We start from the raw sequence: 57,671 nt of genomic DNA on the forward strand, positions 1-57,671 counted from the left end.
GACATTCTTAACTTCCGAAGCAAAACTGAACGCTTTCTTAGCTAAACCAACGCTGAAAGCTTTAGAGAACGACCTGATCTTCAAAACAGCTTCTTCGGTTTACACCAATTACACCACCAACATTGCGCCTAAATTAATGGCTTCTAAAGCCAGCATGGACAAAGCAACCCGTTTATACGTTGCCGGTCTGCGTGAAATGCAAGCTGATAAAGTTTTCTATCCGGATGCGAATTCAACCCTGCGTTTAAGCTACGGTACCGTGAAAGACTATGAGCCACGCGACGGCGTTCATTACGCCCACTACACCACCGCGCAAGGTATTCTGGAAAAAGAAGATCCGAAAGACGAAGAATTCATCGTACCGCAGAAACTGATCGACCTGATCAAAGCCAAAGATTTCGGCCGTTATGCTGATAAAAATGGCGAGCTGCCGGTTAACTTCATTACCGATAACGATATTACGGGTGGTAACTCCGGTTCTCCGGTAATCAACGGCCGTGGGGAACTGATCGGTCTGGCATTTGACGGTAACTGGGAAGCAATGAGCGGTGACTTGGTTTATGATAAAGATTACAAGCGTTGCATTAACGTAGATGCGCGTTACGTACTTTTCGTAATCGACAAATTTGCTGGTGCGGGCCACTTGGTAAACGAAATGACACTGGTTACCACTCCAAGCCCTTCCGGCGACCAGACGGTGAAACCAGTTGAAGCCATTACTGCCGATAAAATGGAAGTGAAGGTGAAAGAAGGCAAGGTGAAAACCAAAACCAAAAAAGAGAAAAAGAAGAAAAAATAGTTCTTCCTTTTTATAAAAGTAAAAGCCCCGGAAAAATCTTTCCGGGGCTTTTTTTTGCAGTGTAGAAACGTAAGAACTTACGTCTCCACGCATTCCCGATCAAATCAGTCCAGAAAAATTCCCTGAAAAATACTGGTCGAAATAACTGACGCGTTTTCTGACGCAATACCGGGAGACATAAGATCTTTCGTCTCTACAAATGTCCTAAACCTAAATCTTAACATTTTACGTAAAACCGGTTTGTTAAATTCTTCCGGCTAAAAAACGCTATCCTTTTGCATGAAAAAACTCCTTCTGTTTATGCTTGCCATTCTGAGTTGGGATGTAGTTTTTGCGGGCAACGATCACATTCCGGTTGGAGCCCGGGCGGCGGCGCTCAGCAATGCAACTGTCGGAATTTCGGATGTGTGGAGTTTGCATAATAACGTAGCGGGTATTGCCGGCCTGGAAAAGAAAGAACTAGGGGCTTTTGCTGAAAACCGGTTCGGGCTGAAAGCTTTTACTTCGGTGGGTTTATTAGGCGCCATGAAAATCCGGAAATCGGGCGGAATTGGCGCGGAACTTTACCGTTTCGGTGATAAACTTTACAACGAACAGCGTTTGGGAATTGGTTATGCGCATAAAATAGGGCAGGTGCGTTTGGGTTTAAAAGCCGATCTGTTGCAGGTGCACGTAGAAGAATTCGGCAGTAAACGCGTCGTTGCTTTTTCTTTTGGCGGACAATCGGAAGTGGTGCCGGGTTTGGTAGTTGGCGCGCATATTTACAATTTCAATCAGGCAAAAATGGCCGAATTTGCCGATGAACGGGTGCCAACCGTAATGAAAGCGGGCATTTCTTACCGGCCCGGCAAAAAAGTAATGCTGAACGCCGAAACCGAAAAAGACCTGGAACTAGATGCTGATTTTAAAGCCGGACTGGAATACCAGGTGATCGAAAAATTAGCGTTGCGCACCGGTTTTTCTACTTTAAAACAGGCTGCTTCGTTTGGCGTTGGTTTTGCGGCGCAAAGGTTTCAGGTAGATTATGCTTTAATTTCGCAGAGCCGGCTTGGTTTCAGCAATCACGTTTCGGTGGGTTATAAATTCGAATAGCCTATGCCGAAACCGATACTTTTTACGCTGTTTTTCCTACCGTTTTTTCTGGCTTTTGCGGCGCAGGCGCAGGAATTTCCGCGGCGAGAAGTAAACCTCGATCTTTTTGTGCAGGAGCTTTTTTCGCAGCAGCAAGATAAAGACCTGCCTTACGAAGATATTTATGAAAACCTGCTGCAATTTTACCAGAACCCCATAAACCTGAACCGCGCGAACCGCGAAGAACTGAGCTCGCTTTTCATTCTTTCGGAAGTACAGATCACGGCTTTGTTTGAGCATATAAACCGCACCGGCGGCCTGCTGAGCATTTACGAACTGCAAACCATCGAAGGCTTCGATCTGATAACCATTAATAAATTGCTGCCTTTTGTAACGGTGCAGGAAATGGGTTTGCAAGCCGACCGGCGGCCAATTTGGGAAAGAATTCGGGCGGAAGACAATAATTATCTGCTGGTTCGCTACGAACGCTCGTTGCAGGAAAAGAAGGGCTATTTGCAGCCAACTATTAAAAGCAACGGCCAGGAAACTTCGCATTATAAGGGTTCGCCAGATAAACTTTTAATGCGTTACCGCGTGGCGCACACCCGCGATTTCAGCTTAGGTTTTACCTTGGAAAAAGACGCCGGCGAACAATTTATTTTTGATGATAAAACGCACCGCTACGGTTTCGATTTTTATTCGGGGCATTTCCAGTTATACGATAAAGGCCGGTTGAAAACGCTGGCCGTAGGTGATTATCAGTTGTCTTTCGGGCAGGGTTTAGTGTCGGCTTCGGCATTTGGCGTGGGCAAGGGCGGCGAAACCATTACAACTACACGCCGTTCCGATCTGGGAATCAGGCCTTACACCTCTACGCTGGAAAGTGCTTTTTTTCGCGGAGCAGCGGCCACGTATGCATTAACCAATACCCTGAACTTAACTGGTTTTTATTCGCGGAAAAAAGTAGATGTCAGTTTTCAGTTGTTGCAGGATTCGCTGGACCAGCTGAACGAACAAATTTCGCTGGGTGATCTGGAGTCGAGCAGCCTGCAGGAAACCGGTTTTCACCGCACCGATACCGAAATTGCGCGGAAGCATAACGTAACCGAACAGATATCCGGCGCTAACCTGGCTTATTTTAGCAAAAGTCGTCGGGCATCGGGCGGTTTCACGGTTTTCAATTCCAGTTACAGCGTGCCGCTTTTGCGTTCCGATGCGGCTTATAACCGTTTCGAATTCCGGGGCAGAAACAATTTGCTTTTAAGTGGCTATTACAGCTATAACTGGCGCAACGTGAATTTTTTCGGCGAAGCTGCTCGTTCCCAAAGTGGTGGGTTAGGGCTGGTGCAAGGGCTGATGGCGAGTTTAACGCCGCAGGTGGAAGTGGCCCTGTTGTACCGGAATTATGCCCGCGATTTTCATACGCTTTACGGCGATGGCTTTTCAGAAAATACGCGACCAATCAACGAAAAAGGCTTTTATACCGGCTTAAAAATTCGTCCGGCCAGCCGTTGGGAACTGACGGCTTATTACGACCGGTACCGGTTTCCGTGGTTGCGTTATGGGGTAAATGCTCCTTCCGGTGGCGACGAGTATTTGTTGCGGCTGCTTTATAAACCAAGCAAACTGGCTACGATCTACGGCCAATTCCGCACGGAAAATAAAGAACTGGAAGAACCTGAAAGTTTGCAGCAAATACCGGGTTTGACTCTGGCTACGCGGCGTAATTATCTGCTTTCCGCCGATTTTGCACCTACCGGCCGTTTAAGTTTGCGTTCTCGCCTGCAGTTCAGTAGTTATAATTTAGAGCATGGCGAACGCACTACCGGTTATTTGCTGGCGCAGGATGTAAACCTGGAATTCAAGCGTTTCCGGATCGGTTCGCGCTACGCCGTTTTCGATACCGACGATTCGGAAAACCGCCAATACGTAACTGAGAAAGATGTTTTGTATGCGTTTTCTATTCCTTCCTTCAGCGGTTTAGGAACCAGAATCTATACCGTTTTGCAATACAGTTTTTCCCGGAAAATGGATGTTTGGCTGAAGCTGGCGCACACGCATTACCGCTACCAGAAAACCATCAGTTCCGGCCTGGAAGAAATTCAGGGCTCACGCCGGACGGATGTGCGGGCGCAGGTTCGCTATCGGTTTTGAGTTTTGTTGTTCGTTGTTCGTTGTTCGTTGTTCGTTGTTCGTTGTTCGTTGTTCGTTGTTCGTTGTTCGTTGTTCGTTGTTCGTTGTTCGTTGTTCGTTCAATTTTTAGCCTTACAATTTACAGCACAATTTCTAACTAATCAATAGAAGCTATCTCATTAATACACCTGTCATCCTGAACGCGAGTGAAGGACCTTGTCGGGTCTCAATAGAAACGTCGCTACAAAGAGCCAACAAGTTGTTTCGCTATCGCTCAACATGACAAACCTATTTATGAGATAGTATCTATTCGCTCCTGAGTTTTGGCAATAAAAAAGCTACCGTTTTGCTTCTGAAAACGGTAGTTTTTTTTGTGAAAAAACCGGCTTGTTTACTTTTTCTTCCGGCTGGTTTTCCTGGTTTTTGTAGGGGCTAATTTTTTGAAGGTCTGGTTGCTGCCGGCATCGTTGTAACCGCCAGCTATGTATAACTGATTGGCAGAAACGGTAAGCGGGCCTTCTTCCAGAAATTCTCTTGCCGGGTTGTTGCCGCTGGTATCGCTAAACGAGATCACGATATAATCGGTGGGTTTGCTAACGGTATAAGCGTAAGTCCCAACCAGTTTCCCGTTCCTGAAAACCAAAGCCTGGTTATCAGGTTTGAACGTTACGGTAATTTTATAGCCGACGGTTGCCGGGGTTTTTACATTCGGTTTTGAACCACGGGTTGCAAAACTGGTTTCGGTCCATTCCCAGGTGCCGTTCAGCATTTTTACAACTTCGGTCAGGTTATGGGCGGTGGTATCGGTTTGGGCCATGGCGGGTTTTAAACTGAAGATCGTGGCAAATAAGAGCAGGAACGTAAATAGCTTTTTCATAGGAATAATTTTTTTGGTTGTAAAGTGAAAGGCGAATTTGGTGCCAGTTTTTAAGGCTCAAACCATAGCGTTTCCTGAAAAGATTTGAAAACGTTATGGCAGCAATTCCACCTTCTCAATTTTATCGCTTATCTGCAACTGGTGCACCACTTCCATGCCCGAAACCACTTTGGCAAAAATAGTATAACGGCCATCTAAATGCGGTACGCGGTTGTGCGTTATGAACCACTGGCAGCTTTCGGTGTCTTTGCCGGCGGAAGCTAAACCAACCGTGCCTTCCTCGTAATGCAGATCGGCGAATTCAGAACGGATGGTGTAATCGGTGCCGCCCCAGCCATCGCCGCGCGGGCAACCGCCCTGCGCCACAAAATTCGGCACTACTCTGTGAAAATTCTTTCCATTGTAGAAACCTTGTTTTACGAGTTCTGCGAAATTGGCTACCGAGCCCGGCACATCTTCCACAAATAATTGCAGCGTGATATCGCCTTTGCTTGTTTTTAGCAGTGCTTTCTGATCGGCTTTCAGGGTTTGCACCAGCTCCCAGTTTATAGGGTGCGATGTTGGGTTTTGGGGTGCCGGCGGCGCGGGTTTTTGTTCGAAAAAGGCAAGCGTTTTTTGCAGTTCAATATACGTTTCTACGTCGCGCGGCAGCTGAATTTTGCTTTGAGCGGTTTTCAGAAAATCGTAGTTCGGGAAAGTTTGCCGGAAGTTCAGCGTCGGTTCGCGAAGTAAGGTCGCAACCGTGCCAACCAAAGCCACGTCGCCGGAAGCAATGGCGCGCTTCATGGTTTCGTTGAACGAAGGTTTCAGCTTTTCGGGGAAATCAGGATGTTTACGCAAATTGCTCAGCGCTTCTATGCCATAAGTTGAAATTACCGTGTTCTGCTGCGCGGCAAAGGTTTCTTTTTCCAGAAAAAAATAACTGTTCGGGTCGTTGCTTAAAGCGTTCAGTAAAGCGCCTTTTTCGTAAATATTGGAAGTTTGCGCATAGCGGTTCATGATCTCCGTACGTAGTTTTTCGGGGTTTTTAGTAGCTTTTAAAGCCGCGCCCAGCAATAAAGCGCGCGTGCGCCAGTCGGTTTGTTTGTTGGCTGCATCCTGCAATGTCTGGGTTTCTTCCTGTGGCTTGGCGCTGATAATTTCGGCTGCTGTTAACGTAACGTGCGGATTTTTATCGGAAAGCGCTCCAAACAGAATATCCTGGGTAAGCACAAAATCGAACGAATTTAAAGCCCGCAACGCACTTAGCCTTACCCGGTAATCCGGATCTTTCTGCGCAATTCCGCCCAGCGTTTCCAGGGTTTCCGAAGTCTTGGTTTTGCCCAATGCAGTAGCGGCCGCAGCGCGTACGCTGGCCGATGCATCGGTTAAAGCGGAGGCCTGAATAAACTTGAAATGCGGACTGAGATCGGCTTTGCCGCTACGCGCCAGCGTTTGCGAAGCAGCCATACGAATCTCGCGGGTTTGCCCGGTGGTTAAAAATCTGGCAGCTTTTGCAAGCGCTGTTTCCGGAAGCGGGCGGCGCAGGGCCACGCGGAATAAGCCCCACATATGGCCTGCCTGCAAAACCGTATCCGGTGAGAAAAAATTGTTCAGGAATTTAATACCATCATCGGTAGCCACTTTTCCGAGCGCTTCCAGCATTTCGGCGCGGGCTTGTTTTTCGTTTTCTCGGCCAATAGCGCTGAGCAGCGGGTATTGCGCCGTAGAATCCAGGGACTGGCCAAGGGCATAAGCAGCTTTCTGGCGAACTTCGGCAATTGGGTCGGAGAGGAGCGTGGCGAGTTGCGGAATGCTACCTTTATCCTGCAAAGAAGCAAAAGCAAGAGCAGCTTCGGCCCGGTTCTTCGGGTTTGGATCCTGAAGAAAGGGCAGTAACTTCTGCGCGTTCCGTTCATCCTGGTAAATATGGATCTGGCGCAGGTTTTTATCCTGAAATTTGTTAGTAACCTTGCTTTGCGAAACCGGTTTCTGACAGGCAAAAACCAGGAAGAGTAAAAAGCAACCGGCGTATTTTTTCATAGGAGGCGGAAGTTTAGATGAGCGTAAACCAAGCGGCACTTTTACGGGCATTTCAGATACCGTTTTGGGAAGAAATATGATCAGGTAAAGAGTTCGGTTTGCTTTGAAATTCCTTCGAATTGCAGCAGCCATTTTTTGCGCCACAGGCCGCCGGCGTAACCCGTTAAACTGCCGTTGGCGCCAATTACCCGATGGCAGGGCACCACAATGGCCAGCGGATTTTTGCCGTTCGCACTTCCCACGGCGCGGGTATAAGTTGGTTCGCCGAGCTGCAAAGCTACATCCAGATACGAGCGCGTTTTTCCAAACGGAATGGCGTTTAAATGTTGCCAGACCTTTTGCTGAAATTCCGTACCGTTTGGCGCTAAATTCAATTCAAATTCCCGGCGTTCACCTTTAAAATATTCGGAGAGCTGCTGATAACAATTCTGCAGGCACGCCGGAATTTCCGTTGGAAAAACGGTAGGGTTTTCGTCTAAAAAAGTGACCTCTGTAATTCCAGCTTCGGAGCCTGCTATTTGCAACCAGCCAAGAGGAGTTTCCAGGTAAGCGGTATTGATATCTTCTGGCATAGGAATGAGTTTTAGGCGGGAAAAAGATACGGTTTTTGGCTGAGGTATAAAACAAAAAAGCAGCCCGGAAATATTTCGCGGGCTGCTTTTTTGTGAAAAGATAAAAATTAATGCTTTACAACCAGTTTTTTAGTGGTAAGCGAGCGGTTATCTACCTGCAGCGTGTAGAAATAAATGCCGCTTGGCAAGCCGGAAGTTACCAGCATAATAGCGCCTTGTTTATCTGAAAGATTGATCTCTTTTACCAGACCACCAATGGCGTTGTATAATTTTATTTTGCTGTTGCGTGCGTTGGCCGGCAGGTTGTAACCAATGGTAGTCATGTCGTTAGCCGGGTTTGGTGAAGGCATGCTGATGGCATTGCTGGCATAGAATGCTCCTTTAACGCCGGCAACCGTAGTGGCATCGTACACAATGGTAGTATGCACAGAATCTGGTGTTGGTGAATTTGCCCGGAAGAATGAGTAACGGATAGTAGTTTTACCGGCATTTCCTTTCGGGGAATAATCGGCATAGAACATGCTGTTTGTAGCGCCTGCTGCAATGGTCTCAATATCCGGCGACACATCTACATTAGGAAAATAGCACTGCGTCCAGCAAAATACGTTCTCAGAACCGGCAACTTCTGAAATCACTTTGCGCGCCACCTGAACATCGATGCTCTGGTTGCTGATGTTCACTACAGAAAGCCTGGCAGTTAACGGCAATACGCCGTTGTATGGCCCCGTAATGGTTGTAGCATGAGTCGGGATCTGCATGGTTGTAGATTGTGCAGAAGCGACATTTATAGAAAATGCGGCAAAAGCAAGAAGTAACAGTTTTTTCATATATTAACGATGTTTTTTTTGTAAATTATGTCGCAACAGTATTTGTGCTATTGTCTTGATTCTCAGTTGTAAAAAAAGAATTACGATTTATTTTCAAAGATGTTAAAAAATTATTTAATTTACAAAACCTTAACGTGTAACTTTAATAATTCATCACCCTATGAAGAAACTTTTACTTACGTTGGGCGCATTTATGGCGCTCTCGGCTGCCCAGGCACAGTATTATTATGTGCCTCATAAAGGCTCGAATCCCGGAACTTTAAACGCAGATCCGGAATATCCGGTAAACGGTGGTTTACCTGCCGACTGGACTACGCTGGTTACGGGTTCGGCTTCTACGCTTACTACACCGGTTTGGAGCAGTAACGTTACTTTGCCATTTAGTTTTTCGCTGAACGGTACTTCTTTTACTACTTATAAAGTATCTACCTCAGGAGTATTGACTTTTGATATTGCAGCAACGGCCGTGCCATCTGTAAACAATGTGGCTCTGCCAAGCGCCAATATTCCTGATAACTCAATCATGGTTTGGGGGCTTTATGCCAATGCCGGCGATTTTATTGTAACCAAAACATTTGGTACTGCTCCAAACCGTCAGCACTGGATCCAGTTCAACTCTTATAGCCAGACCACCAATCCAGCAGTAGGTTATACTTACTGGAGCATTGTACTGGAAGAAACTACCAATAAAGTTTACATTGTAGATCAGCGTTCTGCCGGTGCATCCATGGGCGTAACGGCTGGTATGCAGCTTAACAGCACTACTGCTTTCCAGGTAAACGGTTCACCAAACCTGAACAGCCGCACGCTAGCATCTTCAGATCCGGCTTCTACGGATAATACTTACTACGAATTCCTGGCAGGTACCCAGATCACTTACGATCTCGAAACGCTGGTACTGAATACTCCTCCAAAACTGGCTATTTCGCGGGCTCCATTCACAATTTCGGGCAATTTATGGTCGAGAGGATCAGCACCGGTTACTTCCTTCGATCTGAATTATAAAGTAGGTAATAACCCTACTGTAACTTCTAACATTACTGGTGTAAATATCGGAAGCTATGGTGGCTATAATTTTACCCACCCAACAGCCTGGAACCCGGGTGCAATTGGTACTTACCCAATTAAAGTATGGGCCAGCAACATTAACGGAAACGCAGATCAGAACCATGCTAACGATACAATACAGCTTTCTGTAAGTGTTGAGCAATCGCCGCGCACTACCGTTAACGAAGTGTTTACCAGCTCTACCTGCCCGCCATGCTTGCCAGGTAACGCAAATATCAGTAATGTAACCCACAAACATCCTGGTACGACGATCCAGATCAAATATCAGCAGAACTTCCCGCCTCCAGGCGATGATCCGTATCAGACCAATGAATCTATTGCCCGCAGAAATTACTATGCTGTAAACTCTATTCCGCAAATGCGTCCTGATGGCGGGGTGAAATTCAAAACACCACTGGAGTGGGGTTCAACCCAAAGTGCATTTAATGCTAATGGTTATTCTGAGGCATTGTTGAACAAATATTACAATGTTCCGGCTTCCATTTTAGTAGATGGCGAATTTTACATCGATCCGGTAGATAGCACAGTTACTGCAAGAGCTTTGATTACACCGTTTGCGAACGTGACCAGCAATAACCTGGTGCTTCATACTGTAATTACTGAAAGACATACCGTAAGAAATTTCCGCACGAACGGCGAGACAGATTTCTATGATGTAGCGAAGAAAATGCTGCCGGATGAGAATGGTTTGCCAATTGCAGCCTTGGTTAATGGCCAGCAGGTAAAATATACCAACGCATTTGCAATGAACTACAACGATTACACGCTGCCGTTTACAAAGTTTGCCGTTACACCAAACTTTGTTGAAAACATGGATAGCTTACAGGTTGTTTTCTTCGTGCAGGATAAAAACACCAAAGAAGTATTCAACGCCGGTATGGGTAAAAGAGTATCGCAGCCGCTAGGTGTTTCTAAAAACTTAGAAGCTGTAGCTCAGGTAAATGTTTATCCAAACCCTACAACCGGTAAAGTAAACATCGCCTTTACGCCGGAAAAAGCTGGAAAAGCGACGCTGGAAATTTACAATGCTGTCGGTGCCCGCGTTTGGAACACTACCATCAGCGCGGCTGAAGTAAATGGCAAACGAATTGATGCCGATCTTTCTAACCAGCCAAACGGTTTTTACTTCCTGAACCTGAAATACGGTGACAAGGTATTAACCAAGAAAATCGTACTGATCAAATAAATACCAATTAAAAGGAACCGGCTGCCAACGTAGCCGGTTCTTTCTTTAACTGTCAAAAAAATTGCTATCCTTTATCATGAAAAAAGTATTTGTTAGCCTTTGCCTGAGTTTACTGGTGTTTGCAGCCCAGGCTCAAACTACCGATAACGCCCGCAAACTGCCTGCTGTAGATGTAAAAACCCTCGATGGCAAAACTTTTAACACTTCGCAGTTAAGCAACAACGGCAAACCGGTTATCATCAGTTTCTGGGCTACGTGGTGCAAACCTTGTATTTCGGAGCTGATCAATATTTCTGATGTGTATGAAGACTGGCAAAAAGAAACCGGCGTGAAGCTAGTAGCTATTTCAATTGACGATGTGCGCAACGCTGCTAAAGTTGGCCCGCTGGTAAACGGCAAAGCCTGGACCTACGATGTTTATTTAGATCAGAACCAAGACCTGAAACGCGCTTTGAACGTGAACAACGTGCCGCATACGTTTCTGTTGAACGGCAACGGCGAAATTGTATGGCAGCATAATGCTTATGCCGAAGGCGACGAAAAACACCTGTACGAACTGGTGAAAAAAGTTTCGGTTGGAGAAGCGATAAGCCACTAACAAATACTGACTTTTTAAGGCTGAAATGCTACCGTTTTGGTGGCATTTTAGTTTTTGCAGCAATTTTATTTTTATTGTTATTATTCATTTTTACTCATTTTGAAACGTATTGCTCTTTTGGGTTTGCTGGCCGGCGCATTTTTTATGCCGCGTTTAAGCCAGGCCCAGCTTTTCCAGGATGCCCAGATCCACGGCGATTTCCAGCTCGATGCCCAGTATTATAAAGAAGACGAAGCCATTGGTGCGCCGGAAGTAAAAGAACGTCTTTTATCGAACGGGTTTGCCAACTTTATTTTTACGACCGGCAATTTCAGCGCAGGTGCGCGTTACGAAAATTATCTTAATCCGCTGCAGGGTTTCGACCGGCGTTACGAAGGTTCGGGTATTCCGTACCGGTACGCGTCTTTTCAGAAAGATAATTTCGAGATAACGGCCGGTAATTATTACGAACAATTTGGCAGCGGTTTAATTTTCCGGGCTTATGAAGAGCGTGGTTTGGGTTTAGATAATGCCATGGACGGTATTCGCGTGAAATACATGCCAATGCGCGGCGTTCGTCTGAAAGGCGTAATTGGTAAGCAGCGTGCGTTTTTTGAACTCGGCGAAGGCATTGTGCGCGGTGCGGATGCAGAAGTTACTATCAATGAATTAAGCGATAATTTATCGAACCTGAACACTAATATTACCATTGGCGGTAGTTTTGTGAGCAAGTACCAGGCCGACGATAACCCGGATTTTAATTTGCCGGAAAACGTAGGCGCCGGCGCAGCGCGCATCAATATCAACAAAGGCAACGTGAACCTGTACGGCGAATACGCTTACAAAGCCAACGACCCTTCGGCAGCCAATAATTTCAATTACCGGCCGGGGCAGGCTTTGCTTTTAACGGCCAGCTATTCGCAAATGGGGCTGGGTATTTCGGCGGGAGCCAAGCGCGTAGATAACATGGATTTCCGTTCCGACAGAAATGCTACCGGCACGGTTTTGCAAATGAATTTCCTGCCGCCGCTTACCAAGCAACACACCTATAATTTACCGGCTTCTATTTACCCGTATGCCACCCAGCCGCTCGGCGAAATGAGTTATCAGGGCGAAGTGAGCTATAATTTCAAACGTGATTCGCCGCTGGGCGGAAAATACGGAACCAACATTGCCGTTAATTTCTCTACGGTAAAAAGCATTGAAAAAGATTCTTTGCATGATGAAACTACCAAACGCCAGATCTATGATTCTGATTTCTTTAAATTTGGCGATGAAGGTTATTTCAGCGATTTTAACATAGAGCTGCAAAAGAAATTTTCTTCGAAACTGAAAGCCACGTTGACGTATCTGAATTTTTACTACAACATTGATGTGGTGCAGGGTTTGGTTGGTCACGGTAAAGTACGCGCCAATATGGCCGTTGCCGATGTAACCTATAAATTCAACTCCACACATTCGGTTCGTACAGAGTTGCAAACGCTGCAAACCAAAGACGATCATGGCAGTTGGGGAATGGGTTTGGTGGAATATACCGTAGCGCCGCATTGGTTTGTAGCTGTGCTCGACCAGTATAACTACGGCAACCCGGAAACTGACCAACGCATTCATTACATGACCGGAACTGTGGGTTATAACCGCAATACGAGCCGCATTTCAGCCACTTACGGGCGCCAGCGCGCGGGCATTGTGTGCGTGGGTGGCGTTTGCCGCAACGTTCCGGCTTCCAACGGTTTGTTAGTTTCTATTACCAGCAGTTTTTAAGAGTTTTTAGCATGAAAAGCATAGCGTTTTATATTGGAATTTTAGGCTTGGGCAGCGCCCTTTTTTCGGCCTGCGATGTAATTGATAACCCGGTTCCGGCCCCGGAAACCAAACCTGCGCTGAGCGCCACACTGGCATTGGATTCGGCGGAAGCGGCGCATGATTCTATTAACGGTCCGGTAGCGCCGATGCAGAAAGTTTTGCTGGAAGATTATACCGGCCACCAGTGCGGAAACTGCCCCGATGCAGCCACATTGGCACAGGCACAGCAAGGCAAACATGGAGAAAAACTTGTTGTAATGAGCGTGCACGCCGGTTATTTTGCCGATACGCTGAAAGGTGCGCCCGGTACCAAATACACCTATAACTTTGCTACTAAAATCGGCGAAGAATGGATGAAGGATTTTCAGATAAACGCGAATCCGAATGGCATGGTAAACCGCGTGCCTTATTCCGGAAGTGCCAGATACCAGGGCATGGCTACCTGGCCGGCGGCTATTGATGCTGAAATGGCCAAAACGCCGCGGGTGGCGCTTACTGTTACCGCGCTTTACAAACCGGAAACCCGGGTTGCCAACATAAAAGTGCGGAGCAAATACTTAAGCAACCTTTCCGGAAAATATAACCTGGGCGTTTACATTACCGAAGACAGCATTGTGAACTGGCAGAAAAACTACAAAACCAGCCCGACCGATATTCCGGATTATGTGCACCGGCATGTATTGCGTGCTGGCCTGGATGGCGCTTATGGACGTTTGAATGCTGAGAACCCAACAAACGGCGCTGTGCAGGAAAAGTATTTTGCCATCACGCTGAAAGATACCTGGAAAGCTAAAAAATGTGCGGTAGTTGCTTTTATTTTCAATGAACAAACGGATGAAATTATTCAGGTAGAAGAAGTGCATTTGTATTAGAATTTTCACCTGGATCAAGAAAAAAGCCGCAGCAGAATTCCTGTTGCGGCTTTTTTTATGGTTGCAGGTGGCATACTTTTTTAGCCCAAAACCATAGCGTTTTGAATTTTGATTGGCTGCTCTCATTGCCGTCTGCTTTAGCTGACGGTTTTGATTTTAAGTTTCAATTGGTTCCGGTATTTAAATTTTCTATTCAACCAAGCCGAACTGCTTAAAATGATGCTGAAAATGCTTGCGCTGAAATTGGAGCCATTCTTCGTAATTCAGTCTGCCAAAAAATGGATGCACCGGTTTGGCTTCCGGGTTTTCGGCGAAGAATTTATAGAAACCTTCCAGGGCGGCGAGCAATTTGGTTTTGGCCGTGTCCAGGTTTTCGAAACGCAGTGCGGGTGGCGTATCGCCTACAAAAGGGTTGGGAATATCGCGGTCAAAAGGTTTATCGCTTTTTAAAAATTGCAGGTAGGCCGGTAGTTTGTCTTCGGGTGTAATAACCGGAATTTCCTTTTTGGTGCTTACAATTACCAACGTATTGCCTAAATGTTCGAGTACGTGCTGGGCAGTCATTTTTCCCCAGTGCGGCTTTGAGTCTTCCGTGAGTTTTTCGAGTAAAAAAGGTACCGTTTTCAGATCGAAAGCAGCAGGAGATAGTTGGGTATTTTCCATGGTTTTCGGGTGCAGTTTTTAGCGGCTTTAAGATACCGTTTTTCTGAAACAAAAAAGTCTCCCGATAAACTTCCGGGAGACTTTTTCAGCTTAAAACGATAGCGTTTTATTAGGCAGTTACCTGCGCATCGAGTTTTTGAGCCAGTACGTTTTTAGGCACCGCACCAACTTGTTTGTCTACCACCTGGCCGTTTTTGAAAACCAGCAGGGTAGGAATGCTGCGGATACCAAATTTGGCAGAAGTCTGCGGGTTGGCATCTACGTCTACTTTACCAATAATGGCTTTGCCTTCATATTCGCCGGCCAACTCTTCTACCACCGGGCCAACCATGCGGCAAGGTCCGCACCATTCTGCCCAGAAGTCAACTAAAACCGGTTTATCAGAATTGATGATCTCTTCGAAGTTCGCGTCGGTAATTTCAATTGCTTTATTTCCCATAACGAGGATTTTTATAATGAATGAATGATTTACAATAATACGACTTTATACGGATTACTGCGGGAACGTTCACAAAAAAATAGCCAAAGTAAAAAGCTGCCAATATGGCCGGAAGGTGTTTGGATATGGTACCTGGAAATGTGTGCGGTTTCAAGCTGTGCAAAGTAAAGTCAAATTCTATTGTCAAATTCTATTTTGTAGCACAGTATTCCGGCTGTGCTGGTCTGAGTCACTATTATAAAAACTGCAAAAGAAGAGTACTTTCTGCAGAAAAACAGAGCGGAAAACGCTATGGTTCTGAGCTAAAAAACTAAGCCAGAATTTTCTTAAACAACTTCATTTTACTTCGTTTTCCGACAATTGTTCACGTTAGCGTCTTTTTCCAGAACCAGTTCAAAACCAGAATCGAAATAAAGAATGAGTTTGGTATGCGTTTCATCCATGGTCATGAGGTTGGTAATAATGGAATTGACGCGTTCATTTTTGCTCAGATGGAACATTACCTGCGGATTATAGATCATTTCCTGTTCCCTTTTCATTTCCCAGTGGCCTCTGCGTTTTGTACCGTTCTGGGCCGTAAATATGTTGTTTTTCAGGAAACGGATGCATTGGAAAGCAATAAAACAATGGCTCGCGCTGCTGGCGTTAAACATGCGGTTCTTCACCCGCCAGGTTCCCAGCAAGTGTTCTTCATTCACGTCGTCTAACTTAATATAGCTCATTTTTTTGCTTGCAGCGAAGCCAGTTGTTTTTCTAGTTCCTCAATTTTTGCCAGGTTGGCTTTATTGGTTTTTTCCAGCTCCAGGTTCCGGAAGGTTACCCGGGTTTCCAGTTCGTCGTAAGCGCGTTGCAGGTCTGAGGTGCGTTCCTGAACCAGTTTTTCCAGGCTGTTATTCAAATCTTTCAGGGCATTTTCGGCTCTTTTGCGTTTCGAAATATCGTGGCCAATAACCGAAGCCGCTATAATGTTGCCTTTGCTATCGGTAACCGGCGAAACCGTAATGGATATTTCTATCAGGTTGCCTTTTTTATGCAATCGCTGGGTTTCAAACTGCCTGATCGCTTCGCCGCTTTTTATCCGGGCCTGTAATTCCAGTTCTTCTTCCCGCCGGTCTTCCGGAATCAGGATACTTCTTTTCTTGCCAACCACTTCTTTTTCGGTATAGCCAAATACTTTCTGGGCGCCGCGGTTCCAGCTCAAAATCTCATCATCCATCGAAACACTATAAATGGCATCGTCCGAAGATTCTACGATCAGGGCGTATAAAGCCAGTTGTTCCTCAATTTTTTTGCGTTCGAAGTAAGTAGGAATGTCGTAGGTCGCTTTTTTGTCGTGTTCTTTGCTGACTTTTTTGGTGAACCGTTCCAGATGTTTCTCAATCTTATGCGGCGGCGACATAATGAACGTGCAATGCTCATCGCCTTTGGCCCTGCAGGTTACTTCTACAGCGGTAAGCGGAATGCCAAAACTCTCTTCGCTCCAGCCCGACGAATAACCGGCATTCATGCTGCAGACCGGCGTTTTCGATTTTTTGCCGGCCTGTAACCAGGAATCTGCCTCGAAAGAATATGGGTGGCGGTAGATCAGGTAAAAATTTTCGTCGGGCGAAGGTTTACTTTGCGGCAGAATATCTACAAAAGCCCAGCCCGAATACGCAAAATGTACCGGCCCGGCGGCCAGCTTGGCAATCGGATCCTGGAGGTTCATTTTAGAATGAAAATTTACCGCGTCGTTTTTCCCGATCAGGTGCGCAATATCGAAGAGGAAATTTTTGCCAATATTCAGGGCTTCCACTTCGCCGCGGTCGGCGTACATTTCCTGAATTGTGGTTAAAAAATCGTGAGCCAGGGCCGAAGCGCGCACCAATACATACCGTTGTTCGTTAATCTCGATGCTGCCGTGGGTAGGGTCCATTTTCAGATGACTGAAATATTCGCCTACGGTTTTCTGGGCCTGGTCAAAAAGCGACTTGAATTTTTTAGGCACCATAACGGTATCGCCAACGAGCGAAAAAGTCTGGGCTTTCTGCAATTCCGCATATTCGTCTTCTAACGTTTTAAGGCGTTTTTTCAGATTGCTGATATTTTCCTTCTGACTCATAATTGCTGCTTTTTATAATGCGACCTTTGTTTTGTATTCTGACCAGGAAATACAATTTTATACGAAGCCCGTTATTTTTAGACGCAGGAATTACTTTGAAAAGCAGCCGGAGCAAAGCAGCAGTTTTGGCAGTAAAAAGGATAGCGTTTTGCAAAATGAAATAGCGCAGCAATCCGGAAACGATTTGCTGCGCTATGCTGGAATAGAATTTATGATTTAACTTACTGCGTCTGGCGTTACAAAACCGGAATCCGGAATTTGAATTGCCGGAAAACGGTAGGGATTTTATCTGAAAAACTAATGCTTTTATGTACTGATCAGAATTCACCCGGCCGTAAATATTGCCGGAGTTCTGCGGCCGCATGTATAAAAAGCGAACGCGTTTGCGGAATATTGGCTAAACCGTTCAGCAACCCGAAATCGTGGATAACGCCGTTGTACCGAATGCACGTTACTTTTACGCCAGCTTCATCCAGTTTCCTTCCGAAAGCTTCGCCTTCGTCGCGCAGAATATCGTTTTCTGCAACCTGGATCAGGGTAGGAGGCAGGCCTTTTAATTGTTCTACGGTAGCTTGTAAAGGAGCATTAAACCTTTCTTTTCGTTCTTCTTCCGTGGCGTACATATCGTACATCCATTTCATTAAAGGTGTAGTAAGAAAGCGGTCAGCGCCAAATTGCTGGTAAGATCCGGTTTCGAAATTTGCATCCACAATAGGCCACATCATGATCTGCAGCTTAATTTCCGGACCGTTATTTTCTTTGGCTTTCAGGCTGGTTACGGCGGTCATATTTCCGCCCACGCTGTTGCCTACAATGGCCATGTTCTTACCGTCCACGTTCAACTCCCGGCCATTTGCTGCCACCCATTTAGTTGCCGCAAATATCTCGTTTATGGCAGTTGGATATTTTGCATCTGGCGTGCGGGTATATTCCACAAAAACGCTGGCACAGCCCGATAAAACCACCAGATCGCGCACCATGCGCTTATGCGTCGGAAAATCGCCCAAAACCCAGCCGCCGCCGTGAATGAACATGAAAACAGGCAACGTTTCCTTAATTCCTTCCGGCCGGACCAGGTAAAGCTTTATGGAATGGCCTTCGGTTTCGATATTTTTCTCGGTAATTTCTATACCGGAATAATCAACATCTACGCCGCTTTGAGCATCTTCCAGCACTTTACGGGCATCTAAAGGCGGTAACGTTTCCAAACCCGGACCACCCGTATTCAGGCCTTTTAAAAACGCTTTTACTTCGCGGGAAAGGTTCGGGTCGGTTGCCCAATCTTTTACTTTTGCATTGTTCGATGCAACAATATTTTCCATAGTTTCTAGTTTGTAAAAATGAAGAATTGAATACAATTGAAGCGGTTGATAACCAATGGTTGCAGGGAGTTGAAAAAGCAATCGTTATTGCTTTCTTTCAGAAAACGCTATGCTTTTCAGGGTAAAAACTCAGATGGGAAAGTTAATGTTTGCTGAGCCAATCCAGAATGTAATCGGCGTCTTCTTTCCAGGTAGGCAGGCCTAAAACAAAATGGTTGCGGCCTTCAAACTCTTTATAATCGAGCACCGAACCGCTTTCTTTGTAATGTTCAAAATTCCGTTTATTCAAATGCGCAGGAATAAGGTTATCGAGGCTGCCAGAAGTAATGAGCAAAGGCGGGTGCGGCTTTTTAAAATCTATTGATGCGGAATGTGTTAAGCCCCCGCGCACCACGGTTTTCGATTCCGGAATAGCGAATTTTTCGTAACTGGCTTTTTGCTCTTCCAGCGACATTTCATTGGCAAACGCATATTGCCAGTCTTCAAACGACATCAGATAGGTTTCGTCGGTAGATGTAAGCAGCCCGAACGCTTTCCAGCCGGCTTTCAGGAACGAAAATTCATAGGGCAGAATTCCCTGCGGCGGCGCCGGATGAATAGCAACGCCTGCCGCCGCCAGATCGTGGTTTACAATTATTTGCGTAACTAAGCCGCCAAAGGAATGCCCGATCACGATGGGTTTTTCCGGAAAACTTTGTACTACTTTTATGTAGGAATCTATTACTTCGTCTATGGTAAGGCGCGCCAGATCTGTGTCGTTGGGTTGGCGGTTGCGGAGTTCTTCGGCAGTTTCGGCATCTTTATAAGGCCAGGGTGGTGCTACGGTGTTATAGTCTTTGCTCTGAAAATAGGTCTGCCATTCGTCCCAGCAATGATGGGTTACAAAGGCGCCGGTTATGAATACTACATTTTTGTTTTCACTGACTTTCATGTTTTCCTGATTAAAACGGTATAGAAATCTGGCAAAAAACTGAAAGCAGGCGCGAGGTTGCGATCGTAATTATACCATCCGTAGTAATACAAGCGGCAACCGTAATAGTTTAAAGCAGAAAGACTTAATTAAGCAAGGGTTCAGGAATGATAGGTAAGCAAAATAAATTCAGAAGTAAAACGCGCCGGAAAGGTAAGCAAGAACTAAAAGCACTTGGAGGTACTGAGTTAAGCTAGGGTCAAAATGAAAAAAACTCCGACACCATTTAAAAGGGCCGGAGTTTTCTGGTTGTTTTTCCTTCCGTTTCGGGCAGAAAGAGAATAATTTACAAACCTTGGATCCAGGCTTTTACATCCTGGGCGGTTTTGCCTATTTTGTTGCCGATCTTACCGAACCATTCTTCCTGTTTGCCTTCGGCATATTCCAGGTCGTCGTCGGTTAACTGGCCGTAGCCCTGGCGCATTTTGCCTTTCAGTTCGGTCCAGTTGCTGCGGGCTCTTAATTCTGCTGCGTCGTTATCGAAATCGTTATTCAGATTATTGTCCATGATCTTTAATTTTAGAAATGAATAATACAGGAACAAACGCGGCAAAAGGGAATAAGTTATCTGAAATTCCAGAGGGAAAGGGAATTTGTGCGAATGGAAGTTGCGGTAGTTTTAATGTTTTTTATGCCGTAATTGGTAATTTCAGGGTTATTTCCCAGTTTACCGGGACGGTGCTTTTTGTTGATAAAAATATCGTCTAAGGAAGAAGCGTTAAAACAAGAATCCTGAAATGAAGTAATTAAAGTAAAACCAAACTGAACGATGACCAGAGCAAGTGACCAGCAAAAGAAACAACGCCAGAAAGAATTCCTGGAAAGAAAAGCGCACCAGGAAGCCCTGAAAGCAGAGGCGAAGAAGGCGAAGCGTGATGCAGCGAAGAAGGAAGAAAGTGAAGGAAAGGAATAATATAGTTTAGCTGATCGACTTTTTAGGGGCTTTTGCCTAACGTTTTTGCGGGATTAGAAGTAACCATCGCTCTTTCGGATGAATACCCTCGAAAGAGTGAGGGTGAGGTCAAAATCTTAAAAAGGCAATGAATCTTCTTCTGAAGCATCGCCTTCTTCAAATTCGTAATCCGTTTCGTAACCGGCCGGGAAAATGCGGCGGTCGCAAGGCTGGTCTTCAAAAGAAACGAAAGAGTTTTCATCGGTACGGAGCCAGCCGTCCATGGCGTGGTCTTCCAGGTAATTCAGCAGGATCGGATCGTGGGCTACCAGGTCTTTCAGGGGCATTTCTACCAGCGGAATATAATCTTTATGTGGTACCGGTATTTCGGAAACGCTATAGAAAACCCGCCCAAAACTCATAGGCTGCTCGCTTAAGGTATTGTAAAAGTAGCCTACCTTTTCTTTGCCATACAGGATCTTCTCCGAAACGCTTACGGTTAAGTTATTGATGTTCCAGCCCAGGTTGCCGCGCACCCGATGGATATGTTTGGCTTCGAACCAGATAATGCTGCCCGCTTTAAAGAACAAACCATCTTCTTCCACTTTTCCTTTTATCCGGTTTTCCTGCACTTCCAACACCTCCACGTAAAAGCTATCTCCGGTTAAATAATCTTCCCGGTGACCGCCGATCAAATCGCAGCCGGGGTGGTAGAAAATTTCCAGAATAACCGAAACGCCGGGCTCCAGGTTGTAAGACTGCCCTTTCCAGGTGTAGTTATTTTGCAGGGAATAAAGTGTTTTTACCGGAAAAGGGGCGGGGCTGAATAAATTATGCATAAGCGAAGCTGCAAAGTGGTAGGTATAAAGATACAAACTTCAAGCTCTTTTTCTATGCTTTTGCGGTTACAACTTAGTGGTGAAAAACGATAGGGTGAAAGGGTTAAAAAGTATTGGCTGGTTGCGATGATGTGGATTTATGGTGCTGATAAGTGCTGATTCGGATTTATCAATCCTAATCCTTCCTGTGGCGGGTCTATTGACCCGCGTGTGCTTGCTAACGTGGGCACGGGGATTGATAAATCCCCGGCAGGTGGCATCCGGACAAAGATGTCCGGATGAGCGACTTTTTAGGGGCTTTTGCCTAGCGTTTTTGTGGCATTAGAAGGAGGTTTATTTTGATTGTAAATCCGAAAAAGACAGGGGTATATCCTTTTTGGCAAATTTTGAATCTACTTAATTTTCTGTGCGCCAGAAAAATAAACGCACTAACATGATTCAAAGTATAAAATATTTGTTTAAGTTTATATTGAATTTTAAGGAGAAAAATTTGAATAAACGATATGGAAAACCTTGGGAAAAGTACTTTTCTAAAATTATGTAAGACTAAACGGAAATCGCCTGTCGCCAAAACTTTACTTAATAGTGCTGTTGCCCATATGACTGCAGCAATCGAAATACAGAATAAACCATACTTTCCTCATCGTTATGAGATTGTTTCAGAATTAGCAATTACAGCTTGGGAAAAAGCACTTAAATCATTTCTTTACAGAAAGCATATAAAGATTTTCAAAAGCAAGACCAGAACGAAAGAATTTAAGGATTGCCTATTAGCTGTTAAGAATAAACTTGATTCAAAGTTTGACGCTACATTTGAAAATTTAAATGTGCTCTATGATTACAGAAATGAAGCAATTCATTTTCATGGGGAAAGTTTTGGGCCAATAATTTTTGCGATTCTAACCGAATCAGTCCACCAATTTGCTAAGTTTTTACAAAATCAATGTAGTAGAAATCTTTTCTCTGAAAAAGATTTGGGATTAATGCCAATTGCATATCAGCGGCCTTTTACGCCCGAAGATTTTCTGACTCCATTTTCAGCAAGCCAAAACGCGTCTGCTGAAGTAAGAAAGTTTCTAAAAAGCATTGATGAAGCAGCCCAAAGATTAAATGCATCAGGTAACAAAGATTCGGTTCTGGTTCAATTTAAAGTTGTGCTTCAAAGTGTAAAGAATGCTAATTTAGCTGATCTTGCTGTTAGAGTTGATAATTCAAATACAGAAGCAAATACCTTAAAAATTGTTAGAGAATTAAAAGGTGGAATTCAAATCACTACAAATAAGAATGCTGCACTAGTGAAAATAGATGAGGTTGCTTTAATGGAGGCTGGATTTGATTTAACTTATGGAGATATAAAGAAATTTGTTAAAACTTCTTTAAAACATGTTAAGATAAATTCTCAATTCCATGCTTTGATGAAAAAATTGGAGACTGATCCAAACAATTGCTATCAAAGACCCCAAAATCCATTTAAACCTGATGGACCCAAAATGAAGCTTTACAGTGATTTAATTTATCAAGCTTTAATTAATCATTATCCCGAACCAGATTCACAAGAAGCTGCATAAACAAAAAGGCCTTCCAAACGGAAGGCCTTTTTCTATATCAACTTATACGTCCCCAACTCACTACCCTTCAAATGCTGAATAAACGATTTCGGCTCGATCCGGTACTTCCTGGAAAACAATTCCACGGCCAATCTTTCCTCTGGCGAGGTTAACTGCAATTCAAACTTCTTCTGTCCCGGACAAGCCTGCAAAGCCATTTCCAGACGGTCAATAGCTTCGGAGGTTACCAGCCGGATATCCATATCCAGGCGCACGCCGTTAGCCATTTTTTCGGTGATGTCGCCGAGGAGCTGGATGCTGGTTGGTTTCAGTTCCCACTGGTCTTCGGTTTTGTAGCGCAGCGTTACTTTGCCTCTTATAAACACGTACATTCCTTCCCGCAAATACGACGCATATTTCAGGTAATCTTCCCCGAATAAGGCCATTGGCAAGGTAGCATCGTAATCTTCCAGGTTGAAAAGCGCGAACGGATTTCCTGATTTAGCCGCCGTACGAATTTGCACGTTGGAGATCATTCCGGCTACGGAAATATCGCGGTTCTTGAACTCTTCGATCCTGTCAACGCCGCAGGTGCAATAGGAATCTATTTCGAGCTGGAACTGGTCTAAGGGGTGGCCCGACATATAGAAACCTACCACTTCTTTTTCGCGGCGCAGTTTTTCGTTCTGGCTCCATTCCGGCATATCGGGTACGCGCGGAAGCGGCATTTCTACCGTTCCGCCGCCAAATAAAGATTGCTGCGCAGCGCCTAATTCGGCCTGGTATTGATTACCAAAACGAACGGCTTTTTCTATTAAGTTAATGCTTTCGCCTTCGGCAACTTCAATGTATTGCGCGCGGTGGTATTTTTCAAACGAATCGAAACCGCCGGCCTGGGCCACGCTTTCGAAGGTTTTCTTATTTACAGCCCGCAAATTCACGCGCTTCGCAAAATCGAAAATATCTTTGTAGGGTCCGTTCTTTTCGCGTTCGCTTAAAATTGCTTCTACGGCTGCTTCGCCGGTTCCTTTCACCGCACCTAATCCAAAACGGATCTGGCCATCCTGGTTCACGTTGAATTTGAAATCCGATTCGTTCACGTCCGGGCCCAAAACCTGAACCCCCTGCTTGCGCGCTTCCTCAATAAAGAACGTCACCTTTTTGATGTCGTTCATGTTGTTGGTAAGCACCGCCGCCATGTATTCGGCCGGGTAATGCGCCTTCAGGTAACCGGTCTGGTAGGCCACCACCGAGTAAGCTGCCGAGTGCGAACGGTTAAAGCCGTACTGGGCGAATTTCTCCATCACGTCGAAAACTTCGGACGCTTTCTTGGCTGGAATTTTATGAATTTCGCCGGCTCCTTTAATGAACTTTTCGCGTTCCTCGGCCATCTTTTTCATGTCCTTCTTACCCATCGCACGGCGCAGTAAGTCGGCGCCGCCGAGCGAGTAACCGGCCAGGATTTGGGCCGTTTGCATGATCTGCTCCTGGTACACCATAATACCCTGGCTGTAATTCAGGATCGGTTCAAGCAGGTCGTGCGGGTATTCCACCTCTTCGCGGCCGTGCTTCCGGTTAATGAAGTTCGGAATGAACTGCATCGGTCCCGGCCGGTAAAGGGCGTTCATGGCAATCAAGTCTTCAATGTTGGTCGGCTGAAGATCTTTCAGGTACATCCGCATGCCTTCGGACTCGAACTGGAACGTACCGATGGTGTCGCCACGCTGGTAGAGTTCGTAGGTTTTCAGGTCGTCCATCGGGATGTTGTCGATGTCGATTTCGATGCCGTGGTTTTTCTTGATCAGCGCCATCGCATCTTTAATGATGGTCAGGGTTTTAAGCCCTAAAAAGTCCATCTTCAGCATGCCCGCACTTTCAATTACCTTGCCGTCGAACTGGGTAACGAGCAGGTCGGAATCTTTGGACGTGGAAACCGGGATGTACTTGGTAATATCGTCGGGCGCAATGATTACCCCCGCCGCGTGAATACCGGTGTTCCGTACCGAGCCTTCCAGGCGTTCGGCCAATTGCAACACTTTCGCTTTCAGGTCGGAGCCGCCGCGAATGGTTTGCAGTTCCGGCACTTCGGCGAAAGCTTTGGCCAGCGTGGTGCCCGGCGCGTCCGGCACCAGTTTGGCTAGTTCGTTCGCTTCGTTCAATGGTAATTCAATGCTTCGGGCTACGTCTTTAATACTCGATTTGGCCGCCATTGTACCGAACGTGATGATCTGCGCAACCTGCGTTTTGCCGTATTTATCAACCACGTAGTCGATCACCTTCTGGCGGTTCACGTCGTCGAAGTCAATATCGATATCGGGCATTGAAACCCGTTCCGGATTCAGGAAACGCTCGAACAGGAGGGAGTATTTTATCGGGTCGATGTTGGTGATACCGATGCAATACGCCGCCGCAGAACCAGCCGCCGAACCCCGGCCCGGACCCACCATTACGCCCATTCCGCGGCCTTTATTGATGAAATCCTGGGTGATGAGGAAGTAACCGGCAAAACCCATCGTCTCGATGATGCGCAGTTCGTAATCGAGGCGTTCTTCAATTTCGGGCGTGATTTCGCCATAGCGTTTCTTGGCGCCTTCGAAGGTTAAGTGACGGAGGAATGCATCGGCGGTGGGGTGTTCCGGCGGAAGCGGGAAGTTGGGTAGTAAAATGTCGCGCTTCAGTTTGGGCGGCGTAATTTTATCTACAATTTCGTTCGTGTAATCTATCGCCTGCGGCACGTCTTTGAACAGTTCGTTCATTTCGGCCTGGGTCTTGAAAAAGAACTGGTCGTTGGGGAAACCGAAGCGACTTTGCGGACGCGGTTTCTGGGTTTCTTCCTGAATGCGGTAGAGCTCACGGCGCACGTTTTCGTCGCGCGAATATTTTCGCTCGATGTTGTCAAGGTGGTCGTAAATTACTTGGTTATCGGAGGTTAGGCAGCGAAAATATTTGGTCTGGAAATCGCCGACCGGTACGCTCACGTTTTCGCCGGTGTTCACGCACAGCAGAATGTCGTGGGCGTTCCAGTCCTGCTGGTCCACGTAATGCGAATCGTTGGTGGCAATAACGGGCACATTGTATTTCTTGCTCCACTTCAGCAGAACCTGGTTTATGTCTTCCTGGCTTTTGCCGGTGCCGTCGATATTCTGCAAACCGTGGCGCTGGATCTCGATGTAATAATCTTCGCCAAACAAATCGAGCCACCACTTGAAAATTTCTTCGGCTTCTTCCTCGCTTTTCCAGAGAATGGCCTGCGGCACTTCCGCGCCAATGCAGCAGCTGGTAGCAATCAAACCTTTGGAGTATTGCTGCAGCAGTTCCTTATCGATGCGCGGCCATTTGGAGTACAGACCCTCTATGTAGCTCATCGAGCAAAGCTTGGCCAGATTCTGGTAACCTTCCTGGTCTTTGGCAAGCAGCAATTGGTGGTGGCGCACATCTTTCTGCTCTTTGCTGAAGGTTTTCTGATGGCGGTCGGCTACAAGGTAAAATTCGCAACCCACAATTGGCTTCACGTTGTATTTATTCGCTTCGGCCACAAAGTTGAAGGCCCCGAACATATTGCCGTGGTCGGTCATGGCAACGGCTTTCATGCCGTCGGCCTGCGCTTTTTTCATGAGCGCGGCAATGCTGGCCTGGCCGTCGAGGAGGGAATACTGGGTATGGCAATGAAGGTGGCTGAAATCTGGCACTTTCTGGTTAATTAGAAATTCAAAATTCAAAATTAGAAATTAGAAATTAGAAATGCGGGGCACTTTTTCGGGCTAAAACCATAGCATTTAAACAATTAGGTTTGGGCTGGCTGCGGGCATTTCTGAACCTTAAAATTACGCAAAATCGGGCGGTTTCGGAAATGGGAAAGCGGGAGTTTTGCGTGATTTTAGAACACGGGTTTTGGGGGAAGGGTTCGGGGTTTTGTAAGACTTTGCAGAAAGTTGATTTTAATAAATATCTTTAGAATTGAATGTTAAACTGATTTATGGAAAATCTGGAATATCTAAATAGAGAAATTATTGAGCCATTGGCCAAATGCATTGGTTTAAGATTAGACAAGATAGTTTATTCAGATTTTGGAAGTCAGGAGGAGTTAACGACAGACAATGATGGTGTAGATATAATTTCTTATCAGGCGATTTTGAAGTTTGAAAGTGAGAAAAGAATTTACTTTTCCTGGAATTCTGTTTCCGTTTGGGATCATTATACAATCAGCGTTTCTGAAAAGACCTTTATTGAAAAAGATCCAGATCAGGTGTACGAGGTAAAATCAAAATTTACAAGGTTTCTTGTTGGAAAGCAATTGACTGGTTTTGGAATCTTTGGTTATCAAAAGAATCAATGGACTGAAACTCATGAAAATGGAAAGAAAATAGTTAAGACTTTTTTTAATCAACCTCATTTGATAGTCCTTGATATTGAAGGGATGCTCTTAGGGTTTGCTAATTTTTACCGTGAAGAGAATTTCGTACCAAAGCTTCCAATGGGTGATGATGTTTGGGTGATTTATAGTGAAGATCATATTAATAACTATATTGAGATTTTTGGATTTGAAGAGTTGTATAAATATTCAAAATAACTTTTTGGTCAGAATGTGTTTATGTTACTTTTTTGCTTAAAAACCTTATCGTTTTTTTTATTCTAAAATCTGTTAAAAACGCTATCCTTTTCACCTCAAAAACTCAAAGTCACCAAACCAATGAATTTTCGTAAGCTGTAAAGTTGTTTCAGAATTCGCATAAAATGCCAGACCTTACCAATCCTGCTCCGGAATCAAAATTCAGTGCCATGTTCCGGGCCTTGAAATATAGAAATTACCGTTTGTTTTTTATGGGCCAGGGCGTTTCCTTAATCGGCACCTGGATGCAGCAGGTAGCGCTGAGCTGGCTCGTTTACCGATTAACAGATTCCGTTTTTCTGCTGGGCATTTTAGGTTTTGCCAGCCAGATCCCGTCGTTTTTGCTGGGGCCTTTTGCCGGTGTAGTTTCCGATAGAAGGAATAAGCACCGCATTTTACTCGCCACGCAAACCTTTTCGTTGATCCAGGCTTCTACGTTGGCGGCGTTGGTTTTAACCGATCAGATCACGGTGCCCATTATCATTGCTTTGAGCGTTTTCATGGGCATTATCAATGCCTTCGATATTTCGGCGCGGCAATCGTTTGTAATTGAACTGATCGAAGACCGGAACGATATCAGCAACGCCATTGCGCTAAATTCTTCCATGTTCAATATGGCACGGTTAATTGGTCCGTCGGTGGCGGGTTTGGTAATTGCGGCGGTAGGCGAGGGGATCTGTTTTCTGGGAAATGCGGTGAGTTACATTGCGGTTTTGGGTTCGCTACTGGCAATTAAAACCACGCCGGTTATTTCAGAGAAAAAGCAGTTGCCGGTTTTCCAGAGTCTGAAAGAAGGTTTTAGCTATGCCTTCGGTTTTGCCCCGATAAGGAGTATCATTTTGCTCATTGCCAGCATCAGTTTATTTGCCATGCCGCTTACCGTTTTAATGCCGGTTTTCGCCCGCGATGTGCTGCACGGAAATGCGAATACCATGGGTTTCCTGATGGGCGCTTCCGGAATCGGGGCTTTAACGGGAGCTTTGTTTTTAGCGCAACGGAAATCGGTGTTGGGTTTGGGCAACATCATTATCCGGGCGACGGTTTTGCTGGGCGCGGGACTTATTGCCTTTTCATTTTCAAGAATTATTGCGCTTTCGCTGTTCTGTATGTTGTTTACCGGTTTTGGGATGATCGTGCAAATGGCGAGCTCCAATACCATTCTGCAAACCATTGTGGACGATGATAAACGCGGCCGCGTGATGAGTTTTTACTCCATGGCTTTCCTGGGCATGGCGCCATTTGGTAGTTTGCTGGCCGGAGCTTTGGCCGAGGTAGTGGGCGTGCAATATACCTTGCTCATTTGCGGCATTCTGGTGCTGGCCGCTATTACACCGTTTGCCATTCAACTACCCAAAATGCGGAAGCTCGTAGATCCGATCTATCAGCGTTTGGGTATTATTCCGGAGGTTGCCAAAGGTTTGCAAACCGCCGATGCGCTGACTACGCCGCCAGAGGAACAATGAATTCGGTTAAAAACAGTATGCTTTTCACCTGAAAAACCCGAAAACAAAAATGGCCGACCATTCCTGATCAGCCATTCTCAATTCGTAATTCTTAATTAAATTAATTCCGGCTGCTGCCAGGTTTCGAACGGATGTAGAGTTCATCGCCGGCGCTCACGTTGAAATCGGCTTTGTTGTTCCACTCCATAATTTCTTTTATGCTTACGCCATATTTCCGGGAGATCTGGTACATGCTTTCGCCTTCGCCTACGCGGTGCGTAATATTCACCACGGTTCCTTCGGCTACTGGTTTGTCGGGGCCAGTTACAGTGAGCACAGGCATAGCCAGTTGTTTTTCGCCGGTAACTTTCAATTCCTGACCAATAGATAAAGGTTTTTCACCTAATTCATTCCAGTATTTCAGGTCGGAAGGGGTAACGCCGTATTTTTTAGAGATGCTGTAAAGCGTTTCGCCTTTGGCAACTTTGTGCGACGTAGGTTTGGTTTGCGCTACAGTTTTCTCCACTTTTTTATCCGGAATCGATACCGTTTTTGGCGCCGAAGCCGTAACCGGATCTTTTAAAACTACTTTCGGCTGTTCTTTTACCGGTGCGGGCGCTGGAGCAGGTTCGGTAACTTTTTCCGCAGACGCTACGAAGCTGGCAGAATCATCTTCAGGCTTGGCAATCGGTTCAGCTAAGATCACTTTTTTGGCTGGTTTTGCTACCGTTTTCGGGTATAAAACGGTTGCTTTTTCCGGAGCAGTTTCTGTTTTCGGAGTTTCAATCGGTTTGGAATCTACCAGTATTTTTTCTTCATCAATTGGTTCTGTTTCTGAAACTGATGTCTGCACAGATCCCGTTTCGGCTACAATATCAGGCGTAGTTTCGTTGGCGGCGCTTACTTCTTCGTCCAGGTCGTTGTGATAAGCAGTTTCTGCGGCAGTGGTTTTAGCTGGCGTTTCAGGCGTTTTGGTTTTAGTAACTTTCGGTTCCGGATTCAGATCGAGGGTTTCTTCGAAAACGCTGCCACCAACCTGAGCAACTTCCGGTTGTTTTTCCGGTACGTTCAGCGCGGCACCGGCTTTGTGAAACGTATTCGATGCCGTTTCTTTTATGGTTATTAAAGCCGAAGAGCCGTTTTTAGAATTGGTGCCGGCAAATGGTTCAGCCTGTTTTGTAGAAATTTTATGCGTGATCTGAACCGGATTTGAAGGCGTTAAAGGTTGTGGTGTTTTCTGAATTTCTTTCTGCTCTATGCGGCGGTATTCTGCGGCAATATTGGCCGGACGCGTTTGCTGCAACCAAAGAACCCGGCCGGCAACCAGTGCTTCACCTTTTTTCATGCGGTTTTTGCTCAATATGCTTTTCAACCGGATGCCATATTGCTGGGAAATACCTGCTAAGGATTCGCCGGGTTGCGCTACGTGATTTTTTACATTGGCGCGGGTATGTTTTTTCTGCACGTAATAAACCTGGCCCGGTACAATTTCCTCGAAGCTGTACATGTCGTTCAGTTTCAGGAATTTTTTAGTACCCATGCCAGCCTGCAAAGCCAGTTTATCTTTGGTATCGCCGGCCTGGGCAACAATAACTTTCAGGCCGTTCATTTTTGCGAATTTCGGTTTGCCAGGTTCCTGCGAAATGGATTTGTTTATGATAACCGGAGCAACCAGTTCTTTCGGGCCCGAGGCAACTGCGGTATTAGATGCCAGTGCGCCGGAAACCGGAATGAAAACGGTATAATCTTTATCGGCCGGAACGGTGCCGCCCAATAACCAGCGGTTGTATTTCTCGAGTTCTACCGGATCGGTCTGGTTAGCCAAAGCAATTTCTCCTAAGCTTAAACCCGGCGTAGCCCGCAGTTCTCTTAACGAAATAGTTGGCGCCGGATTTTTACCTACGGCATTTTCGAAAGCAATTTTATGTGCTAAAAATGTCAGGAAATAAACGTGCGTTTGGTCGGTAATGCGCATGTCTTTGCTATCAGTATCGCCGGGGCGGGCATAGGCTTTGGCGCCCGTAAAACCCATGTAATACGAAACCAGCGCGTTTATCCAGTTTTTATAATAAGCGTTGCTTTGAATGAAATATTTGGCGGCGCCGCGCGAAGCTTCCACAATGTGGCGACGTTCGTCGATGTTCGGGTTTACGGCCAAACCAAAATCCAAAGCAGTTTCTTTTTTGAATTGCCAGAAACCTTCAGCTTTGCTCGTAGAGATGGCATCGGGCACCAAACCACTTTCCTGAATGGCCAGGTATTTAAAATCGTCGGGCAGACCGGCTTCGCGGAAAACGCGCTCAATGATAGGGAAATACGTATCGGCGCGGTCTACTTTCTGTTTGAAATAAGTAGGATTTTTGAGCAGCGCATCTACGTTCTTCTGGATCTTTTCTCGGGCATTCTTATCGATGCTCAGGTGAATATCGGCAAAATAAACGTTATCGGGTACCAGAATTTGCTGGCCTTGTACCGAAGTAACAACCAGGCTTACGAGAATTACCAGATACTTTTTCATAGCTGCATTTTATAAATTGTGAACGCTGCACCGTGCATTTTTAGCGTGATGCTACAGCGGCAAATTGCACCAGATTCAGGAAGGGAATTCGGCGCATGTTGACAAAATACCGGATTTTAAATCTGATTCTGAATTTTGAAGCTGATTACTTCTCTACAATTTATCTACACGTTTTCCACAAACAGCCTTAAAGCCTTGGTAGAGCCCGATTATGACAAATTTCAGCTGGTTAAGAAGTTACCAATTTTGAGTGTTCAGTTTTGGAAATGCAGGCAGGGCTTGCTCGAGTTTTGGAAGGAAAAAGGTTAGCGTTTTTGATCGCTTGTAAAAAGGGATTTTCAGTTTTCGCTGAATTTTTGAGATGGAAAGGATACCGTTTTACTTCGTCATCTCGACGATAGGAGAGATCTCATCATGTTGGTAGTTTGGTTTGCTATTGAGTTTTTCACTTAAAAAGGATAGCGTTTTCATAGCCAACTTTCAACTCTAAACTATTGACTCTTAACTTCTGAAAGAGCTTTCTCCCTCAAGCCGGGCGGCTTCGTTTCTGCGTGCGCGTCTCACCCTTTCCTTTGCTTGCGCAATTTTGCTAAAGCAAAAGTCGGAAAGCGCGGAGGCCGCGCACGCAGAAACTGGTAATCTTTTCTCCTCCGTAGTCAGCTTTTTATCTTTTGTAGCGTTTCATGAAACGCTGCGCTGGCGATATGCGTGGAATTGGGATGTAAATAGTTCGAAATTCATTGCCCTCTGTTTTAGCTGACGGCTTTAAAGCTCCCCGCCTGGACAGGAGGAGTTGGGGTGGTTGACCTTCGTTCCCATATGTTTTAGCTGACTGTACTCGTGCAGAAAAAAAATCCTCCCGTGTTTTTGGGGAGGATTAAAGGGGGGCCAGATAGTTCAAAAACCGGTTGAATTTATTTTTTTCGGATCACCAGTAACCCATCGCGGATCGGCAGGAGTACATTTTCTACACGGTCGTCGGTTTGGATTTTCTGATTGAAATCCAGCAGGGCTTCGGTGTCTTTGTCAAGTTTTTTGCGGAATTTTTCCAGTACTTTGCCGCTCCACAAAACATTATCGGCAATAATAAAACCGCCGGGCCGCACCTTGTCAATCACCAGATCGAAATAGTTACTGTAGTTAATTTTATCGGCATCAATAAAAACCAGATCGAAGGTTACATCCAGCGTCGGGATAATTTCCAGGGCGTTGCCTAAATGGTATTTTACCTTGTTTTTAATACCGGCTTCGGCAAAATAACGACGCACCATGTCTTCCAGCTCGTCGTTGATATCGATGGTATGCAGCGTGCCATTTTCGGTTAATCCTTCCGCCAAAGAAATGCCCGAATAACCAGTATACGTGCCAATTTCCAGAATATTTTCCGGTCGGATCATCTGCGAGAACATGGCCAGCGTACGGCCCTGAATATGGCCCGAAAGCATGCGCGGCATCATTACGTTAGCGTGTGTTTCACGGTTCAGCTTTTTCAGCACTTCAGTTTCCGGCGTGGTGTGATCTTCGCAATATTGGTTTAAATCTTCGTCTATGAATTCCATGGGTTAATGTGCTGATTGTTTAATGTGCTAATGTGCTATTTTTTTTTGCTAATGCGAAATTGAATTAGTGCATAATTTGTACAGGATTCTAGCTATTTTGAAAGTCTATTTGATTATAAAAAAACCGTCAGAATAGCACATTAGCACATTAAGAAATTAGCACATTACTTCGTTTCTGGCACATAATTCAAAAAGCTCAGCTTATCCTCGGCCAGAATTTCTTTCGCAATTTCCTGGAGTTGTTCGGCGGAAGTTTGTTTGATCTGGTCGAAAATTTCGTTCAGGGTGTCGATGCGGTTCAGGTCCAGAATGCTTTTGCCCATCATCATCATGTAACCAATATTGCTTTCTTCGGCCATGGCCAGCTGGCCCATAAGTTGGGCTTTGGTGTTGTGCAGCTGGTTGGGCGTAAGGGGAATTTCGCGGAGTTTTTTCAGTTCTTTCAGTACCAGATCAGTAGTGCGTTTCAGCTGCTTTTTCTCCGTTCCGAAGTAAATATTGAACAAGCCAGTATCTACGTAAGCCGTGTACGACGCATCGATGGAGTAAACCAAACCATATTTTTCGCGCACCGCTAAGTTCAGACGCGAGTTCATGCCGGGGCCGCCAATTAAGTTCGAAAGCATGAAAAACGGTATCCTTTTTGGGTCAGAAAGTCCGTAAGCTGGTGCGCCGATGATGCAATGCGCCTGGTTGATCGGTTTTTCGATGCGGATGCTTTGCGGCTGATATTCTAAAAACGGTATGCGTTTACGTTCCAAAACCCGGGCCGGAATTTTCGCCAGATATTTTTCGGCCAGCTTCACCACTTTCTCGAACGGCAGGTTACTCACCGAAGCAAAAACCAGGCGGTCGGTGCTGTAATTATTCTGAATAAAATTCAGGAAATCAGCTTTCTGGAAATGCGTTACGCTCTCCGTAGTGCCTAAAATGTTGTTTCCCAACGCATGATTTTTGAAAATCACCGAATCGAATTCATCTACAATGGCATCTTCGGGCGTGTCCAGATACATGGCCATTTCTTCCAGGATCACGCCACGCTCTTTCTCAATTTCCTTTTCCGGAAAAATGGAATGGAACGAAATATCGGCCAGCAATTCAAAGGCTTTCTCGAAATGCGCATCTAAAACCGACGCGTAAAAGCAGATCTTTTCTTTGGTAGTATATGCGTTTAATTCGCCTCCCACGGTTTCCAGACGGTTCAGAATATGAAAGGCTTTGCGCTTTTCAGTACCTTTAAAAGCCATGTGTTCCCAGAAATGCGCCAAACCCAGCTGACTTTCATTTTCATCGCGCGAACCGATATCGAACGTAAAACCGCTGTGCGCAATTTTGGTGTGAAGTACTTGTTTATGGAGAATACGAATGCCGTTTGGCAGTGTATGGATGTGATATTCTGACATTAAAATCTTTCAGCAAATGGACCACAAAGGTACGCATTTTTTACCGGATGGTTGGTGGGTTCCCAGGATTGTAGGGGCACCCCTCGTGGTTGCCCTTTCACATTATCCGGAAAAAAGCAAACACCACATTATTTTCGTAATTTTACCCCAGCATGAACGCCCCGCAAAAAATATTAATAATCCAGACCGCTTTTCTGGGCGACGTAGTTTTAGCCACCGCTTTACTCGAAAAACTGCACGAAACCTTTCCGCAGGCCAGGCTCGATTTTCAGCTGCGCAAAGGCAACGATTCGCTGCTGCAAAACCACCCGTACCTGAACTACCTTTACATCTGGGATAAAAAGCAGGGCAAATTCAAAGACCTGTACCGCTTGCTGCGCGAAGTCCGGAAAGAGAAATACGACCTGGTGATTAATCTGCAGCGCTTCGGGGCAACCGGTTTGCTAACCGCACTTTCCGGCGCAAAACAAACCGTAGGCTTCGATAAAAATCCGTTTTCCAGGTTTTTCAGCCACGCCGTTTCGCATACTATTTCCAACGGTTTGCACGAAACGGAACGCAACCAGAAACTCATCGAACACCTCACCGGACCTGAAACTGCCAAACCAAAACTTTACCCCAGCCAAGCCGATTTTGAGAAAGTGGCGGTTTATAAAGCGCAGCCTTATATCTGCGTAGCGCCGTCTTCCATCTGGTTCACGAAGCAATACCCGGAAGAAAAATGGGTGGAGCTGCTGAAAACTGTTCCGGAAAACCTGAAAGTGTATTTGCTTGGAGCGCCAAATGATAAAGAACTCTGCGACCGCATTTTGCAACATTCCGGAAGAACGAACGCCGAAAATTTGTGCGGAAAACTGAGTTTGTTGCAGTCGGCGGCATTGCAAAAAGATGCGGTTCTGAGTTACGTAAACGATTCCGGACCGATGCACCTGGCTTCTGCTACTAACGCGCCGGTGGCGGCGGTTTATTGTTCTACTGTGCCGTCTTTTGGGTTCGGACCTTTATCAGATTTTTCCAGAATTGTAGAAACCGAAGTGGATCTGCCTTGCCGGCCTTGTGGTTTGCACGGGTATAAAGCTTGTCCGCAGGGGCATTTTAAGTGCGCGCTCACCATAAAAAACGAACAATTGCTGGCTGTGCTGGAACAAGCGCTGGCTGAAAATTCAGGCGGAAATCGGTAGGGGAAAGGGCGTAAAAATTCGCTTATCTCAATATTTAGTGCTACTTTTCGTTTCAGAAATAAGAACTTGCGCCGCCGCCAAAAACGGTAGCCTTTTATAGCAAAAAACTCAAAAATGAAATATTCGCAGATCGATCCGGAGCTTTTCATTCACAACCGGGCCAACTTTGTAAAACAGCTGAAACCGTGTTCATTGGCCGTTTTTCATTCCAACGACGTAATGCCGACCAACGCCGACGGCACCATGGCTTTCCGCCAGAATAACGACCTTTTCTACTTAAGCGGCGTGGACCAGGAAGAAAGTATTTTGCTGCTTTTCCCGGAATCGAAGGATGCGCGGCTGAAAGAAATTCTCTTTGTGCGCGAAACCAGCGACCTGATTTTAACCTGGGAAGGCTACAAACTCACCAAAGAACAGGCCCGCGAAGTTTCCGGCATTCAGACCGTTTTCTGGACCCACGAATTCAAATCGGTGCTTAATTCTTTAATGACCGAAGTGGAAAATGTGTACCTGAACACGAACGAACATTTGCGCGCCGTAATTGAAGTTGAAACCCGCGACGCGCGCTTCATAAAATGGTGCAAAGAGCATTACCCATTGCACCAGTATCATCGTTCGGCGCCTATTATGCATAACCTGCGCGCCATCAAATCGCCGTACGAAATTGCCCAGATCCAGAAAGCCTGCGACATCACCGAAAAAGCGTTCCGCCGTTTGCTCAAATTCATAAAACCAGGCGTGATGGAGTACGAAATTGAAGCCGAACTTTACCACGAATTCCTGCGCAACCGTTCCCGAGGACCAGCTTACGGCTCGATCATCGCGTCGGGCGCTAATGCCTGCATTCTGCACTACGTAGATAACAACCAGGAATGCAAGGACGGCGACGTGATCCTGATGGATTTTGGTGCCGAATATGCCAATTACGCTTCGGATCTTTCGCGCTCCGTGCCGGTAAACGGCAAGTTCACGCCGCGCCAGAAAGAAGTTTACAACGCCGTGCTGCACGTAATGAAAGTGGCCAGCAACATGCTGATTGTAGGAAATACGTTAGACCAATACCACAAATTTGTTGGCACCGTAATGGAAAACGAACTGATAAAACTCGGCTTGCTCAACGAGCAGGACGTGAAAAATCAGGACCCGGAAAAACCGCTTTACAAGCAATATTTCATGCACGGCACCTCGCATTTCTTAGGCCTCGATGTGCACGACGTAGGCAGCAAATTCCGGGCATTTGAAGAAGGCATGGTGTTTACCTGCGAACCGGGCATTTACATCCGCGAAGAAGGTTTGGGCATCCGTTTAGAAAACGATTTCCTGATTACCAAAAACGGCGCGCAAGACCTCATGAAAAACATTCCGCTGGAACTCGAAGACATCGAACGCCTGATGGCCGAGAAATAAAAACGATACTGTTTTGAAGCAAAAAAGTCGCTGCCGGATTAATTTCCAGCAGCGACTTTTTTATGAATTTTTGGGGCGTTTTGCCTACCGTTTTGTGAGCTAAACCTGTGAGGTTTTTTGCTTTCTGAAACAAGCCGAGCAAATGTTGTCAGCCAACTGTGGTCCGTGGCGCACAGGCCATCTTGCCGATGTTTGCTTAAAGCTGTTACATTTTAACGGTAGTGTTTCGGTCTGTGCGCCACAGACCGAGGATGAGTTTGCGGGTTACGGGAGTTTTTTTATGAGTTTTTTATGAGTTTTGTCTACCGTTTTTTTGAACCGTAAACCTGTGAGGTTTCTAATACCTCACAGGTTTTTTGCTTACTGAGTTTTCAGCCTAAAACGCTACCATTTCCGCCCCAAAAACTCACGAAGCCATATTCAAATTATTCGAAGCTTTTTCGAGTTTTATCAGTTCTATGGCTTCTCTCAAAGATTCGTCCATGTTTTTATGCAGGCAATGTAAGAGCATTAGAATAATGTTAAACGCCGCTTCACCTTCCGAGTGCCCGATAATAGACGTAAAACCGTAAAGCAATAATTTTATGCGTTGTCGGTTCTCGGGCGTATCTTCCTGAAATTCGGTCTGGATCTTGTAAATTACTTTGTCGCGGTAAACCGGAATATTGGCGGCGGTAGGATGCTCTTCCTGGTAAGTATCGAAAATAAAGTTTATAGCTTCAGAGAAATTATTTTCATTCAGCAACTGCTGGATTCTGGTTTTATATTCGTTTGCGTTCATAACTGTAGTATTTTGTGTTTTGAGAGCGTATAATATGTTTATACGAAAACAAAGGGTAATGTGCCTGCTGTTTTTGGGTAAAATGGTATGCTAGCAGTTTAAAAAAGTAAAACAAAAAAAAAGCGCCTCCACTTTTTCAGTGCAGGCGCTTTTTGCAAATGTATTTAACCGATTCTATTTCCGGGTAAACAAAACTTAGTTCGTCGGGCCGTTGTCGGTTTTAGCTTCTACCGCAGTTTGCACGGCTTCCGGAAGGTTGGAAAGCAGGTCGTAACCTGTTGCAGCTTCAATAGCATCTACGCTGGTGCGGTAAGTACCCCAGCTCGAGCTAACGCTGTTAATATTAGGCGTATTTACGGCAATTATGCGGGTGGTATTGTTCACGCGGTTCACGTCGCCGTTGCCTTCCGGCAGCACCACAATTACTTTCCAAACGTTGCTTGGTACGGTTACTTTGCCGCCGTTTATAGTTTTAGTTAAGCCGCCTTTCGAGCCGGTTCCGCCTTCGCCGTAGCTGCCCATAATTACGTAAACTTCGTTGCCTTTATTTACCAGCGAACGGGTATAGTTTTCCAGGTCGGCCCAGATCTGCTGGTTATTATTTGGCGCCTGCGGAATCATATTCGTCATTAGAAAAGTGGCCGAATTTATGATCGTAGTGCTGGAACGGTCGGCAGAAGGACAATTATGGCCCCGATCGAAACCGGTGCTGGAATAACTGGTCTGGATTACGCGGTACCAGCCGGCCGGCAACGTATTATCGGCCCTGAAATTATCCTGACGCGGTGCACTGCCAATCCAGGTGCGGTCCAGGTGCCAGCTAACCCAGTTCGGAATGCCGCGGTCGCGGTGGTAGGAGAGGTCGTATTCGTTTTTCTGCATCAGGTAATTGGCGAAGTTGGCTACGTTATTGGTAGCGTTGCTCGGGTTGCCCATACCTATGTGCAGGTTATCGGTTGGAAGCGGTTCGTTAATAACTGGTTCCGGGGCATCGTAAGTACCATCGGTATCGCCGGCTAGACCGTAGCCTTTAAAAGAAAAATCATCGATGTTCAAACGCGCGGTACCGCTGGAAATTTTCCGGATCTCGAATTTCACCGAACCGGTCAGGTTAACGGTAAACGTAGCCTTTTGCAAGGTAGTAGCAGTAGATTTAACCGTTTCGCCCACTTTCATAAATTCGCCGCCATTGTGCGAAACCCAGAGTTCCCATTCACTTTCCGGGTCGTTGCCGTAGCGCGCGTGGTTTACCGTAACCGTAGAAACACCTTTCGGCGAAGCAAAATTCATGGTTACTTTACCCGTATAACGGATTCGCACCGATTGATAACCATTTCTGCGGTCATCGGCCGAAGTTCCGATCAACGCGTCATCCAGGATCCAGTCGCCGCTACCCAGCGTAATAGTATCGGTAGGATAACCGAATTTGGTTGTGGCTTCAAAGTCTTCCGGAAAACCAACAATGGTGCCCAGCGGAACGTGCTGCGGGTTTTCTACAGGATTTGTGTTGTCTGGCGTAACGTTGTCTTCTTTACAGGAAGTTACCGCGCAACCCAGTAACAGCACAAGGAAAAAATAGGAAATTTGCTTTCTCATTTGAAAAGGATAAAAGAAAAAAAAAGCTTCAACTGGCTCGTTTTAAAATTTTTCAGGCATTTAAAACCTGAACAGCAAACCAGTTACAGCCAAAGGTACAAAAAATGCAGGAAAGTTTTGTTAATTATTTGAAAGTCAGATGTTTGCTGATGTTATTTTAAAATTTAAAATAAGTTACAAACAAATTACAAAAGAAAATCAACCTGCAAGAGCAACTGTGGAATTTCAGTAAAATACCTGATTAAACCTAAAAAAACGATAGGGAAATTGCCCGAAAAAGTGCCGCTTATTCTTTGCTTGAAGCCAATAAGTAAAGCACCGCCATGCGCACCGCCACGCCATTTTCCACCTGATCCAGAATAATAGACTGACCGGAATCGGCGGCATCGGAGCTAAGTTCTACGCCGCGGTTTATCGGACCAGGGTGCATGAGCACAATTTCCTTGTTCAGGCTTTCCAGTATTTTTTTATTGATGCCGAAATATTGGGTGTATTCGCGCAGACTCGGGAATAATTTGCCTTGCTGCCGTTCTAACTGAATGCGCAACACATTGGCTACATCGCACCATTCCAGCGCCTGGCGCACATTGTGGCTCACTTTCACGCCCAGTTCGCCAATGTATCTCGGAATCAAAGTGCTTGGTCCGCAAACCATTACTTCGGCGCCTAATTTCTGGAGTGCAAAAATGTTACTTAACGCTACGCGGGAATGCAGAATATCACCGATGATCGCAATTTTCTTTCCGGCAACTTCCCCTAATTTCTCCCTTATCGAAAAGCTATCTAAAAGTGCCTGGGTTGGGTGTTCGTGGGTGCCGTCGCCGGCGTTTACGATGTTGGCTTTTATGTGGCGCGAAAGGAAATGCGGCGCGCCCACGCTCGAATGGCGCATCACGATCATATCCACTTTCATGGCCAGAATATTGTTTACCGTATCGAGCAAGGTTTCGCCTTTTTTAACCGAGCTGCCGCTGGCCGAAAAGTTGATCACATCCGCGGAAAGGCGTTTTTCAGCAAGTTCAAAAGAAAGGCGCGTGCGGGTAGAATCTTCGAAGAAAACGTTGGCAATGGTAATGTCGCGTAGCGATGGTACTTTCTTGATCGGGCGGTTCAGTACTTCCTTAAAATGGTCCGCGGTTTCAAAAATAAGCTGAATATCGGCTTCGGTAATATCTTTAATTCCTAATAAATGGCGGACGCTGAGCTGTGACATTGCGGGGAAAAATTATACTTCGTCGGTTTTGGAAATAAGCCAGATGTTGTCTTCGGCGGTGTTTTCGTTTTGCCATGCTACCAGCACTTTCTGGCTGGCCAGCGAGTTCACTTTCTGGCCCACGTAATTGGCCTGAATGGGCAGATCGCGCTGGTAAAGGCGGTCTATCAAGATCAGCAATTCCACTTCCGCCGGACGGCCAAACGCGATCATGGCATCTAAAGCAGCGCGCACCGAACGGCCCGTAAACAGCACATCGTCTATTAAAACCACGCGGCGGTCTTCAATTATAAAGTCTATGGAAGTGGCGTTGGCAGCAATGGGGTTTTCGCGGCGGCGGAAATCGTCGCGGTAGAAAGTAGTATCCAGAAAGCCCAGCGGAACCAGCGAGCCGGTAATTTGCTGCAGTTGTTTCTGAATACGTTGCGCCAGGAATTTACCGCGGGGCTGCAAGCCAATAAGCACGGTCTTGCTGAAATCGCCGTGCGTTTCTATAAGCTGATGGCAAAGCCGCTGCAGCATGATCTGAAGCAAAGCGTGGGGAACAATCAGGCGTTTCTGCATAGCAATTCGGTTTCGCAAAGATACGTTTTTGCCTTTTTCCGCCAAATATTTTCTGCTGAGGAAAAATGGTAGGGAAAAGGTGCAAAAAACTAACCTTGTATCGTAGGGCTTAAACCCTACGCTACAAGGTTTGCTGCAAAAACGCTATAGTTTTAGGCTAAAAAAGTGCTTTACTGCTTCACTAAACGGCTCGTAAACGTTTTCCCTTTCTGCGAAGCCTGCAATAAATAAATTCCTTTCGGTAATTCCGGAAACTGTAATTTTATTTCAGAATTTGCCGAAGTAGCGGTTTCTTTTTGCCACACAATTTGACCTAACGTGTTGCGCATAGTAAGCTGCGTAATGCCGGATGTTTCACCAAACGTTAAAGTCAGTTCATCGGAAAAAGGATTTGGGAAAGCTTGTACCAGTGGTTTTTTGTTAACTTCTTCTTTCACGGCCAGAATATCGGCTAAAGACCGGCAGGTTCCGTAGGTTTCGGTGCCTTTAGTGTAGCATTCCAGAGTTGTTGTTTCGGTTGCGCCCATCGAAAAAATTTCCCGCCGGGTTTCGCCAAGCCCTACCGAATAAGTATTTTGAACACCATAATCTACTCCCGGCGAAAAGATCTTGCTGCACGAATCGAAACCCAGATTTGTGAATTGCATTTGCTCCCGGTAATTATATTTTGCCTGACTTATAATAGCTTTTGAAACCCGGCTGTCTTGTGAGAAAAGACTTCCCCCTGCAATAAAACCATGCGAAAGCGCATAAGGCGCATTCGGAAAATCAGCGGAAATTTTTAAATCATAAGTGTACTTCGGCGTTAAAGTGGTGGCTTTTGAAGCCGAACACCATCCCATTGGTGCACCCGGAGATCCATAGCCTTTGCTTAATCGTTGTTCCTCAATTGAATAGATAATTGTATCACCACTTGTACTGCGGGCTTTTATTTCTCTTTCAGTCCACTCTTCCTGGCATACAGAATTATGAACATCAAGATGTTTATAGTATAAACTGAATTTATCGCCGGGCTGAAAATCGAAGATCGCAAACGGACTGTTGATCGTATTTCCCAAACCTTTTTCCGGCAGCGCATAAAATTCCAGCTCTCTCGGTTTGAAATAAGCATCGGAATACTGGCTTAAATTCGGTGCTTTCAGGAAACCGTAGTTTTTTGAAAGCTTAATGGTTTTGCCATTGCTCAATGTGTAAGTCAAAACCGAATCCGAAACGGTATTCTTTACCGGCTCAAAAGTGCGGGAAGTAAGCGTAGCGGTAATGGCCGGATTAGAAAATGCGCTCCAACTTTGGCCAATAGCAGCTTTAGTTTTTAACAAAAACTCTGCGCCCTGATACGTTTTAAAAATGTAATCCCCGTTTGTCTTTTTCTGCATTTGCGACCCAAACTGATTATTAGGGTGAACAGCATATTCCAGATAAAGTCCGCCGGGAGGCATACAATTAGAAATCGATGGACCACCTTTCCGAGCAATCGGGTTAAAAACAAAAACCGAATCGCCGTTCACCACCTTCGCCGAATCGATGCGCATGGAATAAATGGAATCCCGGGCAATGTAGTGGTAGGTTAACCCTTTCCGGAAGGGCTGATAATTCTGCGCCGAGACCGTAGTTCCGCTTATGATTAATGCAAAAATTACCGCGAAAGCAGGTAGCAGTTTTCTCATAGTAAAGGCTTCAGGAGTAAATTCTTGCGAAAGATATAAGTTTGTGTTAAGAAAGCAACTGATGTGTGTTACTTTTGTTCGGTTATGTTGCTTACAAACACTCCATGAGCAGGAAAAACGGTAGGGTTTGGGGGCGAAAAAGTAGACTGATAGAATTTATATCAGGTGCAGTTAAGGTTGCCGGAAGTAATTAAAACGCTATGGTTTCAGGCTTAAAAAGTACAGAGCTCTTAAAACGATAATTTATTCACGAAGAAAACGGTACGTACGCCGTCGCTGCCACGAATTTTCTGTTCCCCGAAAACCAGGAAATGTTGTTGTTGCCAATGTTTTACGCCCTGCAGATCGGTGTTTATGAGCTTCTCGTTGGGTAAAATCAGTTTGGCTGTAGTCTGTAATTCGTTGGAAGAATTTTCGTTGCCGGAAATAACTTTGTAGCGGATCACTTCTTCATCCAGGTAGCAGAATGCGATCTTGTTTTGAAACACGCCGGCCGCCGTTATTTGCTTCAATTCCAGTTGCTGTATATTTTCCAGCGGAAAACTGTTTTCCCATTGCAGATTTCCCTGCGCATCGAAAGCCGCGGCCACGGTCTGGGAAAAAGCGTAACCGCTGAAAACCCGGTTGGTAGAGCCTTCGCCTTCGTATTGCGGGTAATAAAGCTCGCCGGCCAGAATAAAACCATCCAGATACGGGTACATTTCGTGCATTAAAAAGCGCTGTCGCAGCACATACGTTTTGCGCGTGCTCCGGAAACGGTCCAGTTTGCGCCGCACTCTTTCCTGGCGGCCCGGGCGCAGATAATCGAAGAAATGGGGGAAAGTAGTGAAATCGTAATACTTCAGATTCTGGTTGCCGGTAGTTAAAAACGGGCCGGTAAAAAAGCCCTGCGGGTAACGCAGATCGCGTAAACTATACGTACCGGCCAGTAATTTGCGGGTACTGTCGCCGGGGGTTAACCTGCCGGAAAGGTAATTATGCTCGGGGCTTTGCAGGAAATTGGTAGAAAATAAACGGCCATCCGGCGCCAGCCTTTTGGTTTGCAGCCGCGCTTTCAATCCGTTCGATTCCGTTAAAATAAATTCCATGCGTCCGGCCACCGTATCGGCATTAAAAGCAGCCAGCGCCGAAGATTGGTCGTAAATGGCCGGCAGTTTTAAGAGTTCTTCCCGGTCGGGGTTCAGGTGTAAAACCGTAAGCCGGTCGTTCTGCAAACCCGTCAGAAATAAATTGCCTTGCAAAGCTTGTAAACCGGTGAGCGTAAAGGTCATGTGCTCAGGCAGCTGGTGGTTGGTCTGGGTTTGTTCGCCGGTTGGGGTATGCACGCGCAACAGCACAAATTCATCTTTTTTATCCCCATCGAAGTACAGGAAAAGGGTTTTTCCTTCGGAAGTTGCTTCTAAAAATTTACAGCCGCGCGGCAATTGCAATGGTTTTTGCCACAGCAAAGTAAGGTCGTGGTTGAATTTAAATAGATAAAAAGGTTCGGAATTGCGGCGGAAATAGTCTTCGTGCGTGAAAACAAAAACGGTGCTGTCGGGTTGTGGCCAGACTTCGTATTGGGTAAGATCGTTGCGGAAAGGCAATTCGGCGCGGCTGTTCTGGCTGGGTTGGGCCCAGGCGCAAAACACCGGAAATAACAGAAAATACAAAAGAAATAAAATTGCTTTCATAGCCGCGAAGCTTTTCCTACGCGAACCTGCCGGGGAAGTTCGGTACTAAAAATAACGCCGGAGCTGCCCGTTTGTTTTAAGGCTGCTCCGGCAGTTTTTAGCGCTGAAAGCATAGCGATTCTGAAGTAAAATTACGGGCAACTTACGAACAGATTCGCCGCAATATTTCTAGTTTCCCAGCGCCAGGATCACTTCAAATTCTTCCGGTTTCAGCGGCATAACCGATAAGCGCGACTGCCGGATTAAGGGCACCTGCTGCAACCGTTGGTCGGCTTTGATCTGCGATAACGTAACCGGATCTTTAAAATCGCGGAAAGGAACCAGCTCCACCGAAACCCAGCGCGGATCGTCGGCAGTAGGATCGGGGAAGGCTTCTTTTTCTACTTTCGCAATGCCCACTACCGCTTTTTCCGAAACACTATGGTAAAATAAAACCAGGTCGCCGCGCTTCATTTCTGCCAGAAAATTGCGGGCTGCATAATTGCGCACACCATCCCAAACGGTTTTTCCGTCTTTTACTAGGTCCGCCCAGCCATATGTTTCAGGTTCCGATTTTACGAGCCAATAGTTCATGTTAATGTTTAGTGATTAATGATTACTGAATAATAATTAGTTGAGAAATGAATAATGGTAGTATTTGTAATTTTAAGCGTTTAAAGAGAAGTTTTTTTAAATCCGGAAAGTAATGATTTCGCCAAATTCCAGCAAGTTGTTTCATTACTACACATGCAACATTCGGATTTCTGTACTTAACTATACAACTTTCAAATTAGCTGACTAATCACTATTCATTATTCACTAATCACTATTTAAAGGTGCGTTTCAGCTTAAGTTTATCTGCATCAATAGAAAGGATCTCTGCCTCGTACTCCATAGAATTATGGTTCGGGAAAGTAACTTCCAGGTGGTTTTTATCGCGGATCAGCCAGTTACCAATTTTTTCTTCCAGGCCATCGGTTGGGGCAATATCGTACTGTTTTACAGTGCCGTCAGCTTCCAGTTGAAAACCGGTGCGGCCACGGGCAGGCGGAAAATCGTAACTGTTAGGGCGGTAAACCAGCGTGTCGCCGCGGTCTTCTTCGTGAGAGTGCAACCAGGTTTTACCGAGCAGCGCGTTGGTAATTTCTATGGTTTCTTTGGGCGTTTTTTTCTTGCAGGTTCCCGCAATTAAAAACAAACAAAACAGCAGTGCCCCGGGAATATACTTAAATCGCATTGTATTGAGCTTTCTATTACGCAAATGAGGGTGAAATTGCGGGCAAGTTACAAAATTCAATCAATAGTGATTCTGGATAGTGAATAGTGATTAGTGTTTAATGATTAGTGATTTGGGATTTCAGTTAGATTTTAGAAACGATAGGGTTTTAGATAGAAAAACTAAAAAGCATTTTTCGTTTCGGTTTCCGACGGCTTTGGCTAATTTTACCACATAGCAATCCGTCAGCTAAAGCAGACGGCAATGAATAAGAAATTGTGAGGAACTAATCACTAATCATTATTCACTAATCACTACAAAGATGGATAATAAAAATATACGCCGCGCCTTTAAACTCATGGCCAGCTTAATGGAGCTGCACGACGAAAATGCCTTTAAAATAAGAGGTTACCAGAACGCGGTGGCTGCGCTTGAACGCGTAGATGCGCCCATGGCCGGCATGACTGAAAAAGAACTGGAAAGCTACGAAGGTGTAGGCAAAAGCATTGCCGCCAAAATTGTAGAACTAAACCAGGCCGGCTCCTTTGCCGACCTGAACAAGTTGCTCGAAATTACGCCGCCCGGCGTGGTAGAAATGCTGAATATTAAAGGCTTCGGCCCGAAAAAGATCCGCACCATCTGGAAAGAACTGGGCATTGAAAACACCACTGATCTGCTGCAGGCCTGCGAAAAAGATGAAATTGCCAAGCTGAAAGGTTTCGGCGCCAAAACCCAGGAAACCCTGAAAAATGCGCTGCTTTATAATGAGCAAAGCAAAGGCAAATTGCTCTGGGCCGAAGCCGAAATTCCCGCCGAAGACCTTAAGAAACTGCTGCAGGAAACGCAGAAAACCGATAAGGTTGAAATAACCGGAGAATTCCGCCGCAAGCTCGAAATTATTGATCTGCTGCAACTGGTAATTGCTACGGAAAACCCGGTTAAAACCCAGGAACAACTCAATGAAATTCCGGCTTTGCAGCAGAACGAAAAATTTTCCGGACCATTTGCCTGGCGCGGAACGCTAGGGGAAACGGGCCTAAAAGTCGAAATAAAGCTGGTTCCGGAAGCGCAATTCGTGAACGAAGTTTTCCGGAATTCTGCGCATGATCTGCACCTGAGCTTGCCTTACAACGGTTCCGAAACGCTATACAATTTGCTCAAAAAAGTCACGTTCCAGACAGAAGCGGAAATTTACGAAAAAGCCGGCCTGCAATACATCGAACCCGAGTTGCGCGAAGGCCTCGGCGAACTGGAACTGGCCGCCGAAAACAAACTTCCCAAGCTACTGGAAGACTCCGACCTGAAAGGCATTCTGCACAACCACAGCACCTATTCCGACGGCGCGAACACGCTGGAACAAATGGCGGTTTTCTGCAAAGAAGCCGGCTACCAGTATTTAGGCATGTGCGATCATTCCAAATCGGCTTTTTACGCCAACGGTTTGCAGGAAGGCCGCGTAATGCAGCAACAAAAAGAGATCGACGAACTGAACCAGAAACTCGCCCCATTCAGAATTTTCAAAGGCATAGAATCCGATATTCTCAACGACGGCTCTTTAGACTACGACGAGGCCATTCTGAAAACCTTCGATTTTGTGGTAGCTTCCATTCACAGCACCCTGAACATGACCCAGGAAAAAGCCACCCTACGTTTAATTACAGCCATTCAAAATCCTTATACAACTATTTTAGGCCACCCGACCGGACGTTTACTTTTGCGCCGCGAAGGTTACCCGATAGACCACAAAGCCGTGATAGATGCCTGCGCCGAAAACGGGGTGATCATTGAAATAAACGCCAACCCGTGGCGCCTGGACTTAGATTGGCGCTGGGTGCATTATGCTCTGCAAAAAGGCGTAATGCTCAGCATTAACCCCGACGCCCACAGCACCACCGGCTACGCCGACATGCGCTACGGCGTACTCATGGGTCGCAAAGGTGGCCTAAGCGCCGAAATGACTTTTAATGCGAAGAGTAGGGAAGAAGTAGAAGCGTATTTTCTGCAACGGAAGAAGGAGAAGGGGATTTTGTAGAAATACATTTGTTTGAAGGAACTGGTAGAAACTGGCGCAAGTGTTAAGCCGAATGGCGTCACTTGTGCCTGAAGACATGCCGGAAGTCTCCAGACTTCAGTATTCATGAAATTTGGATAAATGCAAGTCTGGAGACTTACTCTTGTCAGTGTGTCACAAGTCTCGCTGCGCTAAGACTAGCGCCAGTTGGATTTAGGCGCAGCCTAAACTTGCGGAAGGAGAGTTCTGAAGGTTCATCCTTTTAATTTAATTTGAAAATGAGGCTTTCCAGTTTACTTTTACTTGTATTCCTTGCTGGTTTATCTTCTTGTGATAATAGCTCTAATGATTATAAAAAGTTGCAGGATACATATTTAGGTGATGTAATTTGCCTGGAACGGGAGGATACTACTTTTTACAGTTACTCAAGCGATAGTACAAAGGCTTATCTCAGAAAAGGGACAATTGTCAAGTATCATTCAAAGGAAAAGGTCGATACTTCTTATCATTGGGGCGAATCAGTTGTAGTAAAATCTCACGTTGATAAAATGGTGAAAGGCGATACTTTTATTTTGGCAATTCAAAAACCTTTAGATAGCATATTTGGGGTCTATAATACTGATATAAATGATGAGGGATTTATGTATGGAAGGCCAAAAATGCCAGATCAACATGATATAGCTGAAATTCAGCTCAAGGTTAGCAAGGTTAAGTTTTATTGGATCATAAACCAAAAAACAAATGATATTTATGGGCCATTGAGTAGAAATGAATTTCTGATTAAAAGAAATGAGCTAGGCGTTCCAGATAAACTTCAATTTAATTCTAAATAAGCATTATTTGGTTTCAATTTTCACAATGACAGTTTGACTATAATTGGCATACAACCTTATAAAACTTAAATTTGCAGAAACTTATCGCCCGAAACTACCTTGCAAAAAATCCTCATTCTCCGTTTTTCTTCCATTGGCGATATCGTTTTAACCACGCCGGTTATCCGTGCGCTGAAGCGCCAGCTACCCAATGCCAAGATCCATTACTGCACCAAGCAAAATTTCCGGAGTATTATTGAAAGCAACCCTAACGTTGACAAAGCGCATTACTTAGGCGAAAGCCTGAACGAACTGATCGCGGAGCTGAAAAAAGAGAAGTTCGATTTTGTAGTAGACCTGCATAATAACCTGCGCACCCGCATCATCAAAACGCGTTTGGGTGTAAAAGCCGGTACCTTCGATAAACTGAATTTCCGGAAGTGGCTGCTAGTGAATCTGAAATACAATGCCATGCCCGACGTGCACATTGTAGAACGGTACCTGGCAGCAGCTAAAAACCTGGGCATTACCAACGACGGCGAAGGTCTGGATTATTTCATCCCCGAAAAAGACGAAGTAAGTTTAAATACTTTGCCGGAAACCCACCAGAACGGTTATTACGGCATGGCCATTGGCGCGCAGCATTATACCAAACGTCTGCCCGTAGAAAAACTCATCGAGCTCTGCGAAAAGATCAATGCTCCCATCATGCTGCTCGGCGGCAAAGAAGATTTCGAAACCGGCGAAATAATTGCCAAACATTTCCAGAATTCGAACAACGAACAACGAACAACGAACAACGAAAACCCAACAATCAGCAATCAGCAATCAACAATTAATCCGGAAAACGAAAAAACGAACAATCGAATATCGAATAATCGAACAATCGTACTTAACGCCTGCGGAAAATACAACCTGAACCAGTCGGCTTCGCTGGTAAAGCAATGCAAGGCGCTTTTCACCCACGATACCGGTTTAATGCACATCGGGGCGGCTTTTAAGAAGAAAATCTATAGTGTCTGGGGCAACACGGTTCCGGAATTTGGCATGTACCCGTATAAAGCCGATTTCGAAGTTTTTGAAGTGAAAGGTCTGGATTGCCGGCCTTGTTCCAAAATTGGTTATAGCAAGTGCCCGCGCGGACATTTCAAGTGCATGCGCGAACAGCAATTTAATTTTCAACTTCCGGCTTAACCTTTTCGGGCGGGAGGCAGTTTTAGAGTGTAAAACCATACCGTTTCTACTTTGAAAAACGAACAGAAATCTGCGATAACCACTACCAACCAAGTGCGCGCCGAAGTTGGCGAAAATTCCCTGCAAGCCAGTATTCAGGCCGGAAAGCACGAAATGATTGCCGATGAACCCGAAAGTTTAGGCGGAAAAGATACCGGTCCGGAACCATTCGATTACCTGCTGAGTGCGCTGGCCGCCTGCACCACCATTACCCTGCGCATGTACGCCGACCGCAAAGACTGGCCCGTGAGCATGATCAACGCGGTGGTTTCTTTGCTGAAAGAAGAAGCCGGCGATGCCGTAGAACTGGAAAAGAACCCGGTTAAAAAGCTGCAAACCAACATTACCGTAACCGGTAACCTCACCGACGATCAGGTTCTGCGCTTGCTGGAAATCGCTAAAAAATGTCCGGTACACAAAGCCATTTTGCCGGCGTTTAAAATCGTAACTGAAATTCGCCTGGCGCAGCCCAAGTAGTTTTAGTAACATTTTTATTTCCTGATGGTTCTTCTTTTAAACGAATCTACTTTTATGTTTAAAGGAAAAAAACTCTGCCAGCATCTTCAGCAAACCGAAATAAAGCCGCCTGCAAAATACCAGTGCGACAAATGTATTGCCATGGGCGATACCTGGGTACATTTGCGCGCCTGCCAGACCTGCGGAGAAGTAAACTGTTGCGACGATTCCAAAAACAAACACGCCTCCAAACATTACCACGAAACCCAGCACCCGGTCATTATTTCCGCGGAACCTAACGAACGCTGGGGGTGGTGTTTCGAACACCAAAAAATGGCTTTGTATTAATTGCCACTTTCTGGTGCCGAAACCCTACCGTTTTTTACTGTCTTTAATGATGGTTCTGCCCGTTGTGCCCGTTTTTAGCGCCGCTCCAGTAGGCCGTTAAGTTTTCCCACTGAATAAACTGCATTCCGTTCCAGCCGGCTTCGGCAATAAGGGTGTTGGCCAAAGAGCGGCCACCGGCTTCGTCGTGGTTGTTTATTTTTTCATTCAGCCCGATCTGGTATGCTTTAATGCGGGTGCCGTCTACCGTTACCCGGAATATGCTGCTGGTTTCTTTTACAAAAAAGTGCGATGTAACTTCCGGATGATTGTTTTGAGGATTGGCACAAGGATGCGCGGTGATCTCTGCCTGGTGAATGCTGGTTTTAATATCGGTAATCTTCATCCAGTTTTCCAGCGGTACGCCCGGTAAAAGCACCCGGAAATAATCGCCGATCTCAGGTTTGTCAGCTTTTTTAGGATCGCCGTTTTGATCGAATAGCTCAAAAGTGGCGCGTATTCCCGATTCTTCTGACCATTTATTAATATCGAGCAGGCGTTTTATGGCTCCGGCAAACTGGTTCTGTGCGGTTTCGGAACTGAAAAATCGTTGTTCGGCCTGGAAGGTTTTGTCTTTGCCGGCTTCGCCTTGCAAGGCTTTCAGCTCAAGCTTAGCTTTTTCAATTATATCGTGAAATTCCATAGTTGTAGCAGGAGTTTGGGTGGTTTTTTTAATACGGTTTTGATAGGGCAGAGTTGGTATTATAGCTGCCTAATGCTGGTTTTCTGAAGCTTTTCCGGAAGTTCACGATGGCGCCAGATCTTTACAGCACCAGTAGTCAGCCAGGTTTTGCCAGAGAATTTTCTGAAATACGGTCCAGCCCCCTTCCGCAATAATAGTATTCAGAGCAGCGCGGTTGCCGGCTTCTTCCTGGTTGTTAATAAATTCGTTGCGGCCGGTTTCGGAAGCTGAAATTAAGTTTTCCTGGCGTTGCACTTTAAAGGTACTGCTGGTTTCCTGCACAAAAAAATGCTGGGTTTCCGGCTCGTTATTGAAAGGGTTTGGACAAGGATGCACCGTAAAAGTAGCCAGATCCGGTTTGTCCTGAAGTTCGGTTATCTCCACCCAGTTTTCTATGGGTACTCCGGGTAGCGTGATCTTGATAAAATACCCGATCTGCGGCTCAGAATCGGTTTTGTGGCCGGAAGTATTGTAAAGTTCAAATGGGGTGGTTACAGGGGTGTTTTCAGGCCAGTTATTAATACCGAAAAGCCTTTTTCTGGCTTCCGGAAATATTGCCTTGGCAGCTTCACCATCCGGAAATTCAGCTTCTGAATGAAACAGCCGGTCTTTGCTTGCTTCGCCGGTTAAGGCCTTTGCTTCGTGTTTTAGTTTATCAAATAGTTTCTTTATTTCCATAACCATATTACTTTTTCAGGTAAAAGAGATACGGTTTTTTTAACACGGCGTTTGATTATTTCAGGCAGTTTCGCTTGCGCCAGAAACGCTATCGTTTTTAGCTGAAAAAGTAAAGCCCGGCTATAAATTGCAACCGGGCTTTTATATTTTTTGAAATAAAATGCTTTTACTTGATCACTTCAAAACCTAAATAGCTGTGCAGAATTTTTGGCATCATAATTCCTTCCGGCGTCTGGTTGTTTTCCAGGATGGCGGCTACAATTCTTGGCAAGGCTAAAGCGCTTCCGTTTAAGGTGTGTAGCAATTGCGTTTTGCCGTTTTCGCCTTTGTAACGCAGTTTTAAGCGGTTGGCCTGGTAGGTTTCGAAGTTGGAGCAGGAGCTTACTTCAAGCCAGCGGCCTTGCGCTGCGGAGTAAACTTCCATGTCGTAAGTTAAAGCCGAAGTAAAGCCCATGTCGCCGCCGCATAAACGCAGCACGCGGTATGGTAACTCAAGTTTCTGCAATAAATTCTGAATGTGCTTACTCATTTCTTCCAGCGTTTCGTAGCTTTTTTCCGGCTCCTGGATCTGCACAATCTCCACTTTGTCGAACTGGTGCAAACGGTTCAAACCACGCACATCGGCTCCCCAAGAACCAGCTTCGCGACGGAAGCAAGGCGTGTGGCCGGCATTTTTGATCGGTAGCTGATCGCGGGGAATAATTTCGTCGCGGTACAGGTTGGTAATCGGAACTTCGGCCGTGGGAATTAAATAGTAATTGTCTTCGGTGGCGTGGTACATCTGGCCTTCTTTGTCGGGCAGCTGACCGGTACCAAAACCAGAAGCTTCGTTCACTAAAATGGGTGGCTGAACTTCGGTATAACCGGCTTTCAGGGCTTCGTCTAAAAAGAAATTGATGAGCGCACGCTGCAAACGGGCACCTTGTTTTTTATAAACCGGGAAACCGGCGCCGGTAATTTTATTGCCCAGCTCAAAATCAATGATGTCGTATTTTTTGATCAGTTCCCAGTGCGGCAAAGCGCTTTCGTGCAAGGTTGGAATTTCGCCGTGCTGGAAGATGTTTTCGTTGTCTTCGGCAGAGCGGCCGGCTGGTACGCTTTCGTGCGGAATGTTCGGCAGTTTAATCAATGCATTGTGCAACTCGGTTTCTAAAGCAGAAAGTTCTTCACTCAGAATTTTCGAGTTGGCTTTCAGATCGGCGGTTTCGGTTTTCAGCTTTTCAGCTTCTTCTTTTTTGCCGCTTTTCATCAGGTTGCCTATTTCTTTGGCCAGGGAATTAGAGCGCGCTAAAATATCGTCGTGCTCTAACTGAATTTTGCGGCGGCACTGATCTATCTCTAAAATAGCAGCAATTTCGGCTTCCGCATTTTTATAATTTCTTTTGGTAAGTCCGGCAATGGCCAGGGCAGTCTGCTCTTTTAAAACGGATAGTTGCAGCATAGTTTCAGATAAAAGTTTAGTCCACAAAAATATAATATTTTGTACAGCAAACGATATTTTGAAAATCTTTTACCAGAAATTGAAACATTTTTAAGAAAAACCTCGCTAATGCTTTGGTAATTCGTCTGCTTTAAATTAACATTGCGGTACAAATTCAAAATGCCCGTTTTTCCGGGGCACAATCAAACAGTATAATTTTCAAACGCATTTTTTTCCTGAAACCTGCCTGCCGGACGGCTCTGTCCATTGGTTTTTCGGAGAACAGTTCAACTACCTTATTCTTTCTATGTACAATATTGAAGAATTGAAAGACAAGCTGCTTTCAGAGCTTAAAGAAATAGCTGAAAGGCTTGGCGTTACCAATTTTAAGAAACTAAGCAAACAAGATTTAATTTATAAGATCCTGGATCAGCAGGCAACGTTGCCTGCCGATAAATTGCCGAAAAAAGCTGCGCGCGCTGCGGTTGCCGCAGAAGCTCCGGCAGTTGCTGTGGCCGAAACAGCGCCTGCAGAAAGACCAGCGCCGGAACAGCACCGCGATGCCAATACCCGCGATTTTAGCGAAGCGGAAGCCGGAATTGCACCGGAAAAAACGATAGAAAGAGAAAGTGCTCCCCGCCCGAAATCCGAAACCCGAAGCACAGAAACGGCTACTACCGAAGAACGCCTCGATTCGAATGGCCGCCCGATAAGACCTTTTCAACCGCGGAACCAGCGCAACAAACCTGACCAAATGCGCACCGACGGTCAGCCCCGCGAAATGCGTGAACCGCGCCAACCACAACCTGCCCGCGAAGAACAGCCAACCGAAGCCCGCGAACCACAAGCCCAGCCTGTTCAGGAGCAACGCGAGCCAAGAGAACAAGCTCAAATTCAACCACGCGAGCCCCGCGAAAATATCCAGCCCCGCGAAAATCAGCCGCAGCGCGACGAAAATCAACCGCGCGAACAACGTCAGCAATTCCAGCAAAAGCAAAACCGCGACCAACAGCAACCGCGCGAACAGCGTCAGCCGCAACAAGGTCAGCAGCAGCAAAATCAACCGGCATTTAACAACAATAACTGGCGCGAATTTGACGGCGTAATTGCCAACGAAGGCGTGCTGGAATTAATGCAGGATGGCTACGGCTTCCTTCGCTCTACATATTATAATTACCTGGCTTCGCCTGATGATATTTACGTTTCGCCTTCGCAAATCAAATTGTTTGGTCTGAAAACCGGCGATACCGTGAAAGGTACCGTGCGCGCGCCGAAAGAAGGTGAAAAATACTTTGCTCTCTTGAAAGTTGACAGCGTAAACGGCCGTACCACCGAAGAAATTCGCGACCGGATTCCGTTCCAGCATTTAACGCCGCTTTTTCCGGAAGAACGCTTAAACCTGACAACTAAATCTGGTTTGTATTCTACCCGGATCATGGATCTTTTTGCCCCAATTGGTAAAGGCCAGCGCGGTATGATTGTGGCGCAGCCGAAAACCGGTAAAACGGTATTGCTGAAAGAAATTGCCAACGCCATCGCCGAAAACCATCCGGAAGTTTACCTGATGATCCTGTTGATCGATGAACGTCCGGAAGAGGTAACCGATATGGCCCGCAGCGTGAAAGCGGAAGTAATTGCTTCTACTTTCGATGAAACTGCCGAGCGCCACGTGAAAATTTCCAGCATTGTACTGGACAAAGCCAAGCGCATGGTAGAATGTGGCCACGATGTGGTTATTCTGCTTGATTCTATTACGCGTCTGGCACGTGCATATAATACCGTGGTTCCTTCGTCAGGTAAGATCTTATCTGGTGGGGTGGATGCCAATGCGTTACACAAACCGAAGCGTTTCTTTGGAGCGGCGCGTAACGTAGAAAATGGCGGCTCTTTAACGATTATTGCCACGGCCCTGATCGAGACCGGTTCTAAAATGGACGAAGTTATCTTCGAAGAATTCAAAGGAACGGGTAACATGGAACTTCAGCTGGATCGTAAGTTGGCGAACCGTCGTATCTACCCGGCTATCGATGTTCCGGCTTCCGGTACGCGTCGTGAGGACCTGTTAATGGATAAAGATGAACTGAACCGCATCTGGATCCTGCGCAAATTCATGTCGGATATGAATTCGGTAGAGGCCATGGAATTCCTGAAAGACCGCATGAAAGGTACCAAGGATAACGATGAGTTTTTGATCTCGATGAACGGATAGTTTTCGTAAGTTCGAATTTTCGATATTTTGATAAAGGGAAAGTCCTGTTTCTGTTTCAGAGGCAGGACTTTTTTGTTTGTAAGGGATAGCGTTTTCTTCGTCATCCCGAGCACTAGTCGAGGGAACTTGTGAGGCCGCATATCTGAGTTTTATGTCTTAAAAGGATAGCATTTTGCTCCACTTGAATCTTTCCATGGTTCAGGGCTTCTGTCCAGAAATGCGGATACAACCACCCCCGAACCCCTCCTTGGAAAGGAGGGGACCTTTTCGCTAATGCTGCTAATTAACTTTTGCTGCTTAAATAAATAGCGTTTCTGCTGTTGTTGGTGTTTCTGCCGTTGTTGTTGTTGTTTTCACCAACAACCATATTTTACTTACTATCCACCGAAATTGCCAACGTGCATTACTTTTTTCTCCAGCCTGGAATATGCAATGCGCTGGCCATTTTCTTTGCCGATCAGGTAGTTGAAGCTGATACTTTTGGGATCATTTTTGATAGCGTTCCAGGATTTTTCGTTGCCGTAAATGCGGTCGTACATGTCGTTGGGGGCGATAGCGGGAGTACTGAAGTTTTTATCGTCGAAGAATTCGTTCAGGCGTTTTTTGACGAAGGCTTCGCGCTCTTGTTCGGTGGGTTTGTTGGTTTTCATTTCGTACACCATGGAGGCTTCCAGGTCGGCGGCGGTTAGCGTGTCCAGGAAAATTGTGGTGCCTTTGGGATCGGTGATGGTGAAGTGGATGGTGCTTTTTAACAGCGATGGACCGGTAAGGTGCAGCGCGAAATTATCGGGTTTGGTGGGGTCGGAGAAGTGGTGCGTGCGTTTGATATTTAACTCCACTTTGCCGGTTTCGAAATCGGGTTTGGTGGCGGTGTCGCCTTCGGCTTTTTCTGCGGTGGTGGTTGTGGTGGTGCCGTTTTGATCGCGGGTAATTTTTACACTTTTTTCTACCGTTCTTTTTTCTTCGCAGGAAAATAAGGTGCAGGCGATGGCGCTTAAAAGCAATAACTTTTTCATAGGTGGGAATTCAGGTTTTGCTCTCTTTACGAACCGGAAATTGTTGCGGTTTTCGGCGTCGAGTTTCTGTAATTTTCAGGGAAGTCGAAAATTACAATTCAGTAATATTGTAAAACAGAAAACCCGGCCGGAAAATAAAATCCGGGCCGGGTTTTTGGCTGCAAAAACATAGCGTTTTTAGGGCTGAAAACTGATCTAAAAATCTAGAACCTGTTTCAGTTTGGCGTAACCGTTTCTGCTTACGGGCAGGCGTGCGCCGTTCTTTAAAACTACGGTGTGCGTGTCTTTTTCGTAGGGCTCGATTTTGGTTATTTGCGCTAATTGAATGATGTAGGAACGGTGGATGCGCACGAATTTTTTCGGGTCTAAAGCGTCTTCGAAATACTGCATGGTCTTGGTTTTCAGGAAACGGCCTTCGGGCGTATGGATGTTGATGTAATCGCCTTCCGCTTCTAAATACAGGATTTCGCTTTCGGGAATAATGCGAATTTTGGTGCCGGTTTTTACGACTACGCGGTCGAGTTTTTCGTCGGTTTTGCCTAGCGTTTCCAGCAGTTCTTTGGTAGTTTTTTTGCTTTCGGGGCCAGCGTTTTTTTGCAGGAATTTATCTACAGCCTGGTTAAATCTTTCCGGCGAAAACGGCTTCAGCAAATAATCTACGGCGTGCGCATCGAAGGCTTTGATGGCGTATTCGTCGAAGGCGGTAGTGAAAATTACGGCCGGCGGTTCGTCTAGTAATTCCAGCATTTCGAAGCCAGTAACTTTGGGCATTTGCACGTCCAGAAATATGAGATCGGGGTGGTGCTGGGCAATGGCTTTCAGGCCTTCGAAACCGTCGTTGCATTCTTCCACCACTTCAATTTGCGGGAAGTTTTGCAGGTATTCTTTTACCAACATGCGGGCCAGCGGTTCGTCGTCTATCAGAATGGCTTTCATATAATTATAGCGTTTGCGGAATTTTGAGGGTGGCAGTAAAAAGCTGGTTTTCGGCGCGGGTTTGCAACAGATCCTGGCGCGCGAAAAGCAGGTACAAACGCCGCTGCACGCCCGTAAGGCCGAAGCCGGTGCCGGTGCGTTTGGTGGCCGTTTGCGGATCGTAAGGGTTGGTTATGGAAATTTCGAGGTTATTTTCTTTGGCCTGCGCCTTCACGTTTATGCAAACCTGTCCGGTGGTATCGTAAAGCCCGAATTTGATGGCGTTTTCTACTAAAGGCTGCAAAAGCAAAGGCGGAAGTTTCAGGTTTTTGCTGGTTTCGTCGGCGGAAATTTCGGTTTGCAAGCGGTGGCCGAAGCGCATTTTTTCGATCTCTAAATACAGTTCCAACAGGTGCAATTCTTCGGCTAAAAGTACGGGCTGCGAATCGTCTTTGCGGAGTGTG

At 45.8% G+C, this 57,671-nt stretch carries 50 protein-coding genes (2 of these 50 only partly in view); 20 read left to right on the forward strand and 30 right to left on the reverse strand.

Features of this window, described 5'->3' with window-relative positions:
• The 3 genes from ACFPIB_RS12795 to ACFPIB_RS12805 form a co-directional block, all read left to right on the forward strand.
• Positions 1-799, forward strand: partial view of a S46 family peptidase gene (locus tag ACFPIB_RS12795; protein ID WP_378017853.1) — the final stretch only. The gene continues 1,481 nt to the left of window position 1, outside the view; 799 of the gene's 2,280 nt are visible here — the last part of the coding sequence; its start codon lies off the left edge, out of view; its stop codon occupies positions 797-799.
• A 279-nt stretch (positions 800-1,078) separates the two neighbouring features.
• The gene (locus ACFPIB_RS12800; RefSeq protein WP_378017854.1) at positions 1,079-1,891 is read left to right on the forward strand and encodes a PorV/PorQ family protein; all 813 of its coding nucleotides are present in this window, start codon (positions 1,079-1,081) and stop codon (positions 1,889-1,891) included.
• Positions 1,892-1,894: 3 nt separating this feature from the next.
• Complete coding sequence (locus ACFPIB_RS12805) at positions 1,895-4,024, forward strand: ComEA family DNA-binding protein (RefSeq protein WP_378017855.1); 2,130 nt, start codon at positions 1,895-1,897, stop codon at positions 4,022-4,024.
• Positions 4,025-4,394: 370 nt separating this feature from the next.
• Here the strand turns inward: ACFPIB_RS12805 and ACFPIB_RS12810 are convergent, their stop codons facing one another.
• The 4 genes from ACFPIB_RS12810 to ACFPIB_RS12825 all read right to left on the reverse strand — a co-directional run bounded on the left by ACFPIB_RS12810 (position 4,395) and on the right by ACFPIB_RS12825 (position 8,301).
• Positions 4,395-4,880: a hypothetical protein gene (locus ACFPIB_RS12810; RefSeq protein WP_378017856.1), complete on the reverse strand. Its 486-nt coding sequence runs from the start codon at positions 4,878-4,880 to the stop codon at positions 4,395-4,397.
• A 93-nt stretch (positions 4,881-4,973) separates the two neighbouring features.
• Complete coding sequence (locus ACFPIB_RS12815) at positions 4,974-6,902, reverse strand: peptidylprolyl isomerase (RefSeq protein WP_378017857.1); 1,929 nt, start codon at positions 6,900-6,902, stop codon at positions 4,974-4,976.
• Between the two features lie 80 nt (positions 6,903-6,982).
• Positions 6,983-7,474: a methylated-DNA--[protein]-cysteine S-methyltransferase gene (locus tag ACFPIB_RS12820; RefSeq protein ID WP_378017858.1), complete on the reverse strand. Its 492-nt coding sequence runs from the start codon at positions 7,472-7,474 to the stop codon at positions 6,983-6,985.
• 107 nt (positions 7,475-7,581) lie between these two features.
• Positions 7,582-8,301, reverse strand: a complete 720-nt coding sequence (locus ACFPIB_RS12825; RefSeq protein ID WP_378017859.1) for a T9SS type A sorting domain-containing protein — start codon at positions 8,299-8,301, stop codon at positions 7,582-7,584.
• Positions 8,302-8,461: 160 nt separating this feature from the next.
• On the opposite strand from ACFPIB_RS12825, the gene ACFPIB_RS12830 reads away from it, so the two are divergent.
• The 4 genes from ACFPIB_RS12830 to ACFPIB_RS12845 all read left to right on the forward strand — a co-directional run bounded on the left by ACFPIB_RS12830 (position 8,462) and on the right by ACFPIB_RS12845 (position 13,810).
• A complete protein-coding gene (locus tag ACFPIB_RS12830) occupies positions 8,462-10,555 on the forward strand; it encodes a T9SS type A sorting domain-containing protein (protein ID WP_378017860.1) in 2,094 nt (697 codons plus the stop codon).
• Positions 10,556-10,631: 76 nt separating this feature from the next.
• Complete coding sequence (locus tag ACFPIB_RS12835; RefSeq protein WP_378017861.1) at positions 10,632-11,153, forward strand: TlpA family protein disulfide reductase; 522 nt, start codon at positions 10,632-10,634, stop codon at positions 11,151-11,153.
• Positions 11,154-11,252: 99 nt separating this feature from the next.
• A complete protein-coding gene (locus ACFPIB_RS12840; RefSeq protein ID WP_378017862.1) occupies positions 11,253-12,896 on the forward strand; it encodes a DUF6029 family protein in 1,644 nt (547 codons plus the stop codon).
• Between the two features lie 11 nt (positions 12,897-12,907).
• Positions 12,908-13,810 carry an Omp28 family outer membrane lipoprotein gene (locus ACFPIB_RS12845; protein ID WP_378017863.1) on the forward strand — a complete coding sequence of 301 codons (903 nt, stop codon included), beginning with the start codon at positions 12,908-12,910 and terminating at the stop codon, positions 13,808-13,810.
• Positions 13,811-13,999: 189 nt separating this feature from the next.
• Here the strand turns inward: ACFPIB_RS12845 and ACFPIB_RS12850 are convergent, their stop codons facing one another.
• From ACFPIB_RS12850 to ACFPIB_RS12880, 7 genes are all read right to left on the reverse strand, one after another.
• On the reverse strand, positions 14,000-14,473 hold the full coding sequence (locus ACFPIB_RS12850; RefSeq protein WP_378017864.1) for a DUF1569 domain-containing protein: 474 nt from the start codon (positions 14,471-14,473) through the stop codon (positions 14,000-14,002).
• A gap of 109 nt (positions 14,474-14,582) precedes the next feature.
• Entirely contained in the window at positions 14,583-14,912 is a 330-nt protein-coding gene (trxA, locus tag ACFPIB_RS12855; protein WP_378017865.1) for a thioredoxin, read from the reverse strand.
• Between the two features lie 341 nt (positions 14,913-15,253).
• Positions 15,254-15,634, reverse strand: a complete 381-nt coding sequence (locus tag ACFPIB_RS12860) for a hypothetical protein (protein WP_378017866.1) — start codon at positions 15,632-15,634, stop codon at positions 15,254-15,256.
• Positions 15,631-17,013, reverse strand: a complete 1,383-nt coding sequence (locus ACFPIB_RS12865; protein WP_378017867.1) for a PAS domain S-box protein — start codon at positions 17,011-17,013, stop codon at positions 15,631-15,633. The genes ACFPIB_RS12860 and ACFPIB_RS12865 overlap by 4 nt, the downstream gene beginning before the upstream one ends.
• Before the next feature lie 317 nt (positions 17,014-17,330).
• Positions 17,331-18,335: an alpha/beta hydrolase gene (locus ACFPIB_RS12870; RefSeq protein WP_378017868.1), complete on the reverse strand. Its 1,005-nt coding sequence runs from the start codon at positions 18,333-18,335 to the stop codon at positions 17,331-17,333.
• 142 nt (positions 18,336-18,477) lie between these two features.
• Positions 18,478-19,266 (reverse strand): alpha/beta hydrolase, encoded by a 789-nt coding sequence (locus ACFPIB_RS12875; protein ID WP_378017869.1) that lies wholly within the window; start codon positions 19,264-19,266, stop codon positions 18,478-18,480.
• Between the two features lie 325 nt (positions 19,267-19,591).
• Positions 19,592-19,813 carry a CsbD family protein gene (locus ACFPIB_RS12880; RefSeq protein ID WP_378017870.1) on the reverse strand — a complete coding sequence of 74 codons (222 nt, stop codon included), beginning with the start codon at positions 19,811-19,813 and terminating at the stop codon, positions 19,592-19,594.
• Positions 19,814-19,830: 17 nt separating this feature from the next.
• Between ACFPIB_RS12880 and ACFPIB_RS12885 the strand changes: the two genes are divergently transcribed.
• Both ACFPIB_RS12885 and ACFPIB_RS12890 read left to right on the forward strand, forming a co-directional pair.
• Positions 19,831-20,013: a hypothetical protein gene (locus ACFPIB_RS12885; RefSeq protein ID WP_378017871.1), complete on the forward strand. Its 183-nt coding sequence runs from the start codon at positions 19,831-19,833 to the stop codon at positions 20,011-20,013.
• 61 nt (positions 20,014-20,074) lie between these two features.
• Positions 20,075-20,218, forward strand: coding sequence for a hypothetical protein (locus ACFPIB_RS12890; RefSeq protein ID WP_378017872.1), 144 nt, complete (start codon positions 20,075-20,077; stop codon positions 20,216-20,218).
• A 116-nt stretch (positions 20,219-20,334) separates the two neighbouring features.
• On the opposite strand, the gene ACFPIB_RS12895 is transcribed toward ACFPIB_RS12890, so the two are convergent.
• Complete coding sequence (locus tag ACFPIB_RS12895; protein WP_378017873.1) at positions 20,335-21,036, reverse strand: hypothetical protein; 702 nt, start codon at positions 21,034-21,036, stop codon at positions 20,335-20,337.
• A 503-nt stretch (positions 21,037-21,539) separates the two neighbouring features.
• Here ACFPIB_RS12895 and ACFPIB_RS12900 point away from each other — a divergent pair.
• Positions 21,540-22,604, forward strand: a complete 1,065-nt coding sequence (locus tag ACFPIB_RS12900) for a DUF3644 domain-containing protein (protein WP_378017874.1) — start codon at positions 21,540-21,542, stop codon at positions 22,602-22,604.
• A 32-nt stretch (positions 22,605-22,636) separates the two neighbouring features.
• Here the strand turns inward: ACFPIB_RS12900 and dnaE are convergent, their stop codons facing one another.
• Positions 22,637-26,272 carry a DNA polymerase III subunit alpha gene (gene dnaE / locus ACFPIB_RS12905; RefSeq protein WP_378017951.1) on the reverse strand — a complete coding sequence of 1,212 codons (3,636 nt, stop codon included), beginning with the start codon at positions 26,270-26,272 and terminating at the stop codon, positions 22,637-22,639.
• Positions 26,273-26,559: 287 nt separating this feature from the next.
• Here dnaE and ACFPIB_RS12910 point away from each other — a divergent pair, with 287 nt between their 5' ends.
• Together ACFPIB_RS12910 and ACFPIB_RS12915 are read left to right on the forward strand one after the other, a co-directional pair.
• Positions 26,560-27,153 (forward strand): hypothetical protein, encoded by a 594-nt coding sequence (locus ACFPIB_RS12910; protein WP_378017875.1) that lies wholly within the window; start codon positions 26,560-26,562, stop codon positions 27,151-27,153.
• 164 nt (positions 27,154-27,317) lie between these two features.
• Positions 27,318-28,655 (forward strand): MFS transporter, encoded by a 1,338-nt coding sequence (locus ACFPIB_RS12915; protein WP_378017876.1) that lies wholly within the window; start codon positions 27,318-27,320, stop codon positions 28,653-28,655.
• A 100-nt stretch (positions 28,656-28,755) separates the two neighbouring features.
• Here the strand turns inward: ACFPIB_RS12915 and ACFPIB_RS12920 are convergent, their stop codons facing one another.
• From ACFPIB_RS12920 to ACFPIB_RS12930, 3 genes are all read right to left on the reverse strand, one after another.
• A complete protein-coding gene (locus ACFPIB_RS12920) occupies positions 28,756-31,152 on the reverse strand; it encodes a LysM peptidoglycan-binding domain-containing protein (RefSeq protein WP_378017877.1) in 2,397 nt (798 codons plus the stop codon).
• A 914-nt stretch (positions 31,153-32,066) separates the two neighbouring features.
• A complete protein-coding gene (locus ACFPIB_RS12925; protein ID WP_378017878.1) occupies positions 32,067-32,711 on the reverse strand; it encodes an O-methyltransferase in 645 nt (214 codons plus the stop codon).
• Positions 32,712-32,875: 164 nt separating this feature from the next.
• Positions 32,876-34,114 (reverse strand): M16 family metallopeptidase, encoded by a 1,239-nt coding sequence (locus ACFPIB_RS12930; protein WP_378017879.1) that lies wholly within the window; start codon positions 34,112-34,114, stop codon positions 32,876-32,878.
• 152 nt (positions 34,115-34,266) lie between these two features.
• Here ACFPIB_RS12930 and ACFPIB_RS12935 point away from each other — a divergent pair, with 152 nt between their 5' ends.
• A complete protein-coding gene (locus ACFPIB_RS12935; protein ID WP_378017880.1) occupies positions 34,267-35,295 on the forward strand; it encodes a glycosyltransferase family 9 protein in 1,029 nt (342 codons plus the stop codon).
• Between the two features lie 114 nt (positions 35,296-35,409).
• Positions 35,410-36,702, forward strand: coding sequence for an aminopeptidase P N-terminal domain-containing protein (locus tag ACFPIB_RS12940; RefSeq protein WP_378017881.1), 1,293 nt, complete (start codon positions 35,410-35,412; stop codon positions 36,700-36,702).
• A gap of 406 nt (positions 36,703-37,108) precedes the next feature.
• Here the strand turns inward: ACFPIB_RS12940 and ACFPIB_RS12945 are convergent, their stop codons facing one another.
• From ACFPIB_RS12945 to ACFPIB_RS12980, 8 genes are all read right to left on the reverse strand, one after another.
• Complete coding sequence (locus tag ACFPIB_RS12945; RefSeq protein WP_378017882.1) at positions 37,109-37,483, reverse strand: hypothetical protein; 375 nt, start codon at positions 37,481-37,483, stop codon at positions 37,109-37,111.
• A 195-nt stretch (positions 37,484-37,678) separates the two neighbouring features.
• Positions 37,679-39,079, reverse strand: coding sequence for a DNA/RNA non-specific endonuclease (locus tag ACFPIB_RS12950; RefSeq protein WP_378017883.1), 1,401 nt, complete (start codon positions 39,077-39,079; stop codon positions 37,679-37,681).
• 286 nt (positions 39,080-39,365) lie between these two features.
• Positions 39,366-40,292: an aspartate carbamoyltransferase catalytic subunit gene (locus tag ACFPIB_RS12955; RefSeq protein WP_378017884.1), complete on the reverse strand. Its 927-nt coding sequence runs from the start codon at positions 40,290-40,292 to the stop codon at positions 39,366-39,368.
• Positions 40,293-40,304: 12 nt separating this feature from the next.
• The gene (gene pyrR, locus ACFPIB_RS12960) at positions 40,305-40,856 is read right to left on the reverse strand and encodes a bifunctional pyr operon transcriptional regulator/uracil phosphoribosyltransferase PyrR (protein WP_378017885.1); all 552 of its coding nucleotides are present in this window, start codon (positions 40,854-40,856) and stop codon (positions 40,305-40,307) included.
• 170 nt (positions 40,857-41,026) lie between these two features.
• On the reverse strand, positions 41,027-42,523 hold the full coding sequence (locus ACFPIB_RS12965; protein WP_378017886.1) for a T9SS type A sorting domain-containing protein: 1,497 nt from the start codon (positions 42,521-42,523) through the stop codon (positions 41,027-41,029).
• Positions 42,524-42,753: 230 nt separating this feature from the next.
• Positions 42,754-44,196: a hypothetical protein gene (locus ACFPIB_RS12970; protein ID WP_378017887.1), complete on the reverse strand. Its 1,443-nt coding sequence runs from the start codon at positions 44,194-44,196 to the stop codon at positions 42,754-42,756.
• 168 nt (positions 44,197-44,364) lie between these two features.
• Positions 44,365-44,769, reverse strand: a complete 405-nt coding sequence (locus tag ACFPIB_RS12975) for an EVE domain-containing protein (RefSeq protein ID WP_378017888.1) — start codon at positions 44,767-44,769, stop codon at positions 44,365-44,367.
• A gap of 232 nt (positions 44,770-45,001) precedes the next feature.
• Positions 45,002-45,412 (reverse strand): hypothetical protein, encoded by a 411-nt coding sequence (locus tag ACFPIB_RS12980; RefSeq protein ID WP_378017889.1) that lies wholly within the window; start codon positions 45,410-45,412, stop codon positions 45,002-45,004.
• A gap of 301 nt (positions 45,413-45,713) precedes the next feature.
• Between ACFPIB_RS12980 and polX the strand changes: the two genes are divergently transcribed.
• The 5 genes from polX to ACFPIB_RS13005 all read left to right on the forward strand — a co-directional run bounded on the left by polX (position 45,714) and on the right by ACFPIB_RS13005 (position 50,251).
• Positions 45,714-47,423: a DNA polymerase/3'-5' exonuclease PolX gene (gene polX / locus ACFPIB_RS12985; RefSeq protein WP_378017890.1), complete on the forward strand. Its 1,710-nt coding sequence runs from the start codon at positions 45,714-45,716 to the stop codon at positions 47,421-47,423.
• A 257-nt stretch (positions 47,424-47,680) separates the two neighbouring features.
• Positions 47,681-48,235, forward strand: a complete 555-nt coding sequence (locus tag ACFPIB_RS12990; RefSeq protein WP_378017891.1) for a hypothetical protein — start codon at positions 47,681-47,683, stop codon at positions 48,233-48,235.
• Positions 48,236-48,334: 99 nt separating this feature from the next.
• A complete protein-coding gene (locus tag ACFPIB_RS12995; RefSeq protein ID WP_378017892.1) occupies positions 48,335-49,408 on the forward strand; it encodes a glycosyltransferase family 9 protein in 1,074 nt (357 codons plus the stop codon).
• A 51-nt stretch (positions 49,409-49,459) separates the two neighbouring features.
• On the forward strand, positions 49,460-49,924 hold the full coding sequence (locus ACFPIB_RS13000; protein ID WP_378017893.1) for an OsmC family protein: 465 nt from the start codon (positions 49,460-49,462) through the stop codon (positions 49,922-49,924).
• Positions 49,925-49,978: 54 nt separating this feature from the next.
• Positions 49,979-50,251 carry a UBP-type zinc finger domain-containing protein gene (locus tag ACFPIB_RS13005; RefSeq protein ID WP_378017894.1) on the forward strand — a complete coding sequence of 91 codons (273 nt, stop codon included), beginning with the start codon at positions 49,979-49,981 and terminating at the stop codon, positions 50,249-50,251.
• A 43-nt stretch (positions 50,252-50,294) separates the two neighbouring features.
• On the opposite strand, the gene ACFPIB_RS13010 is transcribed toward ACFPIB_RS13005, so the two are convergent.
• From ACFPIB_RS13010 to serS, 3 genes are all read right to left on the reverse strand, one after another.
• Positions 50,295-50,930, reverse strand: coding sequence for a hypothetical protein (locus tag ACFPIB_RS13010; RefSeq protein ID WP_378017895.1), 636 nt, complete (start codon positions 50,928-50,930; stop codon positions 50,295-50,297).
• 102 nt (positions 50,931-51,032) lie between these two features.
• Entirely contained in the window at positions 51,033-51,647 is a 615-nt protein-coding gene (locus ACFPIB_RS13015; protein WP_378017896.1) for a hypothetical protein, read from the reverse strand.
• 166 nt (positions 51,648-51,813) lie between these two features.
• A complete protein-coding gene (gene serS / locus ACFPIB_RS13020) occupies positions 51,814-53,088 on the reverse strand; it encodes a serine--tRNA ligase (protein WP_378017897.1) in 1,275 nt (424 codons plus the stop codon).
• Between the two features lie 286 nt (positions 53,089-53,374).
• Here serS and rho point away from each other — a divergent pair, with 286 nt between their 5' ends.
• Entirely contained in the window at positions 53,375-55,276 is a 1,902-nt protein-coding gene (rho, locus tag ACFPIB_RS13025) for a transcription termination factor Rho (protein WP_378017898.1), read from the forward strand.
• Between the two features lie 377 nt (positions 55,277-55,653).
• On the opposite strand, the gene ACFPIB_RS13030 is transcribed toward rho, so the two are convergent.
• The 3 genes from ACFPIB_RS13030 to ACFPIB_RS13040 all read right to left on the reverse strand — a co-directional run.
• Positions 55,654-56,292, reverse strand: a complete 639-nt coding sequence (locus ACFPIB_RS13030) for a hypothetical protein (RefSeq protein WP_378017899.1) — start codon at positions 56,290-56,292, stop codon at positions 55,654-55,656.
• 195 nt (positions 56,293-56,487) lie between these two features.
• Positions 56,488-57,228, reverse strand: coding sequence for a LytR/AlgR family response regulator transcription factor (locus ACFPIB_RS13035; protein ID WP_378017900.1), 741 nt, complete (start codon positions 57,226-57,228; stop codon positions 56,488-56,490).
• Positions 57,229-57,232: 4 nt separating this feature from the next.
• Positions 57,233-57,671: the 3' end of a sensor histidine kinase gene (locus ACFPIB_RS13040; RefSeq protein WP_378017901.1), read on the reverse strand. It continues 602 nt past the right edge of the window; 439 of the gene's 1,041 nt are visible here — the last part of the coding sequence; its start codon lies off the right edge, out of view; it ends in the stop codon at positions 57,233-57,235.

The organism is Adhaeribacter terreus (assembly GCF_042657365.1).
Classification (GTDB): Bacteria; Bacteroidota; Bacteroidia; order Cytophagales; family Hymenobacteraceae; genus Adhaeribacter_A; species Adhaeribacter_A terreus.

Coding starts and splice junctions, on each gene's coding strand:
- ACFPIB_RS12800 (WP_378017854.1), top strand. CDS start 1,079: ATGAAAAAACTCCTTCTGTTTATGCTTGCCATTCTGAGTTGGGATGTA.
- ACFPIB_RS12805 (WP_378017855.1), top strand. CDS start 1,895: ATGCCGAAACCGATACTTTTTACGCTGTTTTTCCTACCGTTTTTTCTG.
- ACFPIB_RS12810 (WP_378017856.1), bottom strand. CDS start 4,880: ATGAAAAAGCTATTTACGTTCCTGCTCTTATTTGCCACGATCTTCAGT.
- ACFPIB_RS12815 (WP_378017857.1), bottom strand. CDS start 6,902: ATGAAAAAATACGCCGGTTGCTTTTTACTCTTCCTGGTTTTTGCCTGT.
- ACFPIB_RS12820 (WP_378017858.1), bottom strand. CDS start 7,474: ATGCCAGAAGATATCAATACCGCTTACCTGGAAACTCCTCTTGGCTGG.
- ACFPIB_RS12825 (WP_378017859.1), bottom strand. CDS start 8,301: ATGAAAAAACTGTTACTTCTTGCTTTTGCCGCATTTTCTATAAATGTC.
- ACFPIB_RS12830 (WP_378017860.1), top strand. CDS start 8,462: ATGAAGAAACTTTTACTTACGTTGGGCGCATTTATGGCGCTCTCGGCT.
- ACFPIB_RS12835 (WP_378017861.1), top strand. CDS start 10,632: ATGAAAAAAGTATTTGTTAGCCTTTGCCTGAGTTTACTGGTGTTTGCA.
- ACFPIB_RS12845 (WP_378017863.1), top strand. CDS start 12,908: ATGAAAAGCATAGCGTTTTATATTGGAATTTTAGGCTTGGGCAGCGCC.
- ACFPIB_RS12850 (WP_378017864.1), bottom strand. CDS start 14,473: ATGGAAAATACCCAACTATCTCCTGCTGCTTTCGATCTGAAAACGGTA.
- trxA (WP_378017865.1), bottom strand. CDS start 14,912: ATGGGAAATAAAGCAATTGAAATTACCGACGCGAACTTCGAAGAGATC.
- ACFPIB_RS12860 (WP_378017866.1), bottom strand. CDS start 15,634: ATGAGCTATATTAAGTTAGACGACGTGAATGAAGAACACTTGCTGGGA.
- ACFPIB_RS12865 (WP_378017867.1), bottom strand. CDS start 17,013: ATGAGTCAGAAGGAAAATATCAGCAATCTGAAAAAACGCCTTAAAACG.
- ACFPIB_RS12870 (WP_378017868.1), bottom strand. CDS start 18,335: ATGGAAAATATTGTTGCATCGAACAATGCAAAAGTAAAAGATTGGGCA.
- ACFPIB_RS12875 (WP_378017869.1), bottom strand. CDS start 19,266: ATGAAAGTCAGTGAAAACAAAAATGTAGTATTCATAACCGGCGCCTTT.
- ACFPIB_RS12880 (WP_378017870.1), bottom strand. CDS start 19,813: ATGGACAATAATCTGAATAACGATTTCGATAACGACGCAGCAGAATTA.
- ACFPIB_RS12885 (WP_378017871.1), top strand. CDS start 19,831: ATGAATAATACAGGAACAAACGCGGCAAAAGGGAATAAGTTATCTGAA.
- ACFPIB_RS12890 (WP_378017872.1), top strand. CDS start 20,075: ATGACCAGAGCAAGTGACCAGCAAAAGAAACAACGCCAGAAAGAATTC.
- ACFPIB_RS12895 (WP_378017873.1), bottom strand. CDS start 21,036: ATGCATAATTTATTCAGCCCCGCCCCTTTTCCGGTAAAAACACTTTAT.
- ACFPIB_RS12900 (WP_378017874.1), top strand. CDS start 21,540: ATGGAAAACCTTGGGAAAAGTACTTTTCTAAAATTATGTAAGACTAAA.
- ACFPIB_RS12910 (WP_378017875.1), top strand. CDS start 26,560: ATGGAAAATCTGGAATATCTAAATAGAGAAATTATTGAGCCATTGGCC.
- ACFPIB_RS12915 (WP_378017876.1), top strand. CDS start 27,318: ATGCCAGACCTTACCAATCCTGCTCCGGAATCAAAATTCAGTGCCATG.
- ACFPIB_RS12920 (WP_378017877.1), bottom strand. CDS start 31,152: ATGAAAAAGTATCTGGTAATTCTCGTAAGCCTGGTTGTTACTTCGGTA.
- ACFPIB_RS12925 (WP_378017878.1), bottom strand. CDS start 32,711: ATGGAATTCATAGACGAAGATTTAAACCAATATTGCGAAGATCACACC.
- ACFPIB_RS12930 (WP_378017879.1), bottom strand. CDS start 34,114: ATGTCAGAATATCACATCCATACACTGCCAAACGGCATTCGTATTCTC.
- ACFPIB_RS12935 (WP_378017880.1), top strand. CDS start 34,267: ATGAACGCCCCGCAAAAAATATTAATAATCCAGACCGCTTTTCTGGGC.
- ACFPIB_RS12940 (WP_378017881.1), top strand. CDS start 35,410: ATGAAATATTCGCAGATCGATCCGGAGCTTTTCATTCACAACCGGGCC.
- ACFPIB_RS12945 (WP_378017882.1), bottom strand. CDS start 37,483: ATGAACGCAAACGAATATAAAACCAGAATCCAGCAGTTGCTGAATGAA.
- ACFPIB_RS12950 (WP_378017883.1), bottom strand. CDS start 39,079: ATGAGAAAGCAAATTTCCTATTTTTTCCTTGTGCTGTTACTGGGTTGC.
- ACFPIB_RS12955 (WP_378017884.1), bottom strand. CDS start 40,292: ATGTCACAGCTCAGCGTCCGCCATTTATTAGGAATTAAAGATATTACC.
- pyrR (WP_378017885.1), bottom strand. CDS start 40,856: ATGCAGAAACGCCTGATTGTTCCCCACGCTTTGCTTCAGATCATGCTG.
- ACFPIB_RS12965 (WP_378017886.1), bottom strand. CDS start 42,523: ATGAGAAAACTGCTACCTGCTTTCGCGGTAATTTTTGCATTAATCATA.
- ACFPIB_RS12970 (WP_378017887.1), bottom strand. CDS start 44,196: ATGAAAGCAATTTTATTTCTTTTGTATTTTCTGTTATTTCCGGTGTTT.
- ACFPIB_RS12975 (WP_378017888.1), bottom strand. CDS start 44,769: ATGAACTATTGGCTCGTAAAATCGGAACCTGAAACATATGGCTGGGCG.
- ACFPIB_RS12980 (WP_378017889.1), bottom strand. CDS start 45,412: ATGCGATTTAAGTATATTCCCGGGGCACTGCTGTTTTGTTTGTTTTTA.
- polX (WP_378017890.1), top strand. CDS start 45,714: ATGGATAATAAAAATATACGCCGCGCCTTTAAACTCATGGCCAGCTTA.
- ACFPIB_RS12990 (WP_378017891.1), top strand. CDS start 47,681: ATGAGGCTTTCCAGTTTACTTTTACTTGTATTCCTTGCTGGTTTATCT.
- ACFPIB_RS13005 (WP_378017894.1), top strand. CDS start 49,979: ATGTTTAAAGGAAAAAAACTCTGCCAGCATCTTCAGCAAACCGAAATA.
- ACFPIB_RS13010 (WP_378017895.1), bottom strand. CDS start 50,930: ATGGAATTTCACGATATAATTGAAAAAGCTAAGCTTGAGCTGAAAGCC.
- ACFPIB_RS13015 (WP_378017896.1), bottom strand. CDS start 51,647: ATGGAAATAAAGAAACTATTTGATAAACTAAAACACGAAGCAAAGGCC.
- serS (WP_378017897.1), bottom strand. CDS start 53,088: ATGCTGCAACTATCCGTTTTAAAAGAGCAGACTGCCCTGGCCATTGCC.
- rho (WP_378017898.1), top strand. CDS start 53,375: ATGTACAATATTGAAGAATTGAAAGACAAGCTGCTTTCAGAGCTTAAA.
- ACFPIB_RS13030 (WP_378017899.1), bottom strand. CDS start 56,292: ATGAAAAAGTTATTGCTTTTAAGCGCCATCGCCTGCACCTTATTTTCC.
- ACFPIB_RS13035 (WP_378017900.1), bottom strand. CDS start 57,228: ATGAAAGCCATTCTGATAGACGACGAACCGCTGGCCCGCATGTTGGTA.